This is a genomic window from Pseudomonas sp. S36, assembly GCF_016647875.1.
GTDB lineage: Bacteria > Pseudomonadota > Gammaproteobacteria > Pseudomonadales > Pseudomonadaceae > Aquipseudomonas > Aquipseudomonas parafulva.
The window spans coordinates 53,909-110,974 of sequence record NZ_JACVVG010000005.1 but is presented as its reverse complement, the minus strand read 5'-3'; the positions used below and the strand labels follow the sequence as shown (position 1 = coordinate 110,974).

Genomic DNA, 57,066 nt, shown 5'->3' with positions numbered 1-57,066 from the left:
GCATTGGCGCGGTGCATTCGGTGGTGTTTGGCGGCTTCGCAGCCAACGAGCTGGCGCTGCGTATCGACGACGCGCGCCCAACCCTGCTGCTCACAGCCTCTGGCGGGCTCGAGTTCGACCGGGTGATCGAATACAAGCCTCTGGTCGACCGCGCATTGCAACTGGCCCAGCACCAGCCGCGCCATGTGCTGGTGTTGCAGCGGCCACAGGTGCAGGCACCGCTGCAACCAGGGCGAGACCTGGACTGGGCCGAGGCGCTTGTGGGCGCAGTGCCCGTCGCCCCGGTGGTGCTCGACGCTGGCGATCCGCTGTACATCATGTATACCTCGGGCACCACCGGCAAACCCAAAGGCATCGTGCGGGAAAACGGCGGCAACGCTGTGGCCCTGCGCTATGCCATGCACAACATCTACGGCATGCAGCCCGGTGATGTGTGGTGGGGCATATCGGACGTCGGCTGGGTGGTGGGCCACTCGCTGATTGTCTACGGGCCGTTGATGTGCGGTTGTACCACGGTGTTTTACGAGGGCAAGCCAATCCGCACCCCGGACGCTGCCGCCTACTGGCGCGTCGTGCAGCAGTACAAGGTCAACGGCCTGTTCTGCGCACCCACCGCCATGCGCGCTATCCGCAAGGAAGACCCGGAGGGCGAGCTGCTTGGCCAGTACGACCTGAGCTCGCTGCGCCAGTTATTCCTGGCCGGGGAAAAGCTCGATTCCAGCACCCACCAATGGCTGGAGCGCGTCACCGGCAAACCGGTGCACGACCACTGGTGGCAAACCGAAACCGGCTGGCCCGTCACCGCGCCGTGCGTAGGCCTTGAAGGCAGTGCGGCCAGGCCGGGCTCCAGCAACCGCGCAGTGCCGGGTTACCACGTACGCGTGCTGGATGACGAGGGCCATCTGCTGGGCACCCACCAGCAGGGCGCCATCGTGATCGCACTGCCCTTGCCCCCAGGGTGCAGCCAGACGCTGTGGGGGGACCACGACCGTTACCTGCAGGCCTACCTGCACACTTACCCTGGTTACTATCACACCGGCGACGGTGGGTTCCTGGACGACGACGGCTTTGTCTACATCATGGGGCGCACGGACGACGTCATCAACGTGTCCGGGCACCGGCTCTCCACCGGGGAAATGGAAGACCTGGTGGCACGCCACCCGGCGGTTGCCGAATGCGCGGTGATCGGCGTGCATGACGACATCAAGGGGCAGGTGCCGCTCGCCTTGGTCGTGTTGAAAGATGGTGAGGGCACTACCGAGGCGCAGTTGCTGGCAGACCTCGTTGCCAGGGTGCGCGAAGAAATCGGTGCGCTGGCCTGTTTCAACCGGGTGCGCCTGGTGCGGCGGTTACCCAAGACGCGTTCGGGCAAGATTCTGCGGGCGTTGCTGCGCAAGATCGCCGACGGGCAGGCCTACGTACCACCCTCTACCCTGGATGATCCCGCCGTGCTTCAGGAAATCGAAACGGTGCTGGCCGACCTGCCTAAAGCGGTGTGAAACAGTGCTGGTCAGGTCGGGCCAGGGCCGACCTGATGCAATTGCCCCAACCGGCTTCGGGTACGCATCAGGTCGGCGATGGCGCCCTCCAGGCTATCTACCAGCGGGCGCTTGCCAATGACGGTCACCTGGCGATCGTGGTCGTACAAAACATCCACCAGATTGACAAAGCGCTGCTGCGCCGCCAGCGAACAGTCCGCCAGGTCGTCCAGCCCGTCGATGACCCACTCACTGAACTGGCGGGCCAGGGCCAGGTAGTCGATCACGGCGGTAGGCTGCTCGCACAGGTCGTCGAATGTGAACATCACCCGTGTGCCATCCACGGCCCTGGCCCGTAGTGAACGGTTGTTGATGTGCAGCACCCCGGGTGCAGTCTCGGGCAGTTTCAGGGCCAGGCGCTGCCCGGCATCGCCTGGCCATACATAGTGGCCGCGGGTGAAACACTGGTGTTCGCGGTTGGCCGGCAGGCTGCGAAAGTCGATATCCCCGCCCACCTCCATGACCTGCATGCGGGTGTTGATCAGGCGGATGACAGGCCGGAAGCGCTCATGGTAAAGCGGGTTGGGCAGCAGCCCTTCCGGCGCATAATTGGAGGTGACCAGCAGGTAGATGCCGCGAGCGAACAAGGCATCGAACAGGCGCGTAAGCAGCATGGCATCACCAATGTCATGCACATGGAACTCGTCGAAGCACAGCACCTCGCACTTGCCGATCAATTCGTCGAGGGTAGCGGCCATGGCGTCGTCCAGGGCGCGGTGGCGGTGCATGCCCTGGTGCAGTCGGGCGAAAAAGTCATGAAAGTGCAGGCGTAGCTTTGCCTGCACAGGCACAGCCTGGAAGAAGCCGTCCAGCAGCCAGCTTTTACCGCGCCCGACCGCGCCATGCAGGTAAAGGCTAGGCGGCTGCCCCTGCTCAAACAGGCTCAACTGCTGCGCCATGCACGCAATCACTCGCCGCTGACCGTCGCTCAACGCGTAGCCACGGCTCTGGGCTTTTTCCTCGAACCACGTGAGCAGAGCATGACGGTTAGCGCCGGCAGGGCGCAGGCGTTGGCCAAGCTGGCGTAGGGGGGCAGGGATCCAGGCAGGCACGAACTGAGCTCCTTGGGCAATAAACGGGCGCCCGGAAGCTTGCCCGAGTGCCGCGGATTTGACCAATAGAGAAAGTGACCGTCAACCATCACTTACCGCGATAGGTCACCACCGGCAACACCCCGATCTCAGGCTTTACGTTCCAGCTGGCGCTCGATCATGTACTTCACCGCAAGCCGGCGTTCCTTGAGGTGACGCAGGTCCTCATCGACGAAGTTGCCGGCCGAAATGGACTCGGCTGCAAGCACCTGGTTATCGATGTCGACGTACTCGTCCAGCAAGCGGTCCAGCGTCTGGTCCTGCAGGCGACGCTGCTGGACGATTTCACGGGGGTAGTGCAGGTCCTGATACAGGTCGTGAGAAACAGGCATAGGGTCCTCCTTGGTCACTGCGTTGGGTTATCTGATTTGAAGGAGCGAATGCGATTGTGTTGAGGTGCGGCGGCAGGAAAGCGACGAGTGGTAAATATTTTATGCTGCTGATGACTAAGCCGCTGTTTTTTGGCATTTTTTTTCGGGTAGGGGCTTCACAGACGGCAACATTGTTGTTAAAGTGCCGCGCATTCCAAGACAACAACACGTTGTCACCTTATTGGGATTATCCGGGCAGCGATTGCTGCATCTGATACAGGGGCGTCGCCAAGCGGTAAGGCAGCAGGTTTTGATCCTGCCATGCGTTGGTTCGAATCCAGCCGCCCCTGCCATTTTCTTAGATAAAACATTTTTCCAGTGCTTATCACGTAAGCGCTGGTTTCGTCGTTTTTGTCGTTTGGAATTCGGTGTGTGGGCGAGTCGGGGCTGAGTGGCCCCGACTGCACAGGTTTACCCCGGTACGCCCAGCATCTCGTCCAGCGCCCTGGCCAGGTCGTCCGCCTGAACGGGCTTCTGGATCACAACGCTGCCTGGCAGGTCCAGGCCTTGCAGCTCTGCATAGCCGGTTAGAAATACCACAGGTAGCTGGGGGAAGCGTTCGCGCGCGGCAACGGCAAGCTGCGCACCGTTGAACTCCGGCATGGCGAAGTCGGTGAGCAGCAGGTCGATGTCGTCAGCTAGAAGCGCCAGTGCCTGTTCGCCACTGTGCGCCTGGCGCACCTCATAACCGTACTGGCGCAACACGTCGCCGAGCATGTCGCGTACCAGGTGGTCGTCGTCTACCAACAACACGGTGCGGTTGCTGCCGCTGTCGCTGATGGACTGGCTAACCACCGGGGTGGCAGGCTCGCTGATAATGTGGTCCTTGACTGCCGGCAGATAAACGGCCACCTGAGTGCCGCGCCCCGGGGCGGTTTCGATGCGCACACCGCCGCCAGACTGCTTGGCGAAACCGAACACCTGGGCCAGGCCCAGGCCTGAGCCCTTGCCGATGTCCTTGGTGGTGAAGAATGGCTCGAACACCTTGGCCACCACCTCTTCGCTCATGCCGCAGCCTGTGTCGCGGATGCTCAGCATTACGTACTCACCAGGGTCCGGATCTTCCGGGCGCTGAGGTGGGGTGTCGATGCGCGTGTTGCGGGTCACCAAGGTCAACTGGCCGCCATCGGGCATGGCATCGCGGGCGTTGATGGCCAGGTTGAGGATGATCATCTCGGTCTGGGTGGGGTCGGTCAGGGCCTGCCACAGCGCCCGGTCCAGGTCCAGGCGCACCGAAACGTTGCCCCCCAGCGTGCGACGCAGCAGTTCTTCCAGGCCATCGAGGGTGCGGTTGAGGTTGAGGGGTACTGGCTCCAGGCGCTGACGGCGGGAGAATGCCAGCAACTGCGAAGTCAGTTTGGCCCCGCGCTCACCCGCTTCGCGCACGTGGGTCAGGCGGGAGCGGGCCTTGTCGAGGTCACCTTTGTTCAGGTCCCGCTCCAGGAAGCTCGCGCCAGTGAGGATCACCGTGAGCAAATTGTTGAAGTCGTGGGCAACCCCCGCGGTCAACTGGCCAACGGCTTCAAGGCGCTGCATTTGCTGCAGTGCGGCCTCGATTCGTTCGCGTTCGTTGATCTGTTCGCGCAGGCGGGCGTTGGCATCGGCCAGGCCCACTGCAGCTTCACGCTCGCTGGTGATATCCCGCGCCACCACGTACAGCAGGGTATCTTCCGGCACCACCACCCACGACAGCCAGCGTTGTTGCCCGCCGGCATGCAGAATGCGCCCGACGAAACGGGCACTGGTGCGGCCATGGGCGAGGGCAGCCAGCTCGGTGAGCAGCAGTTCCTGGTCGGGTTCGGGCAGCAGGTGCAGCAGCGATGACTGGCTCAGGCGTTCGCGAGACAGCCCCAGGCTGGCTTCCCAGGCAGGGTTGAGCGCCACTGGTGTGAGGTCTTTGTTGAGTACGGCCAGCAGGTCCTGGGACAGCTCCCACGCCCGGTCGCGCTCGCGGGTGCGGCGTTCAACCCGTTCGCCAAGCATCTCGTTGAGCTGCCGTAGCGCCTGGGTCGCCACGCGTTGTGCATGGATGTCCTGAAGAACACCGGAAAAGCGCACGCATTTGCCGTCAGCGAACTGGCTCTGGCCGCTGCTAAGCAGCCAGCGTGGCTCCTGGCCGTTCGGCTGAACGATCCTGAATTCCATGCGGTAGTGGCCGCCGCTCTCAGGCTGCATGGCTTGGTCTACGGCATCCTTTACCATCGGCACATCTTCGTGATAGATGCCGGCGTAGAAGACTTCAAGGCTCATCTGCGTGTCGGTAGCCAGACCGAACAGCTTCTTGGCGCGCTCATCCCAGACGAGCAGGCCCTCCTGGGGGCGAAGATCCCATGTACCCATGCCGGCAGCGTTGATGGCGATGCGGGCCCGCGCTTCGACCTCGGCCAATGCTTCTTCAGCCCGACGACGGCGCTGGCGTTCCTGCACTTCGGTGAGGGCGCGGCGTACTGCCTTGGGCAGCAACGGCAGGTTCTTTTTCAGTACGTAATCGGTAGCACCCAGGCGGATCATCTCCACCGCATGCTCTTCACCGTAGATACCGGACAGGAAAATGAACGGCACGTCCGGCGCCAGGCGCTGGGCGATGGACAGCACGTCGGTGCCGGACGAGCCGGGCAGTACGCAATCGCACAGGATCAGGTCGTAGCGCCCGTCGCGCAGGGCATTTTCGACACCTGTGTGGTCGAACACCAGATGCGACTGAACGTGCAGCCCGCTGCGCTCCAAGCGCATCAGGGTCAGCTCGGCATCCATCGAGCTGTCTTCGACCATCAGTAGGTTCAGCGGGGTAGACTGCATCGTTGCGTGAGCCTCAGTTGCCGCGGCGGGTCAAGCGCAGGGAGCCAGGTGGCGGCTCGTTCAGCACGGCCCAGAAAACCCCAAGGTCGGAAATGGCGGCGACGAACTCCTTGAATTCGACTGGTTTGACCACGTAGGCGTTCACGCCCAGTTCATAGGCACGCAGCAGGTCAGGCTCTTCACGCGAAGACGTCAGCATCACGGTCGGGATGCTGCGCAGTTCGGGCGTGGCGCGCACTTCCTTGAGCACCTCGAGGCCATCGACTTTCGGCAGTTTCAGGTCCAGCAGCAACACGGCAGGGTTGCCGTCGTCGCGGTCGGCGTAGGCGCCACGGCGCAGCAGGTAATCGAGGGCATCGGCGCCGTCGCGCAACACGATAACTTCGTTGGCCAACTGGCTACGCTCCAGGGCCAGGAGCGTCAGCTCCAGGTCCCGAGGGTTGTCTTCGACCAGCAGGATGGGTTTGAGCATGATGGTAACGGTACCTCAGTGTGTCGCGGGGTGGCGCGGTAGAGTGAAATGGAAGCTGGCGCCTTTGTCGATCTGGCCGTCGGCCCAGACGCGCCCGTCGTGGCGTTCGATGATGCGGCGCACGCTTGCCAGGCCGATCCCTGTGCCTTCGAAGTCTTCCATGCGGTGCAGCCGCTGGAACACCCCGAACAGCTTGTTGGCGTACGCCATGTCGAAGCCTACGCCGTTATCACGGATGCACACCTCGACTTCCTCGGCATGCTGCACGGCGAACACCTCGATGCGAGCCGGCGTGCGCCCACGTGTGTATTTGATGGCATTGGCCAACAGGTTGTTCAACGCCAGGTTGATGAAGGCGGGGTCTCCATGAACCTTGGGCAAGGGCGCAATGGTCCAGATGATTTCACGCCCCGCGTAATCCGGCGCGAGTTCAGCACGGATGGCATCGATCAAGGCATTGAGGTCTACATCTGACATGCGCAGCGCTGAGCGGCCCATTTGTGAAAAATGTAGCAAATTGTCGACAAGGCTGCCGGCAAAATGAGCGGCTTCGCCGATATGCTGCAAGAAGCGCTTGCCGCGCTCGCTGAAACCGGGGCCTTCGATTTCGCTGAGCAGTTCGGTGTAGCCGGCAATGTGCCGAAGCGGCGCACGCAGGTCATGGGACACGCTGTAGGAGAACGCTTCCAGCTCCTTGTTGGAGCGGCGCAGTTCGCCTGCCAGCTGGGCCATTTCTTCCGCTTTGCGCAGCACGATGCCCATCACCGCCGTACGCAGTTCGCTGACCCCCTCCACAATCAGTGGGTCCCACGGGGCACAATAGCCGCTCAGTTGTTCCTGCCAGCGCTCGAAGCTGTGCCGCGGGTCCAGGTTACCTTGCGGCCCCACCCGCTTGGTCGGCTGCCCCGCCCATTCAACAGTGCGTACCTGCTCGGGCCGGAACCACAGCAGGTAATGGGAGTGGATCTGCGAGATGGCCACCGCCAGTATGCCGCCCACATGGTTGCCAAGTTCAGGTAGCTCGTCCACGTCCCGGCGCGCATTGTCGGTATGAAAAACGTGATCGCCGGTAAGTCGGGACAACCAGTGCACCAAGGCAGTGACCTGCGACTCGGGTGGTGTCTGGCCGTACAGGTCGCAACGGTCTGCAGAGATCACGGCAGCGCCCTGGGCATCGGCAAACGCCAACAACACCTCGGGCAGTGCGTGCAGCCCTTCGTTGACACTGTCATGGTCAGCCATGGACGAAATCATCCGTACGATGTGCTGGCGCAACCCCAGCAGGCGCTGCGTGTCGGCGTGCGACTCGCGGGATTCAATCTGCAGCGACAGCACGCTGGCCAGCAGTTCGCAGGCGGTGCGGGTACGCAGGTCGACCGCGCGAGGCTGCGCGTTGTGGCAGGAGATCAGCCCCCACAGCTTGCCATCCACCACGATCGACAGCGACATGGAGGCGAGTGTGCCCATGTTGCGCATGTATTGCAGGTGTACCGGCGACACGCTGCGCAGGCTGGCAAAGCTCATGTCCAGCGGTTTGCCGCTAAGCGGGTTGGTGCCCGGCACCAGCGGTGACGGCTGATAGTTGGCATCTTCGATGACGCGGATGCGGTTGACCCGGTACAACTCACGGGCCTGGGCAGGGATGTCGGATGCCGGGAAGCACAAGCCCATGAAGGTGGGATAATCGGGATCGGCAACCTCCGCAAGCACCTGCCCGTTGCCTTCGGCGTCGAAGCGATAGGCCTTCACCCGGCCGAAGCCGGTGACGCGCTTCAGCTGCAGCACCGTCTGGTGCAGCAGTTCGTCCAGGGTGCCAGCCAGGTGCACGGTGCTAATGAAGTTGCGCACCAAAGGGTAATAGTCGCCCTGCGAGGCCAAGTCTGCCGGCAGCCGCGGGGCCTCAAGCTCGACAATCAGCACCTGATCGTGGCGGTGGGCCAGCAAGTGCAATGCCTGGCGGCAGGGAGCGCCTTCGCGAAGTTGCACGTCGCCGATATGAAACGGGAAAACCTCATCTTGCGGAAGCCTGCCTAAATGCGTGCGCAAATCGAAGTCGCCAGTGACGACGTCGTTGAAGGGCGAACCGACCAGCGATGCAGCGGATATGCCCAGCCACTGCTGGGTGTTCTCGCTCGCCTGCAACACCCTCAGGTCATTTTCATCAAGCACAAGCAGAAAACCATGGGGCTGAATGCTGCCGGGAATCTGAATAGGTTCCTGGGCACAGCGCTCCATCGCCTGGTCCAGCGTCAAGTCTGTCGTCATTGATGAAACGCTCCTGTCGATTAGGTCCATGCATGCCGCATGAGTCTGGGCAGGATGATGGTGATACACCCTATCAGAATATCGCTCGGGTTGCCGTTGTTTGCCAATTTTGAGCGCGTCTTCCGCAAAGCGTTCGGCTCAGTGCGTTGGGGGTGTATCGCGCGCCCTATCGCTTTTTTGCTAATACCAAAAAACGGCATCCTCGGCCGTTTGCCCATGCACCTCACTGCTACGCTCAAGACCAGCATGGATCGACAAGGGCCGAACAGGGAGGTTACGCCATGAGCCGCGCTTCGCTGCTGCTGTTGACTTTAGGGCCGCTGCTGGTCCCGGGTGGTGTAGCGCATGGCAGCAGTAGCGGGTTCATCCAGGCACGGCTGGTGATCAGCGCTGCCTGCATGATCAGCAGCGACATGACCATCCCTGCAGCGGTGGTTACCCCTGATCCAGCAGGTTCAGGCGAGCGCCAGCCAGACTGGGCTTCTGCGCTGCGTGGTCTGTTCGGCGATGTCGGGCCGGGCAGCCTGCAGATCAGCTGTACCCCCGAAGTGCGGGCCTTCAATGTGCATATCAATGGCGGCCTGAACGGTGATGATGGCATCCGCCGCCTTAGCAATGGGCGCGAGTTGCTGCCCTACCAACTGGCCGTCGACCCCAGTGGCTACAGCCGCTACGACGTCGGCCAACCACGAGCCTTCACCATCGGCACTACACGGCAGGTACCCATCCCCATCTACGGTGTGCTGGTAGCGCAACCCCATGCGCTGCCGGCCGGGCTCTACCGCGACACCCTGAGAGTGACATTGGACTGGTAGCAACCCAAGGAGACGTCAATGCGAACCCACCTCTCATGCTGCATCCTGGCCGGCCTGGGCCTAGCACTGGCTTCACCCGCGCAGGCCGCGACCACCGCTGGCACCATCAACTCCACGCTGACGCTGATCGCAGCCTGCCAGGTCAATGGCAGCTCGGGCACGTCGGGGTTGAACTTCGGCAGTTTGAACTTCGGCACGCAGGATGCCCTGTTCGGCACCGCCAATGCCCAGGTGCTGGGCGGGGCCGGTGGCGCCCTGAGCGTGCTGTGTTCGGCAGGAACAGTACCGGCCATCCGGGTGCGGGCCGGGGCTCACGACGGCCAGTCCAGCGGTGGCACACGGGCGCTGGCCGACGGTGCTGGCAACTTCGTGCCCTACGACTTCTACACCGATGCCGGGCGCACGCAACTGCTCGCCATCGATGGCACCATTACCCTGCCGACCAGCACCGGGGTGGCGCAGACCGTCAATTTGTATGGCCAGGCACGTGGCAAGGCCGGGCTGCCTGCCGGTGTCTATACCGACACGGTGGCGGTCGAACTGACGTTCTGAACCATGCGCGCAAGGTTTGCGGGGTACTTCGCCGGGGTAGGCCTGTTGCTGGCAGCGCCGCTGGACGCAGCCACGGTCAGCACCTTTACCGTGTCGGCTCAGGTCGTGCCGGGGTGCCTTGTGGTGGGCGGCGCTACCCAGTACGGCATGCTGGATTACGGCAGCCAGTCAGCGCTGTCCACCGCCACGCTCACTGCGGCAATTGGGGGGGCCACCGTCACCCTTCAGTGCACGCCGGGTGTGGCATTGAGCATGAGCCTGGATGGCGGCCAGAACGGCGCAGGCGGCGCGCGCAATCTCAAGCGGGCAGGTGGCGCGCAGTTGCTGAGCTATCAGCTGTACCGGGATGCGGCGTTGGCCCAGGGCCTGGGTATCGGGCAGAGCGTGGGTGTCGCATACAGCGACCCTGCGGCGGTCAAGCTGGCGTTGTACGGGCGGGTGCAATTGCCCGGCAACCTGCCGCCTGGTACCTACTCCGACGTGGTGCAAGTCACTTTCAGCTGGTAGCCAACCCGGTTGCCGCGCGCAGAGTCCAGGGAGGGCTCCATGAAACCAGGCAGAACAGGCAAGTGCTGGTGGCTGATGCTGATGTACTGGGCCAGCTTTCAGGCGTGGGCTGCAACGTCTGTGCTCATCTGGCCCATCGACCCGGTGCTGGAGGCCGGCCAGAAAGCCGGTGCGCTATGGCTGGAAAACCGTGGCACCGTGGCGGCCAACCTGCAGGTGCGCGTGTTCGCCTGGCGTCAGCTGGAGGCCAAGGAGCAGTTCAAGCCCCAGCGCGAGATCATCGGCAGCCCACCAGTTGCCACACTCGCCCCCGGGCAGAAGCAGTTGATCAGGCTGACCCGCACCGGCGCCGCGCCGGCCGGCCAGGAGCAGGCCTACCGCATCGTGATCGACGAAATCCCGCCCGTGATCCCGCTGGACAAGGCCGACGCGGGGACGATGGCGGCGATACGCCTGCAGATGCGCTACTCGGTCCCGTTGTTCGTGTACGGCGAGGGGTTGCGGGGCAAGCCGGACCCTGCCGACCCGCGCGCAGCGCAGGGCGTGGGCACGCCTCAGCTGACCTGGCGCCCGGTAACGGTAGAGGGCAAACCCTATGTGGAGCTGCGCAATGTCGGCCCGGTGCATGCGCGCCTAACCGATGCCGTGCTGCAGCACGGTGCCCAGAGCAGGCCGCTGGCCGATGGGTTGCTGGGGTATGTGCTGCCTGGCGCCACCATGCAGTGGCCGGCCCCTCAGGCACTAGGCGCCGGCAGTGTGCTGAAAGCCCGGGTGAACGGGCAGGGCGACGCCGTTATCAGTCGGCAGTAAGGATGCCGCATTGGCGTGCGGTGCAGGGGCCAGGGAGGGCCCGGCGATGGTGGGGACCCGTGGGTGAAGCGGTGCGCGACAGCCTGCAGTGGGTGCCTGCTGCTGGTCATGGCTGGGCAGCTAACGCCATGGGTGCTGGCGGACGACCTGCCCCCGCCGCCCACCGAACTGTCGGCGGTGGCCGACGCTACCCTTTATCTGGATCTGTTGGTGAATCAGATGCCCAAGGCTGAGCTGGTGCCGGTGCAACAGCGCGCCGGGCAGTTGTACGTGGACAGCGCCGTGTTGCAGGCAGCGGGGTTGAACCTGCCAGGCAGCCCGGTCGGCGAGGTGTCGCTGGACGCGGTTGCGGGCCTTCACAGTGACTATGATACCCAGAACCAGCGCCTGCTTTTGCAGGTGCCGGCCTCGTGGTTGCCTGATCAGCAGGTAGGGGATCGCACCCTGTACCCGCCCAGTGAGGCACGCAGCAGCTTTGGCGCATTGTTCAATTACGACCTGTACCTGAACGACACCGATGATGCGGGCACCTACCTGGCAGCGTGGAACGAACTGCGCGTGTTCGACCGTTGGGGCACGCTGTCGAGCACCGGCCAGTGGCGAAGCGCATTCAACGACAGGGGCCGGCGCAGTTCACGCGAGGGTTTTCTACGCTACGACACCACCTGGCGTTTCACCGATGAGCACCGCCTGCTGACCTACGAAGCGGGGGACCTGATCACCGCGGCACTGCCTTGGAGCAGCTCGGTACGCCTGGGTGGCCTGCAGGTGGCCCGCGACTTTGCAGCACGGCCAGACCTGGTGACCTACCCGCTGCCGGCCTTCGCCGGGGAGGCGGCTGTGCCCACCTCGCTGGAGCTGTTCATCAATGGTTACCGGTCCAGCACTGCGCAATTGCAGCCGGGGCCGTATACCCTGACCAATGTTCCGTTCATCAATGGGGCGGGTGAGGCTGTGGTGGTGACCACCGACGCCCTGGGCCGGCAAGTGTCCACCACGTTGCCGTTCTACGTGACCAGCAGCCTGCTGCAGAAGGGCATGTCGGACTACGCGCTGGCGGCCGGTAGCCTGCGCCGCGACTACGGTGTGCGCGATTTCGGCTATGGCCCGGGCGTGTCATCGGCCAGCCTGCGCCACGGCCTGAGTGACACCTTTACCCTGGAAACCCACGCCGAAGTTGCGCCTTCGCTGACGTTGGGCGGGCTGGGCGGCAACCTGCGCGCGGGCCAGTTCGGCGTTATCAATGGGGCGCTGACGCAAAGCCGTTTCCAGGGCGGCCAAGGGCATCAACTGGCATTGGGTTACCAATACAACAGCCAGCACCTTGGCTTCAGCTACCAACGGCTGCAGCGTCGCGGCGACTATGCCGACCTCACACGCGTCGACAGGCCCGATATGCAACTGAGCCGCAGCAGCGAGCAGCTAACGGTCAGCCTGAACCTGAACGAATACGGCAACGTAGGCGCAGGCTATTTCGATGTGCGCGCCGGCGACGGCACCCGTACCCGTCTGTTCAACCTTAGCTACAGCAGGCCGTTATGGGGCAACAGCAGCCTGTACCTCTCGGCCAACCGTGAACTGAGCAGCAGCCAATGGGCCTTGCAGGCGCAGTGGGTGATTCCGCTTGGCCTCAGCGGTACGTTGGCCATTGGCGTCGAGCGCAGCAGGGAGGGGCAAAGCTTACAGCGCGTCAATTACAGCCACGCCACGCCGTTGGCCACCGGTGTGGGCTACAACCTGGGTTATGCCACGGGCAGTGACCGCCAGGCTTACCGTCAGGCTGACCTGACCTGGCGCCTGCAGGCGGTGCAGATGCAGGCCGGGGTTTACGGCAGCAGCGGCGCGATGACCCGTTGGGCCGACGTCAGCGGGTCGCTGGTATGGATGGGTGAGGGCCTGTTTGCCGCCAACCGCATCGATGATGCTTTTGTGGTGGTGAGCACTGCGGGCTATGCCGACGTACCGGTGCGCTACGAGAACCAGCAGGTGGGGCGCACCAATGCCAACGGCCAGCTTTTAGTGCCTTACAGCAGCGCCTACTACCGCGGCAAATATGAAATCGACCCTATGGACCTGCCGCCCGACGTGCTCGCCACCCAGGTGGAACAGCGGGTGGCCGTACGCCGTGGCAGTGGTTACTTGCTGGAGTTCGAATTGCGTCGGGTGCTGGCGGCAAGTATCGAGCTGGTGGATGCCGGGCAGCGCCACCTGAGCCTGGGCAGCCGTGTCACACACACGCAGACGGGCGCGCAGGCGGTGGTGGGTTGGGACGGGTTGGTGTATCTGGAAAACCTGGCGACCGCCAACCAGTTGCAGGTCGAGGTCGAAGGGGGTGGGCGTTGTAATGTCGAATTCACATTGCCCGACTCTGCGGGTGCCATAGCGCAAGTCGGCCCACTGGTGTGCCGATGAGTGGCCTGCCAGGCCAGGGCTGGGCACTGGTGGCGCTGCTGTGTGCCGGGCCGGCGTGGGCCAAGTGTGCGGCCGTGCCCACCACGCCAGCGCTGTTCGGCACACTCAACTCCACCCAGGTGCGCAGCGCGGTGCAATCGGCCTCCACGCTCAACGCCGGTTTGCAATGCAATGGGACTGTGCTTGGGGTGCTCAGCGCGTCTGACTCCTTCAAATTGACAGTGCAAGCCGCCACAGGCGGTTTGGTGGGCCCCAATGGCGATGTGATTGCCTACACCCTGTACGCCGATGCCACCAGCCGTTACCCGATCACCCGAGGCGTGGCGTTCGAGTACGGGCGGACCGGTATCCTCGAACTACTGGGGCTGCTGGGTGGCGCGCCGAAGGCAGTACCGCTTTACCTGCGTACTCAGCTTGGCAGCAACGTGGCGGCGGGCGTGTATCAGGAAACCCTGACGTTGGGTTGGGCCTGGAATTACTGCGAAGGCATTGGCCTGGCTGGATTATGTATTGGCCGTGATAACAGTGAGGGCGTGCAGGCCCTTACCGTCAGCCTTACCGTAACCAACGATTGCCAGATCACCACGCCCAACATCACCTTTGCCGCTGCACCCGTGGTAACGGCCTTCGGCACGGTGGCCCAAAGCCTCAACGTCTCCTGCACCAAGGGCAGCAGCTACACGGTTGGGCTGGATGACGGGCAAAACGCCACTGGGGGGCGTCGGCGCATGAAGTCCAGCGCCAACAACTACCTGGCCTACGACATCTTCAAAGGCGCAGGCACGGTGCGCTGGGGAGCGGCGGGCAGCGCCAGGCGTGCCAGCGCCGATGCAGACATCAACCCAGGTGCGGGAACCGGCACCGGCAGCCAGGTGTTCAACTACAACGCCAGGGTGTATACCGACCAGGCCACACCCCCGGCCGCGAGCTATTCCGACAGTGTGGTGCTGGACGTTCAGTTCTGAGGCTCAGCGCAAGCGGTCGACCATGTGCGCCAGCGTGTCCAGTACGGCGCTGGCCAGTGCCTTCGACCGGGCGCCCGACCAGCCGGTGACCGCATTGGGTGCGTCGTCATGGTCCTTGAAAGGCATCTCCAAGGTGAGCGACAGGCAGTCGTAGGCCATGCCGACGGCGTTGCAGGCCAGGGTGGTGTTGGCCTGGCCGGGCGCGTCGCGGGTGTAGCCGTGCTGCGTCTGGAAGTCAGCCGTCAGGCTGCACAGGGTGCTGCAGAAGTGCTCTTCAAGCTGGGCGAGGCGTGCAGAGTACCCCGGGTTGCCCTCGCAGGCGGCGGTGAACACGTGGGGGATTTCTTCGTCCCCGTGCACGTCGATGAATGCGTCCACGCCGTATTGCTTCATCTGCGCCTGGGCAAAGAACACTTCAGGCGTGAACTCGATGCTGGCGTCCTGCCAGGCGCGGTTGAGGTCCTTGCCCGGGTAGTTGGTGCGCAGGTGCCCGAGGAAGGCGCCGTCCGGGTTCATGTTGGGGATCAGGTATAGGTCAGCCTTGCCCAGCAACTGCTGAATGGTTTCGTCGTTGGCTTGAAGGCGGTCGATCACGCCTTCCATGAACCACTCTGCCATGTGCTCGCCGGGGTGCTGCTGTGCAATCAGCCACAGCTTGCGCTTGCCCGGTGCGGCATCACCGGCCCGCAGCAGAGGGATATCGCGGCCCTGCACGCTGCGGCCACTGGCCAGCAACTCGACGCCGGGCACCTGGCGGGCACGTTCGATCAACTGGTTGTGGCGGGCGCGTGAGTAGGGCTCGAAATAGGCGAACCACATCTGTGGCTGCTCGGCTGTCACCTCGAACGACAGCGCCGTGCCGTCGAACTGGCTGGGCACCCGGAACCAGGTTTGCTGATCATGGGAGGCCACGGCGTTGTAACCGTGCCAGGCGTTGCGATAGGAGGAGCCGGAGGCGTTTTCCAGGCTGAAACGGTGGGTTTGCCCAGGGGTGAGGCCGCTTGCCTTGAAGTGGAACCACTGGTAGTGGCCACTGTGGGTGTCCGGGCGTATGGCCAGCCTTACATGGGCGGGGTCATTGGCATCGATCACCTGAATGTTGCCGGAATCGAAGTCGCAGTCGATCTGCAGGGGGGACAGCGTCACGGTCATGTGCCGGGCTCCTGTGCGGGCATTGTTGTGGGCCTACTGTACACAACTTGGCGGCTGAACTGCGTGCAGGCAGGGCACCTTGCGCAGCCAGGTTGAAACAGGTGGCCCGCCGGCGTATTCATGCCCCAGCCGCCAAGGCTGCCCGGCCTGGCTTCAAAGCCCCAGTTCAGAGAGGCCGGGGTGGTCATCGGGGCGGCGCCCCAGCGGCCAGTGAAACTTGCGTTCGGTTTCGGCGATGGGGTGCTCGTTGATGCTGGAGTGGCGGTTGTGCATCAGGCCGTCCTCGGCAAACTCCCAGTTTTCGTTGCCGTAGGCACGGAACCACTGGCCGCTGTCATCGCGGTACTCGTAGGCGTAACGCACGGCAATACGGTTGTCGGCGAAGGCCCACAGCTCTTTGATAAGGCGGTAGTCCAGCTCGCGGTTCCACTTGCGGGTAAGGAAGGCTTGTACCTCGGCGCGGCCACGGGGGAACTCGACGCGGTTGCGCCAGACAGTGTCCGGGGTATAGGCCAGGGCGACCTTGGCGGCATCGCGGCTGTTCCAGCCGTCTTCGGCCAGGCGAACTTTCTCGATGGCGCTGTCACGGGTGAACGGGGGCAGGGGTGGGCGGGACATCAGGTAACTCCTCGGCGGGTGACTGTGCAAGAGGAGCGTAGTACGCGGTTGGCGTGAGGAGAATGCTTACCTGCGGGAGTTGATAATTTCGCGTGGTGCAATAGCCAGTTGCGGGCAAGCCCGCCCCCGCAACTGGCTGCAAAGCGAATGATCAGCGACGACGGAACAAGGGCAGGGGCTCGTCGGTGGCGCTTTGGTACGTCACCGAAAAGTCCTTGAGGCTCTGCAGCGCCTCTTCCGGGTTCTTGTCGGCGCGGATGGCAAAGGCGTCGAAACCGCAACGGGCCATGAAGAAGAGCTGGTCGCGCAGTACGTCGCCGATGGCACGCAGTTCACCCTTGAAGCCAAAGCGGTCACGCAGCAGGCGAGCATTGGAATAACTGCGCCCATCGGTGAATGCCGGGAAGTTCAGCGCGATCACCTGGAAGTGCTGCACGTCTTCGCCGATTTCTTCGGCTTCCTCATCGCTGTCCATCCACACACCCAGGCCACCGTCACGGGCCTTGAGGGCATGGGCGTGGTCGCGCCACATCTGCAGGGGCACGATGTAGTCGTCGCAGTTGGTCAGCTCGTCGAACGACGTTTCCTTGGGCAGCAGGTGCCAGGTTTCGTCGACGATCTGGTTGTTCTTAATGATTCGCTGCATACACGCGTTCCTTGAAGGGGTCGATGCCGATGCGCTGGTACGTGTCGATGAAACGCTCGTCTTCGGTGCGTTGCTCGACATACACGGCAATCAGCTTCTCGATCACGTCGGCCATGTCATCCTGTGCGAACGATGGGCCGAGGATCTTGCCCAGGCTGGCGCCGCGTGCAGCATTGCCGCCCAGCGAAACCTGGTAGAACTCCTCGCCCTTCTTGTCCACGCCAAGGATGCCGATGTGGCCGACGTGGTGGTGGCCGCAGGCGTTCATGCAGCCAGAGATGTTCAGGTCGAGTTCGCCGATGTCGAACAGGTAGTCCAGGTCATCGAAGCGGCGCTGGATGGATTCGGCAATCGGGATCGACTTGGCATTGGCCAGCGAGCAGTAGTCGCCGCCTGGGCAGCAGATGATGTCGGTCAGCAGGCCGATGTTCGGGGTGGCGAAGCCCCCTTCACGCAGCTCCTGCCACAGCGCGTGCAACTGGCGCTGCTCGACGTCGGCGAGGATGATGTTCTGCTCGTGGGACGTGCGCAGGAAGCCAAAGCTGTAGCGCTCGGCCAGATCGGCCACGGCATCGAGCTGCTTGTCGGTGAGGTCGCCTGGCGCCACGCCGGTAGGCTTGAGCGAGAGCGTCACCGCCACATAACCCGGGCGCTTGTGGGCGCGGGTATTGCGCGCACGCCAGCGGGCGAAGCCAGGGAAATCGGCATCCAGCGCGGCGTAGTCGACGTTTTCCAGCGCCAGGTAATCAGGGTCGACGAAGTGGCGCGACACGCGCTGCACTTCCGCTTCGGTCAGGGTGCTGCTGCCGCCGCGCAGGTGGGCCATTTCAGCCTCGACCTTCTGGGCGAACACTTCCGGGGTAAGTGCCTTGACCAGGATCTTGATCCGCGCCTTGTACTTGTTGTCACGGCGGCCGTAACGGTTGTACACGCGCAGGATCGCGTCCAGGTAGCTGATCAGGTCCTGCCAGGGCAGGAACTCGTTGATGAACGAGCCCACCACCGGGGTACGGCCAAGCCCACCGCCCACCAGTACCCGGAAGCCCAGCTCGCCGGCTTCGTTGCGCACCGGCTCAAGGCCAATGTCATGCACTTCGATGGCGGCGCGGTCTTGTTGCGAGCCATTGATGGCAATTTTGAACTTGCGCGGCAGGAAGGCGAATTCGGGGTGGAAGGTGGTCCACTGACGCACGATTTCGCACCATGGGCGCGGGTCGATGACCTCGTCTGCGGCCACGCCGGCAAACTGGTCGGTGGTGGTGTTGCGCAGGCAGTTGCCGCTGGTCTGGATGGCGTGCATCTGCACGGTGGCCAGTTCGGCGAGGATGTCGGGGATGTCTTCCAGCGCCGGCCAGTTGTACTGCACGTTCTGGCGGGTGGAAATGTGCGCATAGCCCTTGTCGTAGTCGCGGGCGATCTTGGCCAGGGTGCGAACCTGCCGGGCGTTCAGCTGGCCGTACGGCACGGCGACACGCAGCATCGGCGCGAATCGTTGGATGTAGAGGCCGTTCTGCAGGCGCAGAGGGCGGAATTCTTCTTCGCTCAGCTCACCGGCCAGGTAGCGGCGGGTCTGATCACGGAACTGCTTGACGCGGTCCTCGATGATCCGCTGATCGTACTCGTCGTATACGTACATAAAAGTCCTGTCTCAGGCATGCAGCTATTCGCGCGCACGGCCGCGCACTCCGGTACGGAGCCGGGGAACGATAGCAGGTTGCGGTTATGCGCTAAAGTGATGTTTTAGCATATGAAAAGAACCAAATGGACTATGTGAGACTGACTGCCATTTGTGCCGTCGATAGCCTGGGGGCGTTATAATCCGCAGTTTGCTTTGCAGAGATGTCAGCCCATGTTCAAGGCCCTGTGCCAAAGCCTGTGCCTCGCCCTGCCGCTGACGGCGGGGGCGCAAGCGGCTTCGGTGGTTTTCCTCAACCCTGGGTTGTCGAACGAAACCTTCTGGACCAGTTATACCCGCTTCATGCAGGCAGCCGCGGACGAGCTGGGCATGGACCTGCGCGTCGAGTACAGCGAGCGCCGCGCCGACGTGGTGATGAAACAGGCTCGCGCGGCCCTGGATGGGCCGCAGCGGCCCGACTACCTGGTGCTGGTCAACGAGCAGTACGTCGCCCCGGAAATCATGCGCCTTTCGCAGGGTACCGGGGTCAAGCTGCTGCTGGTCAACAATGGCCTTACGGCTGGCCAGGCGCGCCGGGTAGCCGCCCAACCCGACAAATACGCCATGCCCCTGGGTACGCTGACCACCAACGATGAGCAGGCGGGTTTCCAGATGCTCCACGAGATGGTGGCGCAGCTGCCCAAGGGTGAAGGCACGGTGGACCTGCTTGCCTTTTCTGGCGTAAAGACCACCCCCGCCTCGCAACGGCGTGAAGACGGCATGCGCCGGGCATTGGCGGATTTTCCGCAGGTGCGCCTGCGCCAGGTGGTGTATGGCGGCTGGAGCCGCGAGCGTGCCTATGAACAGGCGCAGCTGCTGCTGCAGCGTTACCCCGACACCCGCCTGGTGTGGTCGGCAAACGACGAAATGGCTTTTGGGGCCATGCAAGCGTTCGAAGAGGCTGGGCGCAAGCCTGGGCGTGACGTGGTGTTCAGTGCGGTGAACAGTTCGTCCGAGGCCTTGCGTGCGCGCATTGACGGGCGTTTGAGCGTGCTGATGGGTGGGCACTTCACCCTCGGAGGGTGGGCCATGGTGATGCTGCACGATGATGCCAGGGGGCTGGCGTTTGCCCGCGACGGTGGTGGCGATTATAGCCTGCCCGTGCTGCAAAGCATTGACCAGGCGAAGGCCAGGCGTTGGCTCAAGCGCCTGGAGCTTGCCGATTACGGTGTGGATTTCAAGGCCTACAGCGCAGTGGGTCACCCGCCCAGCTATCGCTATCCGTTTCTCACGTCACCGGTCGAGTACTGAAAGCCCCTGCTTGAGGGAAGGGCATTGCTGGTCTTAACTGCTGGTGGTGAAGTGCATTCCCATAACCACTACAAGAGGCGATGCAATGGCCAACTCAACCAAGGCGCGCAAACCCGATAGCAGCGTGGATGCCTGGGCAATCCTCTGCCTGATCCTGCTGGTGGTCGTCACCGCGGTGTACTGGGTCAGCCACCAGTAAGCTAGCGTGCCAGGTGCAGGGCCAACTGCACCAGCCCGATCAAAACCGCCACGAAGGCCAGGGTGAACAGCACACCCAGCACAATGAAGTGGCTGGCCTTGCCGTGGGTGAAATCTCGCGCGCGGTTCTTGCCACTTTGCACGCCGAACGCGGCAGCAAGAATGCTCTGCAACATTTGCCACAGGGTTGGGGGTTTGCCTTGGCGATCATCGTCCATGGTGGCTCCTGGTTGCCTCACCGGGGATACCCGTAGGAGCGGGCATCGCCCGCTGCCACATCAGATATCGTAGCCCAGGTTGGGCGCAAGCCAGCGCTCGCTTACCGCCATGTCCTGGCCTTTGCGGGCGCTGTAGCTTTCTATCTGGTCCTTGTCGACCTTGCCGACCGCGAAGTATTGGGCCTGCGGGTGGGCAAAGTACCAGCCGCTCACGGCGGCGGCCGGGAACATCGCAAAGTGCTCCGTGAGGAACACGCCGCTCGGGCCGGTTTCACCGATGGCGCTGCCATCAAGCAGGTGGAACAGCGTCTGCTTCTCGGTGTGGTCCGGGCAGGCAGGGTAGCCTGGCGCCGGGCGAATACCCCGGTACTGCTCCTTGATCAGCGCCTCGTTGTCCAGTTGCTCGTCGCAGGCATAGCCCCAGTACTCTTTGCGTACCTGTTCATGCAACCACTCGGCACAGGCCTCGGCCAAGCGGTCGGCCAGCGCCTTGACCATGATCGAGCTGTAATCGTCGCCTTTATCCTGGTAGGCCTTGGCCACTTCCTCTGCACCAATGCCCGCCGTGGTGATGAAACCGCCCACATAGTCGGTCACACCGCTTGCCTTGGGCGCCACGAAGTCTGCCAGTGACCAGTTCGGTTTGCCGTCGGGCTTGATGGTTTGCTGGCGCAGGTGGTGCAGGGTGGCCAGAGGCTGGCCATCTTCGCCATACACCTCGATGTCATCGTCGGCCACCTGGTTGGCCGGCCAGAAGCCGAACACGGCCCGGGCGCTGATGAGTTTCTCGTCGATCAGTTTGTCGAGCATCTGCCGGGCATCGTCGTACAGCGCGGTGGCGGCTTCGCCCACCACCTCATCGGTGAGAATGCGCGGGAACTTGCCTGCCAGGTCCCAGGAAATGAAGAACGGCGTCCAGTCGATGTACTCGGCCAGGGTGCGCAGGTCGATGTCCTGCAGCACCTTAACGCCCGTGAACGAAGGCACTGCAGGCTGGTAGCCCGCCCAGTCATACTGAGGCTTGGCGGCAACGGCCCGGGTGTAGCTCAGGCGCTCGGTGCGGGCGCTGCGGTTGGCGGTGCGCTCGCGCACCTCCTGATAGTCCTGGCGGGTGCGTTCCACGAAGCCTGCTTTCAGCTCCTTGGACAACAGTTGGGTCGCCACGCCCACCGCACGCGAGGCATCGGTTACGTAGATGACGGCATCGTTGCTGTATTTGGGCTCGATCTTCACCGCCGTGTGAGCCTTGGAGGTCGTTGCGCCGCCGATCATCAGCGGCAGCTCGAAGCCCTGGCGTTGCATTTCACGGGCCACGTGCACCATCTCGTCCAGCGACGGGGTGATCAGGCCAGACAGGCCGATGATGTCGCACTTCTGCTCCCGCGCGGTCTGCAGAATCTTCTCGGCAGGCACCATCACCCCAAGGTCGACGATGTCATAGCCGTTGCAGCCCAGTACCACGCCGACGATGTTCTTGCCGATATCGTGTACGTCACCCTTTACCGTGGCCATCAGGATCTTGCCCTTGGCTTCAGGCTTGTCGCCCTTTTCCGCTTCGATGAAGGGGATCAGGTGCGCCACGGCCTGCTTCATCACCCGGGCCGATTTCACCACCTGTGGCAGGAACATCTTGCCGGCACCGAACAGGTCGCCGACCACGTTCATGCCGTTCATCAGGGGGCCTTCGATCACTTCGATCGGGCGTGCGCATTGCTGGCGGCAGGCTTCGGTGTCTTCGACGATGAACGCAGTGATGCCCTTGACCAGCGCGTGCTCAAGGCGTTTTTCAACCGGCAGCGAGCGCCACTCTTCGTTCTCCACTTCCTTGGTGGCGCCGCCGCCCTTGTAGTCGTCGGCAATCGCCAGCAACGCATCGGTGCCATGGGGTGTGCGGTTGAGTACCACGTCCTCGACCTTTTCGCGCAACTGCGGCGGGATCTCGTCGTAGATTTCCAGCTGGCCGGCGTTGACGATACCCATGGTCAGGCCGTTCTGGATCGCGTGGAAGAGGAACACCGAATGGATCGCCTCGCGCACCGGGTTGTTGCCACGGAACGAGAACGACACGTTGGACACACCGCCCGAACTGAGGGCATGGGGCAGGTGGTCGCGGATGTAGGCACACGCTTCGATGAAGTCGACCGCGTAGTTGTTGTGCTCCTCGATACCCGTGGCCACCGCGAAGATGTTCGGGTCGAAGATGATGTCTTCAGGCGGGAAGCCCACTTCATTTACCAGGATGTCGTAGCTGCGCTTGCAGATTTCCTGCTTGCGCGCAGCGGTATCGGCCTGGCCCACTTCGTCGAAGGCCATCACCACCACCGCTGCGCCGTAGCGCTTGCACAGGCGGGCGTGATGCTTGAACTGCTCCACGCCTTCCTTCATCGAGATGGAGTTGACGATGCCCTTGCCCTGAATGCACTTGAGGCCCGCTTCGATCACCTCCCACTTGGAGGAGTCGATCATGATCGGCACACGGGAAATGTCCGGCTCACCGGCGATCAGGTTGAGGAAGCGCACCATGGCGGCCTGGGAGTCGAGCATCCCTTCGTCCATGTTGATGTCGATCACCTGGGCGCCGGCTTCCACCTGCTGCAGCGCCACTTCCAGCGCCTCGGTGTAGTTCTCTTCGCGGATCAGCCTGGCGAACTTGGCGGAACCGGTAATGTTGGTGCGTTCACCCACGTTGACGAACAGCGACTGGCGGTCAATGGTGAACGGCTCCAGCCCCGACAGCCTGCAGGCTTTGGGGATGTCCGGGATCGCTCGCGGCGGGTACTTGGCTACCGCTTGCGCAATGGCCTGGATATGGCCTGGCGTGGTGCCGCAGCAGCCGCCGATGATGTTCAGGAAGCCACTGGCGGCAAACTCCTCGACCACGGCAGCCATCTCGGCAGGGGTTTCATCGTACTCACCGAACGCATTGGGCAGGCCGGCGTTGGGGTGCGCCGAGACATGGGTGTCGGCCTTGCTCGACAGCTCTTCCAGGTAGGGGCGAAGGTCCTTGGCGCCGAGCGCGCAATTCAGGCCTACCGAAATCGGCTTGGCGTGGCGTACCGAGTTCCAGAACGCCTCGGTGGTCTGCCCGGACAGGGTACGGCCAGAGGCATCGGTGATGGTGCCCGAGATCATGATGGGCAGTTCGACGCCATCGTCTTCGAACACCTGCTGCACGGCGAAAATCGCCGCCTTGGCGTTCAGCGTGTCGAAAATGGTTTCGATCAGCAGCAGGTCGGCGCCGCCCTCGATCAGGCCGCGGGTCGCTTCGACGTAGTTCTCTACCAGCGCGTCGAAGGTGACGTTCCGGTAGCCCGGGTCATTGACGTCGGGGGAAATGGAGCAGGTGCGGCTGGTGGGGCCCAGCACCCCGGCCACGAAGCGCGGCTTGTGGGGGGTTTCCAGGGTTTTGGCGTCGGCCACCTGGCGCGCGATGCGGGCGCCTTCGACGTTCAGTTCGTAGACCAGCGCTTCCATGCCATAATCGGCCTGGGAAATCTGGGTGGCGTTGAAGGTGTTGGTTTCGAGGATGTCCGCGCCGGCATCCAGGTAGGCTTTTTCGATGGCGGCAATCACGTCCGGCCGGCTGAGCAGCAGCAGGTCGTTGTTGCCTTTGACGTCGCTTGGCCAGTCGGCGAAGCGTGTGCCACGATAGTCGTCTTCCTCCAGGCGGTAGCTTTGAATCATAGTGCCCATGCCGCCGTCGAGAATCAGGATGCGCTCTTTAAGTGCTTGGTGGAGTGCTTGGAGACGAGCGCTGCGGTCGGACATATGAACTACCTGGTCGGGCGAATATCAGAAGGTGGCGAATCATAACAAAGCTGCGCGGATTTTAGGCGTATCGCCCATTTGCATGAAAACTGCTCATGTTGCCGGCCGGCATGCACCACCGCTTTACCAGGCAACACTCGTGATGGCTTTCAAGAACCAGGACTCTGCGCACATGCTGCATCGTATTCTTGCCGGTATCTTCGCCCTGCTGATCAGCAGCGCGGTGTTCGGGCAAGCGCCCCAATCCAGCCCGGCTATTTCCTACACCCGGGACATCCAGCCGATCTTCACCGAGAAGTGCGTGGCCTGCCATGCGTGCAACGACGCGGCCTGCCAGCTCAAGCTGGAAAGTGCCGAGGGCGCTGTGCGCGGCGCTACCAAGGTGCCTGTGTACCAGGGAGAGCGGGCCGAGGCGGTACCGACCACGCGCTTGTTCTACGACGCCCACAGCGAAGCAGAATGGCGCAAGAAAGGTTTCTACTCGGTGCTCGACAACCAGGGCAGCCAGGCCGCGCTGATGGCGCGCATGCTCGAACTCGGCCACAAGACCCCGCTCACCCCCAACGCCAAGGTGCCGGACGAGATCGTGCTGGGGCTGAACCGCAACAACATGTGCCCGCTGCCTCAGGAGTTCGACGCCTATGCCGGCGCCCACCCCAGGGAAGGCATGCCGCTGGCCGTTACCGGGCTGACCGACAAGGAATACGACACCATGCGCCGCTGGCTGGCCGCCGGTGCGCCGGTGGAGTACCAGGCCATCAAGCCCAGTGCTGCCGAAGCCAGCCAGATTACGCAATGGGAAGAGCTGCTCAACCGCCCAGGGTCCACCGAGGCGCTGGTGGGGCGCTGGCTGTACGAGCACCTGTTCCTTGCCCATATCTACTTCGTTGGGGGTGAGCAGGGCCACTTCTTCCAGTGGGTACGCTCGCGCACCCCGAGCGGCCAGCCGGTGGACATCATCGCCACCCGCCGCCCCAATGATCCGCCTGGCACCGACTTCTATTACCGCCTGATCCCGGTGCAGGGCGTGATCGTGCACAAGACCCACATCACCTACCCGATGGGGCCGCAGAAGCTCAAGCGGGTGAAACAGCTCTTCTACGCAGGTGACTGGCACGCCACCGCCTTGCCTGGCTACGGGCCGCGCCACCGCGCCAACCCGTTCGAAACCTTCGAGGCGATCCCGGCGGTGGCGCGCTACCAGTTCATGCTCGATAACGCTGAGTACTTCGTGCGCACGTTCATCCGCGGCCCTGTGTGCCGTGGCCAGATCGCCACCGACGTGATCCGTGACAACTTCTGGGCGCTGTTCCAGGAGCCGGCCTTCGACCGTTACGTTACCGATGCAACCTACCGGGGCGAGGCCACGCCACTGCTGGCCATGCCTGGGCAGAATGACGATGTAGGCAACGTACTGAGCCTGTGGCGCGCCTACCGTGACAAGCGCAACGATTACGAGAAACTGCGCCGGGAAGCCTACGCGCAGATGCCCGCGCCGGGCTGGGCGACCCTGTGGGCGGGCAACGACAACGCCTTGTTGAGCATTTTCCGTCATTTCGACAGTGCCTCGGTGACCAAGGGCCTGGTGGGCGATGTGCCGCTCACCGTGTGGCTGTTCGATTACCCGTTGCTGGAACGCACGTACTACCAGCTGGCGGTGAACTTCGATGTGTTCGGCAACCTGTCGCACCAGCTGCAGACGCGGCTGTACTTCGACCTGATCCGCAATGGCGCCGAGGTCAACTTCCTGCGCCTGATGCCGGCCAGCCAGCGTCAGGACATCCTCAGCGACTGGTACCAGAACAGCGGCAAGGTGAAGATGTGGCTCGACTATGAAGACATCGACACGGATACCCCGAGCGGTATCGTGCTGGATCCGCGCGACCCCAAGCGTGACTTTGGCCTCAAGCTGCTGCAGCGCACTGGCAGCCTCAACGTGGCACCCGACCCGATCAACCGCTGCCAGGGTGCGTACTGCTCACGGCCGCAGATGACCGAAGAGTTCCGTAATGTGGAGCAGTCCCTCAGCCGCCTAGTCTCCCGGCCAGCGGCAGGGCTGAAGGTGATCAAGCAGTTGCCCGAGGCGACCATGCTGCGCATCGAAGGGCAGGGCGGGCAGCGCCAGGTGTACAGCTTGTTGCGCAACCGCGCGCACACCAACGTCGCCTTCCTGCTGGGTGAGGCTTATCGCTACGAGCCAGGCCTCGATACCCTGACCTTGTACCCCGGGGTGCTCAGCAGCTACCCCAACTTCATCTTCAACATTCCCAGCAGTGATGTAGCGGAATTCGTCGAAGACATGGAAGACGCCAGGGATGACCCGGCCAGGTTCGAGCGCATCGTCATGCGCTGGGGCGTGCGCCGTAGCCACCCGCAGTTCTGGTTCTACTTCCATGACCTGAACAGCTTCATCAAGGAAACCGAACCGGTCGAAGCCGGGGTGCTGGACATGAACCGCTACGAGAACCTCTGATCGGGGCCGCTGACCTTTCTGGCCACCCTGCGGTCCCAAACGGTGGGTGGTATCGGCGCCACGCTGCAGCCGATACCTCAATGCACCGGTTATCGCAGGGTACTCCATGCTGTATTCGCTTCAGGCACTTCGGGCATTCGCTGCCTGGGTGGTGGTATGTCACCATTTCATGCAGATCTTCTTCGATTTCAAGGCCAGTGGGCCGGTCGGCCAGTTGCTGGCTGACCGCGGCGCCGTGGGCGTGGACATCTTCTTCGTCATCAGCGGCCTGGTCATCTACCTGTCAACCCGGGATAAAACCGTAGCGCCGCGCGAGTTCCTGCTTAACCGAATACTGCGCATCGTGCCCGCCTACTGGTTCTACACGGCGCTGATGGCCGCACTGCTGCTGGCGTTCAGCCAATGGATGCCGCACCAGGAGTTCAGCTGGCATCACCTGCTGCTGTCGATGCTGTTCATACCGGCAGAGAACCCCGGCGGGTATGGCTTGTACCCGACACTTAACGTGGGGTGGACGCTGAACTTCGAGATGCTGTTCTACCTGTTGTTCGGCCTGGCCTTTTTCGTGCGCCAGCGGCACCACCTGTTGCTGGTCACTGCGGTATTGCTGCTGGTCAGCGAAGTGCTGGGCCGGATGGGCGTGCTGAGCCGCTTCTACAACAATGACATCATCTATGAGTTCCTGCTGGGCATCGGCCTGGGGGTGATGTACCGCCGGGGGCTGATCCGCCAGGGCCGCTGGCTGCCTCTGGTGCTGTTGACGGCTGCAGTACTCGCCATCTACCACCTGGATGCGTCCCAGCGCCTGTTGCATTGGGGCATACCCAGCGCGCTCATCGTGCTCGCCTTCATCGCGCTGGAGCCGCTGTTTGCGGGCAATCGCGTGCTCAAGGCGCTGGGTGACTGCTCGTATTCCGTGTACCTGATCCATGTGCTGGTGCTCTATGCCGGGTGGTTCGCCAGCCAGCGGCTCCAGCTCAACCCTTACCTGGTATTTGCCCTGTGCGTGCCTTCCATCGCGCTGCTGTCGTGGTTCAGTTACCAATGGCTGGAACGCGGTCTGTACCGGCGCATGCGTGCGTGGTTGGCCGCACCGCAGGAGGCGGGCCAGGCCTACGCCCTTTCCCGAGTCAAATACTAGGACTTTGTTAGAGGGCCGGCTTGGCGTACACTTGGCCGCAAGTCTGTGAGGAACCTACATGAGCGCTATAACCATTACCGACGCCGCCCATGACTACCTGGCCGATCTGCTCTCCAAGCAGAATACGCCTGGCATCGGCATCCGCGTTTTCATCACTCAGCCGGGCACCCAGTACGCAGAGACGTGCATTGCCTACTGCAAGCCGGGCGAAGAAAAGCCTGATGACACTGCCGTGGGCCTGAAAAGCTTCACGGCGTACCTGGATGCGGTAAGCGTGCCGTTTCTGGAAGATGCGTTGGTGGACTACGCCACCGACCGCATGGGTGGCCAGCTGACCATCAAGGCGCCTAACGCCAAGGTGCCGATGGTGAACGAAGACAGCCCGATCAACGAGCGCATCAACTACTACCTGCAGACCGAGATCAACCCCGGTCTTGCCAGCCACGGCGGCCAGGTCAGCCTGGTGGATGTGGTTGACGACGGTATCGCTGTACTGCAGTTCGGCGGCGGCTGCCAGGGCTGTGGCCAAGCCGATGTGACCTTGAAGGACGGCATCGAGCGTACGTTGCTGGAGCGCGTACCCGAGCTCAAAGGCGTGCGCGACGTGACCGACCACAGCCAGAAAGAGAACGCCTACTACTGACGTCGTCAGCGTCAAAGGTTGGCCTGACACATGTGCTTAGCAACAAAGTGTTACGGTTTCAACCCCTGCGACAACAGGCCGCAGCCCGTATTCAAAGGGCTGCGCGCCGTTCCTGCCTGGCCTGGGTAGAACACCCCCAGGGGGCATGCCAGAATGCCCCGGTTTTTGGCTGGCCCGTCCCGAGGGCCGGCACCTTCCCTGTAAAGGATGGTTTCATGACTGATCTACTGACCCGGCGCGCGGTTGTCGCCGGCATGGGTGTTCTCGGGCTCGGTTTGCTGGCGGGCTGCAGCCCGGCCCGGGGGCTCGAGTTCAAGTACGGCAAGAACATGAGCAACGAGATCCTGGGGCGCAAGTTCAGCCTCAAGGACCCTCAAGGCAACGTGCGCACCCTGTCGAGCTTCTATGGCAGCATGCCGATGATCTTCTTCGGCTTCACCCAGTGCCCGGCCATTTGCCCCACCACGCTGGCGCGTGCCGCACAAATTCGCAAGTTGCTGCGGGGGCGTGACCGTGACCTGTTCCAGGTGGTGTTCATTACCCTGGACCCTGAGCGCGATACGCCCGAAGTGCTCGATGCCTACGTCAAGGCATTCGACCCCACTTTCACGGCGCTGACCGGTACGCCTGAAGAGATCGACGCCGTGGCTCGGGAGTTCAAGGTGTTCCACGAGAAAGTCCCGGCCGGCGACACCTATACCATTTCCCATTCGTCCACCAGCTACGTCTACGACACGCGTGGCACCCTGCGCCTGAGCCTGGGCCATTCCCTGAACGCCAAGGAATGTGCCGAGGACCTGGTTACCCTGATGGAGATCTGCTGAATGTCGATGCAACCAGTCAAGCATGGCCTGGCGGCCCTTTTTCTCATGAGCCTGGGCCTGCCGGCACTGGCCCAGACCACCGTGAACGATGCGTGGGTGCGCGCCAGCGTGCCGCACCAGCAGTCCACTGGTGCGTTCATGACGCTCACGGCCGATACTGACAGCAAGCTGGTGAGCGTGGCCTCGCCAGTGGCCAAGACCGTGCAGGTTCACGAGATGACCATGAATGGCGACGTCATGGGCATGCGCGAAGTCAAAGCGGTCGAGTTGCCTGCTGGCAAAGCCGTGACCCTGGACCCCAATGGGCTGCATGTGATGCTGATGGGCCTGAATGGTCAGGTGAAGGAAGGTGAGAAAGTGCCGCTGACCCTCACCGTCGAAACTGCCAATGGCGTGAAGGAAACCGTAGAGGTACAGGCAGAGGTGCGCTCGCTCACCGCCGAGGCCGGCAGTGGGCACGACCACATGCACATGAGCCACTGACCGGTTGAGCCGGGGCCGCGCCGCGGCCCTGGCAGCTCAACTGCGGAACCTGGGCAGCGGTCTGTCCAGGGTCAGCGACGTCAGCGTCTTGCGTACCCGCGCCTCGTCAGCCTCCAGCGCCCTGAGGCTTGCACGAATCTTCCCAGCCGCAGGCACATCGCCCTGGCGGTCGATCCAGTCGGCAATTTCCTTGAAAGCACTGCTCAGGCAGGCCTGGCGCTGGTTCATCAGTGACAGAAGGGTGGTGATCTCTTTTTCGGACATGGCCGCATCCTCCATTCAGCCACTTGAGTGTAGCAGCGGGTGGTAGAACCGCCTGGGGCGCCTTGACGCAGTTCAGGCGTAGCGACAGGCGCTGCGATAGGCCCCCGGCGTCACCCCGTAGGCCTGCTTGAACTGCCGGTTCAGGTGGCTCTGGTCGGCAAAGCCCAGGGTGAAGGCCACGTCCGATGCGGCCAGGCCGCGCCTGAGCATTTCCCTGGCCCGCGCCAGGCGTCGCTGCTTCAACCACGCGTGGGGTGGCAGGCCTGTGGCCTGGCGGAACACCCGGGCAAAGTGAAAGGGCGACAAATTGACTGCAGCGGCCAGCGCTTCCAGCGAGGGCGGTTCGGCCAGGTGCGTTTCCAGCATTTCCCGCGCACGGGCTACCGCCAGCGGCTCCTGGCCAGGGGCGGATGGCTCGGCGCCTTGCCCGTGGCGCTGCACCAGTGCCAGCACCGCTTGGCGCCAGGCCGTCTGCTGCTGCAACGCGCTGGCACTGCTTTCGGACAACCGGTGCAGTTGGCTGAAGGCCGCTGCCAGGGCCGGGTCGACAATCACGCTGTCCCTGAAGCGCGGCATGCCTTGCCGGCTCAGTTCCAGTTCTTCGAGCACGCCGGTTACGCGTTGGTGTTCCGGGTAAAAGCCGCGGTATTGCCAGCCAGCCTCATGGGCCTTGGCCCCGGTATGCAGCTCGTCAGGGTTGATCAGCACCATGCTGCCCACAGGCGCCAAGTGCTCGCTGCCACGGTGCCAGAAACGTTGCGCGCCGGACTCTATCACCGTGAACACATACCCTTCATGTACATGCGGGGCAAAGCGCTGCTGAACGTAGCGGGCGTGCAGCATCTCCACGTCGCCCAGCGCTGGCGCCTGCCACAGGTGAGTCTGCTCGCGCAGGGGCGTGCTCATGCCAGCCAACTGCGCAGAAGAAAGAAGATCAACATGCTCACCAGCATGCTCAGCAACACGCGGCGGGTCAACAGCACCAGGGCGATGGCCACCAGTGAGCCGAGCAGGTAAGGGTTCAACAGGCTCAGGTCAAGCTGGTGGTCGGGCATGAAGATGATCGGGCCACAGATGGCCGTCAGCATGCCTGGGACTGCAAAGCCCAGAAACTGTCGGGCGTTGGAGCCCAGGCGCAGGGGCAGGCGCGGTTCCAGAAACGCATAACGGTTCAGGAACACCAGGGTGCCCATCCCGGCGATCAGCAGCCAGATCATGAACGGCCCCCTGCCAGCTTCTGGCACACGAAGCCCGCACCCATGCCCAGCAGGCCAGCGGCAACCAGCGCGGTTTCCCAGTGCCAATGGGTAAACAGCACCGAGGTGAACAACGACACCGCCACACACACCAGCGTGGGCAGGTTGCGCACCAGTGGCGTGATCAGGGCGACGAAGGTGGCGACGATGGAAAAGTCCAGGCCCAACTGGTCGAGGTGTGGAATGTTCTGCCCCACGATGATGCCGACCAGGGTGAACAGGTTCCAGGCAACGTAGAAGGTCAGCCCAACCCCCAGCGCATACCAGCGGTTGAACTGCTGCTGGTCGTAGCGGCTGGTCAGGGCGAAAAACTCGTCGGTCAGCAGAAAGCCCAGGCCCAGGCGCCAGCGCAGTGGCAGTGGCGACAGCACCGGGCGCATCGACAGGCCGTACAGCAGGTGCTGCGAGGTCAGCAGCAAGGTGGTGAGCAGGATAGAGGCCAGGTTGGCGCCGCCTTTCAGCATGCCGATCGCCACTAGTTGCGCGGCGCCGGCGAAGACAATGGCCGACAGCCCTTGGCCTTGCAGCGCGCTGAGGTTGGCTTCGATGGCCATGGAGCCGGCCAGCAGCCCCCAGGGGGCAACCGCCAGGGACAGCGGCACAATGGCGAGGGCGCCGTGCAGGAAGGCGTGGCGGGCGAACTGGGGCATGATGGCTGGCGCACAGGATGTAAGGCAGGCCAGCATGCCAGACGGGGCAGGGCCTGGCTTGAACGTTCTTGCTGTCCGCTTGCCCTAGGGGCGGCTGGTCAAGTGCTGCTGGGCAGTGACACAGCCGTTGGTATCCACCGCCTTTTGCAGCAGCGTCGGGCGGTGCTGTGGGTCAAGGTCGCTGAGCAGCCGGTACACCTCAGCCTGATAGTCGCGCTGGCGGCCCCACAGCATGGACAGCCCCTGGGGCTGGTTGCGGTTACAGGCCAGGCGCGTGGCAGGTTGCGGGTAATAGGCCGCATACAGGGTGGCCATGCTGGGGATGGCTTCCAGTGCCGCGCGGTAATCGGCACTGGCATTGTAGGGGGGGCACCAGGTAGCAATGGCGGGCGCCGGTGCAGCAAAGCCCTGGCTCAGGCTGGCTTCGAGCAACGGGCAGGCAGCATCGGAAATTTGCGCGGATGGCAGGTAGGTCATGTAGTACAGCGCCAGGCGGTACTGCGCCACCGGGTGGCCAAGCTCCACCGACTTTTTCAGCAATGCCACAGCGGTGGGCAGGGTGTGGGCCATGGCCTGGCCCTGGCGGCTGAGCTCCGCGTCGTCACCCAGTGCCGTGCGCAAACTGCCCGGGCTGTCGTCTTGATTGTCCGCCTGTTCAAGCAGCGGCAAGGCCTGGCGATACAGCAGGTCGGCGTGGGGGTCGATGTGCACCTCCAGCGCCTGGGCAAGCACAGGCGCAAGGGCAACCAGCAGCACCGGTAAGCGGTGCAGCGGCCTCATAGGCTTGCCCCGCAGGTTGCCAGGCGGTGATGGACGGCTTCGGTAATCATGGCAGTCAAGCGTGCGCCTCTGGCAAATCGGAACGACTTTGTATTCTAGCCACCGAATGGGGCTTGCCGAAAGGCCAACCGACGATTGTCAGGCAAGCCGTGCCGCCGCTCGTTGCGACCCGGGCGTTATTGCCTAGACCCTTCCGATGCAGGCGGTCAATGAACAGGGGGCTTTGGAGGGTGTCCTGGATGCTCCGGCGCTGCCGTCAGGCAGCCAGTTCCCTGACGTTGTACAGCAGGCCACCGATGGCGATCAGCAGCAGCGCCACACCCGAAGCCAGGCTGATGAAGCGGTTGCTGCGCTCAGAGGCAATCTTCCCGATGGCGAAGATGTACAAGCTGAGCACCGCGAAGTCGATGATGACCCACAGCAACGACAGCACCACCATGCTCTTGCCAAACGACTCGGTGATCTGGATGAACTGCGGGAAGAAGGCGATGAAAAAAATGATGTCCTTGGGGTTGGATATGCCCACCATGAAGCCCTGCCACAGGCCGCCACGGCCAGGTTTCACGGCGTCGTTCGCGGTGTCCGTTGCTGGCGCGTGGAGGGCCTCCTTGAGCGTGCCCACTGCGATGTACCCGATGAACAGGCAGCCCAGCAGGCTCATGGTGCTGAGCCAGGCCTTGTCGATGGCGGCACTGGTGAGGATGATCCAGGCAGCCGCAGCAATCAGCACCAGTGACGCCCAGTTGGTGCCCAAGGCCGTGAAGATGGCCTTGCGCGAGCCGGAGGCGGCGGCAGTGTTGACGATCAATGCCACGACTGGCCCAGGGGTGGCGATCAGCAGCAGCACGGTGAGGGCGTAGGTGGCGGTCAGGGCGGTATTCACGTTCAGTTCTCGGTAAGGATGTCAGGTACTGCCTGGGTGGCGGCGTGGGCATGAAAAGGGCAACGTGGCGGGTTCAGTGAACCCGCCTCCTGCAACTGGTATTGCTTCCATTCGTAGTTGTCGGCATCGCCGAAGAAGCCGAGGGTGTCGGGCATCACGCCGTCGTTGTAGTGGTGCACGCGCTCGCGGATCCGCTCACGGATGCGCTTGCCACTCTCGGTGCCGGCATTGGCGACTTCGTCGAAGTTCTCCCGGGGGTTGATGACCAGGGTGATGTGCGGGCCCAGGTTGCGGCTTTTCATGGCCTGGTGGCCGGGGAAGTTCATGTTGATGAACAGCGGCATGCCGGCGTAGCAGAATGACCAGTTCGTATCATCGGGGTCGGTCGGTACCCCTTGTGGCCAGGGGTGAGGGTCTCGCGCATGCACGCCACGCAGTACCTTCCAGGCCAGCGCCTGCTGCTGGGCCAGGGTGCTGTCGGTGGCCGTTTCGAGAAACACCACCAGTGGGCTGCCGATGCGCTGCTTGGGTTTGATGGGGCCGACATGGCGCACGTAGTCCGCAAGCCCCTGGGCGACGTCATCAGCCAGTTGCTCGGCGCGGGCGAATAGAACATGGCAGGTTTGGCCGTTGACTGCCTTGCGGCCGAACAGGCAGGGGAAGTCGGGGTTGGCGAGGATGTTGCGAAAGTGCTCCAAGGTTGAGTGAGTCCAGTGTTGCTTGTTGCTTCCATGTTCGGCGGTCAGCTCCAGCGCATCCAGGCGATAGCAGTGTCCATATCCCGTAAACATGATTTCCCCAGATGTAAATTAGATGAACGTTCCACACATTTGCAGGCAGGATCTTGGTTATATTTGTAAATTAACTGCATTTTCCGAAACCCGCTTCACGTTGTAAAACGTGTGGAACTATGACCTACTATTAGTCTCGCTCATGCTTGGGATCTACACATGTCGGAACGGATTCAGGCCTTGCACGCCCTGCGTGCCTTCGAGGTGGCCTCTCGGTATGGTTCTTTCACCCGCGCCGCGGAAGAGCTGGCCCTGACCCAGGGCGCCGTCAGCCATCACATCAAGACGCTGGAAGCCATGTTCGGCTGCGACCTGTTCGAGCGACGCGGCCCCAAGCTGAGCCTCACCGAGCACGGTCGTCTGCTGGCCCAGGAGCTCAAAGTCGGGTTCAAGATCATCGAGAACGCCTGTGCATTGCTGCGCCAGGACCGCTACGGGCTGCGCCTGAAGGCCCCCTCCACATTGACCGTGCGCTGGCTGCTGCGGGCGCTCGACGGCTTCAAGAAGCACGAAGACACCTGCAGCGTGCAGTTGTCCAGCGTGTGGATGGACATCGACACCGTGGACTTCTACTCCGAGCCCTACGACTGCGCGATCTTGTTGGCCAGCGGCCGTTTCCCGGCCGATATAGAGAGTTTCCGGCTGTTCGATGAATGGCTGATCCCGGTGTGCCACCCCGACTACATGGCGCAGGCGCAGCCCGCACTGGCGGACCTGAACCACTGTGAGTTCCTGCACCCGTCCCCCGACCGCAGGGACTGGCGGCGCTGGCTGGCGCGCATGGATGCGCTGGACATCAGCATCGACCAGGGGCAGGTGTTCGACACGCTGGACCAAGGTATTTCCGCCGCTCAGCAGGGGTTGGGTATCTCGGTGGTCGACTTGGTACTGGCCAGCGCAGACCTCGCCGCAGGTCGCCTGGTGACGCCTTTCAAGCACGCCGTGGCCACCGGTGACGGTTACTACATGACCTGGCTCAAAGCCAGCCCCAAGGCCCGGCAGATGCACAAGCTGCGTGACTTTCTGCTGGGGCAGGTGCCGCCGTTGGCCCTGAAGGACATCAACTACCTGTACGGCTGAACCCGCTTCGGGGTGTGGGCTGTTGGCCGCACGGGTACAATTGGCCTTCGACAAGTGATGCAGAGGGCAATGGGGTGGAGTTGCAGCAGGGCTTCGTGCTGACCCGGCACTGGTACGACACGCCTGAAGGTACCTGCGTGGAGTTCTGGCTGGCCACCGACCACGGGCCACGATTGCTGCGCCTGGCGCCTCAGGTGTCGGTGGCGTTCATCCCCCAGGCGCAACAGGCCCATGCCCGGGTGCTGCTGGCCGACGAGCCGGGCGTGGAGCTGCGCCCGCTTGGGCTCAAGGCTTTCGACCAGCGCCCGGTGCTGGGGTTGTATTGCCGGCAGTATCGCCAGTTGCTGCAGCTTGAGCAGCGCCTGCGCACGGCGGGTATCGACGTGTTCGAGGCCGACATACGGCCACCGGAACGCTACTTGATGGAGCGCTTCATCACCGCCCCTGTGCAGTTCGCAGGCCAGGTCGATGCCCAGGGCGTGGTGTGCGAAGCCCAGCTCAAGCCGGTCGCCGAGTACCGGCCGCCGCTGCGGCTGGTGTCGCTGGATATCGAAACCACCGAGCGCGGCGAGTTGTACAGCATCGCCCTGGAAGGTTGCGGCCAGCGCCAGGTGTACATGCTCGGGCCGGCCAACGGCGATGCGGCGCAGGTAGATTTCGACCTGCACTACTGCACCGACAGGGCCGCCTTGCTGCATTGCCTGAACCAGTGGGTGGCGCGCCACGACCCGGACGCGATCATCGGCTGGAACGTCGTGCAGTTCGACCTGCGCCTGCTGCACGAGCACGCCGGGCGCCTGCAGGTGCCCCTGGCGCTGGGCCGGGGCGGTGCACCCATGACACTGCGCGCCCACGCCAAGGGCGGGCACGTGTTTGCCGAGGTGCCGGGGCGCCTGCTGATCGACGGGATCGAGGCGCTGCGGTCGGCCACCTGGAGCTTCCCGTCGTTCAGCCTGGAGAACGTTGCCCAGACCCTGCTGGGCGATGGCAAGGCGATCAGCACGCCCTACCAGCGCATGGATGAAATCAACCGTATGTTCGCCGAGGACAAGCCGGCCCTGGCGCGCTACAACCTCAAGGACTGCGAACTGGTCACACGCATCTTTGCCCATACCCGGTTGCTGGAATTTCTACTGGAGCGCGCCTCGGTAACCGGGCTTGCAGCCGATCGCAGCGGGGGATCGGTGGCTGCGTTCTGCCACTTGTACATGCCCCACATGCACCGCCTTGGGTTTGTCGCGCCCAACCTGGGCAGCCGGCCGGAAGAAGCCAGCCCGGGCGGTTTTGTCATGGATTCGCGGCCAGGGTTGTATCATTCGGTGCTGGTGCTGGACTACAAGAGCCTGTACCCCTCGATCATTCGCACGTTCCTGATCGACCCGGTCGGGCTGGTCGAGGGCCTGGGCCAGCCCGATGACCAGCACGCGGTGGAGGGCTTCAGGGGGGCGCGTTTCTCGCGAACCCGGCATTGCCTGCCGGCCATCGTCGAGCGCGTTTGGCAGGGCAGGGAGCAGGCCAAGCAGGTCGGCAATGCGCCGTTGTCACAAGCCCTGAAAATCATCATGAACGCCTTTTACGGCGTGTTGGGCTCCAGTGGCTGCCGCTTCTTCGACGCGCGGTTGGCATCCTCGATTACCCTGCGTGGCCACCAGATCATGCGACAAACCCGCGCGTTGATCGAAGCGCGAGGGTTCGATGTGATCTACGGCGACACCGACTCCACGTTCGTGTGGCTGAAAACGGCCCACGATGAGGCGGCTGCCGCGCAGATCGGCAAGGCACTGGTGGCCGAGGTCAACCAGTGGTGGCAAGGGCACCTGCAGCAGACACTGGGCATCGAGAGCGCCCTGGAACTGCAGTTCGAAACCCATTACCGGCGTTTTCTGATGCCGACCATCCGCGGCACCGATGAAGGCAGCAAAAAACGCTATGCCGGGCTGGTGCAGCGTGCCGATGGTACCGAAGACATGGTCTACAAAGGGCTCGAGTCGGTGCGCACCGACTGGTCGCCGCTGGCCAGGGCGTTCCAGCAGCAGTTGTATGGCCGCATCTTCCGGGGCGAGCCCTACCGTGATTACGTGCGCGGGTATGTGGCGCGCACCCTCGCCGGCGAGCAGGACGAACTGCTGGTCTACCGCAAGCGCTTGCGTCGGCCGCTGGCGGAGTACCAGCGCAACGTGCCGCCCCATGTCCGTGCCGCACGCCTTGCCGATGACTACAATCGCCAGCTTGGCCGTGGCCTGCAGTATCAGCGCGGTGGCTGGATCAGCTATGTGATGACCACGTCCGGGCCCGAGCCGCTGGAAAACCGCAGGGCACCGATCGACTACGAGCATTACCTGACGCGTCAGTTGCAACCGGTCGCTGACGCGATTCTGCCTTTTGTAGGCGACAGCTTCGCGGCGTTGGTTGATCACCAGATGCTGTTGTTCTAGGGCGGCGCGTGACCCGTGTGGGTGGTAGTAGGTCGCCACTTCAATGGGGCGACCTTTGCATACCCTGGCACCCGTATCGACATTGCGGGAGCACCGGATGGACACCACCACTCAACCCAACCTGCTCGAGCAAGCGGGCCAGGACCGGCTTCTCGCCGCGCAACTGCCCACCTGGCTCAAGGCTGTCAGCCATCAGCACATGCCCGTCGTGTGCCAGGCGCTGCGCAGCAGCCTGGCCTGCCGGCAGCGGCTCAGTGTGCGCTGGGCGGCCATCCAAGGCATCGATCACTTCATCACGCCCCTGCTGCAAGCGGCCCTCGCCCAGCGCCATGGGGTGAGTGTGCCAGTGGATCAATTGTGGTTTCGCAATGCCTACCAGGTGCCCTTGCTGACCTACGCCCCGATTCGCGTCCCGCTGACTCAAAGGGTGTATTACCAGATCCCGCTGCTGGAAGCTGTGCTGCGCAATTTCACCGCTGACGAAGCCACGCCAGGCATCCTTGCGCCCGGGGCCGGATTGCACAACGGGGCAGGGCAGCGTTTGCGTGAACCTCACGCTGCCCAGTTCGCCCGCCTGATTCGCGAGCTGGACCTTGGAGCGCGCTATCAGGCGCATCTGCAGGCCCACCTTGCCCCCGCGGCCATGGTTGCGGTGCTGGGGGAACTGACCCGGCACGAGATGCTGATCGACGCATTCAAGGCCCGTGCGCGTGGCGTATTGACCGAGGCGGAACTGGGTTTGCTGATCAACCTTTGGCGTGATGGCCGGTTGGGGCCCCTGCAAGGCGATCGCGTGGTTGCGAAAAACCTCGAAGTGCTGGGCTGCCCGTTGCAGCAGATTGTGGTGTTGGACGTGCGAGACGAGTCCCTGGCACCGTTCTATACGTCCAGCCGGCGTGTACTGGTGTACATCCCTGGCGACCCGCAGGGCGCCTGGAGCGCTGCAGAAAACCTGGCGCGGTTTGCCCGCAAGGTGCTGAACGCCCGTCTGCGTGAAAAGCCCTACCAGCAATTCTTCGCCCGTTTCGTGCGCCGTCGTGACAGCCAGGGGTTCTTCGCCAAGCTGGCCACCCGCTTCTATCACGATATCCCGGCATGGGCCACCGCCGACCTGTACCCCCGCGCCTATCCATTGCCCGGGCCGCTGTTCGAGAGCCTTGCGCTCGCGCGCATCGCGCAGATCCAATCCGATGCAGCCACATTGCTACCGCCCGTCCAGCAACTGGACCGCGAACGCGAGCAGGCTCACGAGCAGCGCCTTGCGGCTGAGGGCTGGACATTGCTGGGGCTTGCCAGCCTGTGGGTGCCGGGCATCGGCGCTGTGCTGTTGGCTGTGACGGTGTGGAGCCTGTTGCAAGAGGCCTTCTATGCCCTGGACGCCTGGCAGGAGGGTGAGGCCGAGCAGGCTTTGGAGCACCTCGACCACGTGGCCACCGACCTGGCACTGGTGGCGGCCGGCGCTGCCGGCGTGCACGTGGTGCGCCAAGCCTGGAAGCGTTCCGCTTGGGTAGACAGCCTGGTCCAGGCCAACGTCCAGGGCGGCGGCGAGCGCTTGTGGGCCGGGGACCTTGCCCCTTTTCATAGCGAACAACCACCTGCGCATGCCGTCACCGATGCCCAAGGCGTCAGCCGCAACGACGCGCATGCCTGGATACGCATGGACGGGCAGACGTACCGCGTGCAGCAACGCCCCACCGATGGGCAGTGGCAACTGCTGCCCCGTGACGGGTATGGCCCTTTGCTGCAACACAATGGGGCCGGTGCCTGGCGGCTGTGGAGCGAGTCGCCCATGGACTGGCAAGGTACACGCTACCTGTTCCGGCGCCTTGGCGGCCCGATGGCCGAACTGGACGACAGCGCTATCGACCACGTGCTGGCTGTTCACGGCCTGGACGATGCACAGCTGCGAGCATTGCACCTGAGCGCGGATGCCTGTGCCCCCGGTCTGATCGATACAGCGCTACGGGCAGGGCTTGAGCAACGTTTGCGCGGGCTGGTTGCGCAGCTGCGTGCTGGTGGGCCTGCCGACGACTTTCAGTGGTTTGACGACGTGATTGCGCCCCCGTTCGAGCAAGGGCGCACGCGGGAACAGTTGGCAAACTGGGTGCACGCGCAACGGCGGCCATTGCTGCAGCGCTTGTACCAGGCGCTGCCGCAACCGGATGACGAGGGCTGCCGGGCGTTATGCCGTGTTTTCCCTCGCTTGTATGGCAGCGCTGCGCAAGCCTTGTTGCGCCGTGCCAGCCAGGCAGACCTGGAGCGGCTGAAGCTGACGGGGCGTGTACCGCTGCAGTTGGCCGAGGCCGCGCGGGTACGCTCGCTGCAGATACGCCTGGACCGGGCACTCGAAGCGCTGTACTTCGATACTCCCCAGAGCACTGATGTGGCACGGCTGGCGTTCGGTATGCTGCGTCACCTGGCAGGTGCCTCGGCAAGGGTCCGCTGGCGGCTGTTCAGCAGCCAGGCGAGGGGTGCCCTGCTGGCTGACACTCAGTCGGGGCAGCGGGTGCTGGACGTGCTGTACGACGATGGCCTGTTCAGCGTGCTCGACGCACAAGGCCGGGTGCTGGCACCTGCGGGTGAGTTGTTCCAGGTCATGGCCAGCGTGTGCGACCAGGCAGACCTCGCTACCCTGCAGCTTGAAGCCCCTTTCGCCGAGCACTTGCAAGCCCGCGTGCTACGGCTCACCGAAGCCAACCGCACGACCTTGCCGGGCTTGCTGGGCAGCAGCGACCCTGGTGCCTGGCGGATGCCGGTTCGCCTGCCGGATGGCCGGGTTGGCTACCCGTTGAGCGGGCGCAGAAGCCGGCGCCCCAACCCCTATCACCGCAGGCTGCGGTTACTCTACCCAACCTATACCGATGGTCAGCTCAATGCCTGGCTGGCCCAGGCGCAAGAGGCGCCAGGGGGCGTGGAGGCACGCCTGCATCAGGTGGAGCAGGAGTTCGAGCAGATCAATGTTCAGCTGCGCCTGTGGACCAGCCGCGGCTCCACACGTGCAGAACGGCAGCGGCGCCGTGAGCTTCGGCAGGCCTTGCAGAACTGCTGGCAGCACGTGCTTGATCAGGGCACCCATGGCAACGACCTGATCCAGGCATACCGTTGGGACATGATTGGCATTCACACCGAAACCTTCCCGGAGCTGCCAGAACAGGCCAACTTCGACCATGTGTATTCGCTGACCCTGCGTGACGCTCACATCACCCAACTGCCCGAAAGCTTTCTGCGGGCGTTTTCCAATGTGCGGTCGCTGGAGATGCCCAACAACCGTCTGCCGCGGGTCCCACACGCATTGCTGCAGATGGAAAACCTCTGGACACTCGACCTTTCCTGCAACCTCATCAGCCTGGACCCGGGCCAGGCGACCATCCTTGCCAGTTGCGCCAACCTGCGCTTTCTCGACCTGTCGCGCAACCCGCTGGGCAGGCCGTTCGCGGTCAATGGCCTGATCCACCTGCACGAGCTGCGGTTGGCCGGTACCCAGCTGCGCAGCCTTCCTTACCTGTTGATGGAAAACACCTCGCTGAGGGTATTGGACCTGCGTGACAACCAGATCACCGAATTGCCCGAAGGGTTCTACGAATCGACGTTGTGGGTGCAGGGCGAGGTGCACCTCAGTGGCAACCCCTTGACCGACGCCGAGCGCGAGCGGCTGCAGGAGGCGCTGCAGTCGGCGGCCTCGCTGGACGATGCCCGCGCCTGGGCGTTGGCCCGCTTGCGCTGGATGGACGCCATCGGCATGGACCAGCGCACGGAACTGGGTGCATGTTGGGAGCCGCTGCAGGCTATGCAAGGCGCTGCGCAGTTTTTCAACTTGTTGCAGCGCTTGACGGAAACCGCCGACTTCCAGAACCGCACCGGCGCGCGCTACCTGGCCTGTCGGGTCATGGGCCTATTGCAGGCCATGCGTGATTCAGCGGAGCTGCGAGACGCGATGTTCAGTGACGCCGAGCAGCTTACCTGCCAGGACAGTGTCGCCCTCCGGTTCAGCGACCTGGAACTGCGCCTGCTGGTGTGGCAGGCCGAAGCCAGCGCGCAGGCGGGCGACCAGCAGCAGATGCTGCTGCACCTGGGCAGGCAGCTGTGGCGCATGGATGAAGTGGACCACATCGCGATGGAGGACATGCAGATGCGCCAGCGCTCCGGTGCCGACCCTGATCTGATCGAAGTGGCGCTGGCCTATCGCCTGGCGTTGCGTGACGACCTGGACCTGCCCGTCAACACCCGTGGCATGACGTTTCGCGAAGTGGCCGGTGTTAACGAGCGGCACATCAGCCAGGCCCGCAGTCGGGTGCTGGCGGCCGAAAGCACGGAGCAACTGGCCGCTTCGCTGCTGGGGCGAGAGTTCTGGTGCCGCCACCTGCGCAGTGCCTACCCTGAGCGGTTCGAGGCGTTGAATGCCCCATTTCATGAGCGCCTGGAGGCCATGCAGGAAGCCCCAGGGCTCAGCGAGATGCAGCGCCTGGAGCAAACCGCCACCATCGCTGACCAGCGCCAGGCAGCGGAGCGCACGCTGATGCTGGAGCTGACCCGGCATGCCCTGGATACCGCCGTCGACTGAGGTTGAAGGCGTGTACTGTACCTGTGCAGGCAGGGCAACGATGTAGGTTTGGGCTATGCTCAAGTGCACGCGTTGGGGGCTTTTCCTGGTCTGCATGTGGTGGCTAGAAACGCCAGGTTACTTTTGCGCAGGCCCATTGCCAGCCCAGTTGGTTTAGGCTCCCGCGTCGGATCTTTCTCCAGGATCTGTAGTCTTTGGTTTATCGAGAGAATAAGGAGATGCGCATGCTCGTCCGGTCACTGACCCTCGCCACCCTGCTCGCCGTTGCTAGCCCATTGTTCGCTGCAGACAGCGATGCACCGCTGGCCAAGGAGCTGGGCAAGGCAAGGCCGTTGGTCATCATCGCCCCCAGCAGTGCCGACCCGACCCTGAGGGCGGTCAACAAGGCATTCGAAGACCCAGCCACCCAGGCGGCCTTCAAGGAACGGGGCCTGGTGTTGTTCAGCGTGGCTCAGATGATGGGCAAGCGTGACGACAAGAACCTCGAGCAGCAGACCACCATGGCCTTGATCCGCGAGTTGAAGCTCGGTGCCAGCAAAGGCACCAAGGTGATTCTGGTTGGCAAGGACGGCGAGCGGCACATGCTCAAGGATGATGACACCGGTGACGCGCTGGACCCGCAGGTAATTCTCAAGGCGGTGGACGATCTGCCCGCCACTGAAAAAGCCGTGAAGGCGCCAGAACCGGTAGCGGCGGCGCCGCAAGAGGGGGCCAAGGAAAGCAAGCCTGGCAAGGCAGCCAAACCTGCAAAACCCGCCGCCCCGCCAAAACCCCTCGACGATTGAACCGCACCCAAGGGCTGGGCGGCAGCCCTTGGTTTCAAGTAAAGCTGGCGAAATGCGCTTGCATGCGTGCGGCGTCAGCTTGCTTTCCGCTGAACAGCTCGAATGCCTTCACCGCTTGGAATACGGCCATGTTGCTGCCATCGAGCGTGCGACAGCCAATGGCCCTCGCGGCGCGCAGCAATTCGGTTTCCAGTGGGAAGTAAATGATTTCTGCTACCCACAGGTCCGGGTGCAACAGCTCTACCGGCAATGGGGTGCCGGGCAGCTTGGCCATGCCCACCGGCGTGGTGTTGACCAAACCGTCTGCGTCTGCCAGGGCAGGGGCCAGGTCAGTCCCCAAGACCGCTCGCTCGGCGCCGAAATGGGCATTGAGGTTGTCGACCAGGGCCTGAGCCCGGGCAGCGTCCACTTCGAACAGCACCAATTGGCCAACCCCTTCGGCCAGCAGGGCGTGCGCCACCGCCGAGCCCGCGCCGCCAGCCCCCAGCTGCACCACCACCCGCCGTGATACATCTGGCAGGCCCCGGCGCAGGCCCTCGGCGAAGCCCAGGCAGTCGGTGTTGTGGCCCACGCGTTTGCCATCCTTGAACACAACGGTGTTGACCGCGCCGATGCCCCTGGCTTCCTCGGACAGCTCATCCAGCAGCGGAAGAATCGACTGTTTGAAGGGGTAGGTGATGTTCAAGCCGGTAAAGCCGGTGCGCTGCGCGCCATCGAGCAAGCTGGGCAGGGCGCTGTCATCCAGCTGCAACTGGTCGGCATCAATCAGGCGATACAGGTAACGCAAGGCTTGGGCATCCCCTTCGTGCTCGTGCAGCGCCGGGGTGCGCGACAGTTGGATGCCACGGCCGATGAGGCCGGCAAGGATTGCCTGCTGGCTCATGCCGCACGCTCCTGCAACAGCGCGCCGAAATGACTGATGGCCATGCGGTAGCCATGGCTGCCCAGGCCGCAGATAACACCGACGGCGATGGATGAAATGAACGACAGGTGCCTGAAAGGCTCACGCTTGTGCACATTGGACAGGTGCACCTCGATCACCGGCACCTCGCTGGCGACCAAGGCATCGCGGATGGCCACAGAGGTATGTGTCCAGGCGCCAGGGTTGATGACGATGCCGGCGCAGCGGCCGCGGGCGGCATGTATCCAGTCGATCAGCTCGCCTTCGTGGTTGGTCTGGCGGAACTCGATGTCCAGGTTCAATGTTTGGGCAGTGTCAGCACAGCCCTGCGCCAGGTCGGCCAGTGTCTCGTAGCCGTACTGGGAGGGTTCGCGGGTACCCAGCATGTTCAGGTTGGGGCCGTTGAGCACAAGAATGAGGGGCTTCATGGGGAGTATCGCTTTGTTGTTGTTGAATGCCTCCAGTTTTGTACCAGCCGGTTAATATAGTCAATTGCACCCAGTGCTGGCCTGGCGAAAGTGTGCGATTAACGAACCGGGGCCGCACTGCGGCCCTCTCGCCTCAAACCGCGGGACGCGCGCCGCTGCTTACCGGGTTTGTCGCCGCCTCGTCATGCAGCGAAATGCGCGAGGTTTCCGGCAGCGCCAGCCCGCCAATCAAGGCCACCAACGCGATCGCCACCAGGTAGAAGGCCGGTGCCAGGCTGCTGCCGGTCTGCCCGATCAGCCACGTCGCCACCAGGGGGGCGGTGCCGCCGAACAGGGTGTAGGCCACATTGTAGGTGATGGCCGACGCGGTATAGCGGGTGCGGGTGGGGAAGCTCTCGGACAGCAGCGCTGCCGTGACCACGCCGCTGCACAGGGCGCCCACCGCCAACAGGATCACCCCCAGCAGTGCCCCGGGCATGGAACCGGAGCTCGCCAGCCAATAGGCCGGGAACACGCAGGCCATCACCCACAGGCAGGTAAAGCCGATGGTCTTGCGCCGCCCCACACGGTCGGAAAATGCCCCTGCCAGCGGGCACCCTACCGCGGCGAAGATCAGCGCCACCGTGGTGACCAGCAGCGACTGGGCGCGGGTCAGGTTGCCCACCAGTTGCAGGTAGGTGGCGAAGTACGTGGTGAACATATAGAACGACAGCGCGGTCAGCGAGATGAACGCACCCAGGTTGCGGATGGTGCGGCCATGGTGGCGCAAGGTGTCCTTGAGCGGTGAATGCTCGTGGACCTTGCCCTGGGCAAGCGCCTCGCGGAACGCCGGGGTTTCTTCCATGCGCCAGCGCAGGTACAGGCCCACCAGGCCCAACGGGGCGGCGATCAGGAAGGGGACACGCCAGCCCCACGCACTCATGGCTTCGGCAGACAAGCTGGCCTCCAGGCCATAGGCGATCACAGCGGCGCAGGCGAAGGCGGAGAAGGTGGACACCGGTACGAAGCTGCCATAGAACGCGCGCTTGTCGTCAGGCGCATGCTCCATCAGGTAGGCGCAGGCACCGGCATACTCGCCACCGGCAGAAAATCCTTGCAGGCAGCGCGCCAGGGTGAGCAGCGCCGGCGCCGCCAGGCCGATGCTGGCGTAGGTGGGCAGCAAGCCGATGAGCGTCGTGGAGCCCGCCATCAGCAGGATGGTCAACGACAGGATGCGCTTGCGCCCAAGGCGGTCGCCCAGCGCGCCGAACACGATACCGCCCAGCGGGCGCAGGGCAAAGGCCACCGCAAACACGGCGAACGTCTTGAGCAAGGCCACGCTGGCATCTTCGCTGGCAAAGAACTGGCTGGCGATCAGGGTGGCGAGAAAGCCATACACCGCAAAGTCGAACCATTCGACAAAGTTGCCGATGGCTGAAGCGGCGATGACGCGACGCAGGGTGGCGGGGGATACCTCATGAGTTGCGGACATGCGGGTGCTCTCCGGTTTCCATTGGCAGTCATGAAGAACGTGGGGCGGTCGGGCCGCCTCATCATTTTTATGTGTCTGCCAGTAGATCGCCGTTGCCCGCAGGCCGCTTTGTCGAGGGCGACGTTCGGATACCTGATACGACCGCAGGGGCCGCGACCCGTCAGGTGGTCAGGCGTGAACCACCCGGTTGCGCCCCTGTTGCTTGGCCTGGTACAGCGCACGGTCAGCCGCACCTAGCGCGTCGGCAGGCTCATTGCCACCCTTGGCATCCCAACGCGCTACACCCAGTGACACCGTCACGGCGCCCACCGGTTCCAGCGGGGTATCCTGCACCGTCAGCCTCAGGCGCTCGGCCACGTTGGCCGCTACCTCCAGGCCTGCGCCTGGCAACAGCATGAGGAATTCCTCGCCGCCGGTACGGCACAGCAGGTCACCCTCGCGGCAACAGCCGCGCATCAGCTCTGCCAGGCGCCGCAGCACCTGGTCACCCACCTCATGGCCATGGTTGTCGTTGACCCGTTTGAAATGGTCGATGTCCAGCACGATGGCCGAGAACGATCGGCCATCGGCCTGCAGCAGTGCCAGGCTGAACTCCAGGCCGCGACGGTTGACAAGGCCTGTGAGCGGGTCGGTCTGGGCGTCGCGGTTGAGCCGGCCAATGCGTTCCTGCAGCAGGTTCAGCCCGAACAGCAGGGCGCGCTTGAGCTCGGCCGCCTCGAAGTACCAGGCAGGCACCCGGCGCAGGCGCTCGGCGGTTTCCGGGCTGTCCATGGTGCGGGCACCGGCAGCCAGTTGCCACAACGGCTGCGCGATGATCAGGGCCAGCCACCACAGCAGCAGGAAGCCCACCAGGGCCAATGGCGCCGATGTACCCACCACGTTGAGGATGAGGTCCCCCAGTGGCGTCAGTGTGCGCGTCAGGGGCTGCTGCGCCACCACGCCCCAGCCGGCACTTGGCACGGTGGCGAAACCTGCCAGCATCTCCACCCCCTGGCTGTTGCTCAGTTGGCGGGTGCCGTTGCGCAAGGTGCCCAGCTGGTTGATCAGCGGGTTGCTCTGCACCACTGTGCCAACCCGCTGCGGGTTGGGGTGGTACAGCAGGCGGCGCTGGCTGTCGACCACGTACAGGTAGGAGCCATCCTTGTAAAAGTGCTCGCCCAGCAGGCTGTTGAGGATGTTGCGCTCGTGCAGGTAAAGGCTTCCCGCCACGTAGCCCAGGTAACGCCCATCGGCGTCGAAGATCGGTTGTGACAATGTCACGACCAGATTGTTGGCTGCCGAGACATAGGGGGTGGAAACCAGCGGGCGGCGTTCGTGCAGGGCTTCTTCTACACCGGGGGACTGCATGCGCCCACCCACCAGGTGGCGCAGGTGTGCAGGCGATACCGACAGCAGTACACCGTTCGCGTCGATCACGAAGGTAGAGTTGAAGGCCATGCTCTGGCCCAGCACCCGGTCGGTTTCGGCCCGTAGCGCAGCGCTGTCGGCCAGTTGCTGGCGCTGCACACCCGCGCTGAATGCCAGTTGCTGCAGGGCGTTGCGGATATAGGTTTCAGTGATGGCAGCCAGCTTTGCCGCATAGACCCGGTTGGCTTCCAAGGCGTGATCGATCAGCAACTGGCGCTGCACCCGGTAGCTGGCGAAATAGCTGGCGCACAGCATCACCAGCGCGGTAAGGGCGCAAAGCACCAGAATAAGTGTGCGCAGATCGAGCCGCATTCCTTGCTTGGCGTTTGGCAATCCTGACCTCTAGGGCGAACAGATGCGACAAAAAGGGCGATAACCCTACAGGTTATCGGTGCTTTGGGGAACTGCTTGACGTCAAGATGGCCACCATCGGATGCGTTGGGGCGCTAAGCGCCCCAATTAGCGCTTCCGGGCCTATCACCCAGCAGGGCTGGCGTTGTCCAGCCTGCGCAATTCGTCTTCCACCTGCTGCATGCGTTGTTTGGCCAAGGCTTGCACATTGGGGTCCCCAGCGGTGTCGCGCATCAGCGACGTGAGTTTTTCGCTCAGGCGCCGGCCGTTCTCCGTGTCCTCCAGAGCCCGTGCCTTGGCCGGGTCCTGCAGCGCCGTGACGATCGTGTCGAACTCTGCATCGCTGAAGTTTTTCTCGCTGTAAAGCCGGAACAGGTCCTGGCGCTGGTCCTCGACCGTGAGGTGTTTGCGCAGCACCTGCTCGATGCTTGCCTGTGTCAACCGGGGGTGGGTGCGCGCGAGCAGGCCAGCCATGCGCTCGATGTTATGGGTATAGGCCTCCTGCAGCGGCAGCCGCGCGAGGATCTGCTCTTCACGGGTGGGTTTCTGATCGCAAGCGGTAACGGCGAGGGCCAGCAGCAGGGGCAACAGCAACTTGTTGAGGCAAGGCATGGCATGGCCTGGTTGGGCTGTGAGGCTGGCGATTATAACGGTGTCTGCGCAACGCCGACGAGCCTTGTCGTTTGCCATGGCCGCGCGGCTGGGGTAGAACCTGGCCTCCATTGCCCGGTGGCTGCCCCATGCCCGACCTGACCCTGCAACCTGTTCCACGCGACGCCATTGATGAGGTGGTGACGTTTGTCGAAGCGGCCCGCCGCGAATTGTTCCCGATGCTCGCCGGCACGTCCTTGCCCCATGATCTGGCGCACTTCGCCAGCACGTACCTGGACGGCGCTGGCTGTTTTCTGGAGGCGCGGGACGGCGGGCGCCTGGTAGCAGTGATTGGCTACCTGCCCTACGATCACCGCTTTGCCCAGCTCTGCTACCGCAGCCTGCAGGTGGTCGAGGTGGTGCGGCTGTTCGTCTTGCCGGCCTACCGCAGGCACGGCCTGGCAGCAGCGCTGTTCGCCAGGTTGCGTCTGCACGCCCAGGCGCAAGGGGTAGACTGCCTGTACCTGCACACCCATCCATTTCTGCCCGGCGCCATCCGCTTCTGGGAGCACCAGGGTTTCAGCGTGGTGGACGTTGAACAAGATCCGGTGTGGCAGACCACCCACATGCAGCTGCCCCTGCGCTGAACCTACGGAATTGCCCTACACACGCCTGGCGGCAGTGATCCACGCGTTCATTTCCTTGCCTGCCAGGCCGTGCTTACCCTCCCAGGACATGGATTTTTCATCGCTGCAGAGGGAGAAGGACGATGCCACACATGGCCCTGTACAAGCTCAAGTTGCTGGACGAATTCGAAGCACGCCTGGAGGGATGGACCTCCGATGATTTTGAAAACAGGCTGATGGACCTGTGGCGCGGTGCCACCCGGCAGGATGCCCGGAGCCTGATCAATGCGGCGCACCGTGAAGGGCGCTGGCCCAACACGGTCAGGCAGTACCTGCAGACCCGCGTGAGGGCTGCTGGCCATGTCGATGCGGAGCTCGAAGCCGCGTTCGCCGACCTGGCGTACAGCCAGCCACCCCTGTCATAACCCCCCGGACAATGGCCATTCCACCGCCAGCCGAAGCTGGTCGACATCCAGCTCGGCTTGCGCCTGGTTACCCCGGTGCACGTTGTGCCGGACCGAGAAGGTGACGCCCTTGGCCCGGCCGCCCTGCACCACATAGCGGGCCTCAAGGTCACGCTCCCAGTGCTTGCCGCCCTTGCCGTAGCCCAGATAGGCATAGCCACCTGCCGGGTCTACCCCGGTGCCGTCGATGCCGAAGCCGCGTACGTACAGCGCCGTCAGCGCCAGGCCCGGGATGCCGTAGGCACCCATGTCCAGGTCGTAGCGCGCCTGCCAGGACTTTTCGTTCGGCCCGTTGAAGTCGGACATCTGCACCGCATTGGCGATGTAGATGGCGCCCCGCGAGACGTAGTCGAACGGTGTGTCTCCATGCACCTGCTGCCAGCCCAGGCTGAAGCCGTGAGGCCCCTGGTTGTAGCGCGAAACCAGGCTCCAAGTGGTGTTGTCGATACGCCCCGACAGTGCCTTGCCGGTGTCGGTGGTGCGGTACAGGTTGAGGTCCAGGCTGACACTGCGCTGCTCGTCCAGGGCATGGCTCAGGGTGCTGCCCAGGTAGTGCTGGTTCCAGGTGTCTTCATACCGCGACGTGTACAGGCTGGCGCTGAAGCCAGGGCTGGCCGTGAAGATGGCGCCGGCCAGGTCGACCTGGTTACCCTGGCGGCCATTGGAGTAATTGACCGCAAAGCCCCGGCCATGGCTGGAGGCATTGCGGTCGGCGTCTTCGGTGAAATGCCCGGCCACCAGCCTGAGCGCCTCCAGTTCATCACTGGCCAGAAAGAACCCGGTGAAGGTTTCCGGGAGCAAACGGCTGTCGGAGGCACTGAACACCGGCGTTTTCACCCGTTGCTCGCCGTAGGTGAGCACGGTGTTGGCAATGCGCAGTTTCACGGCGGCGCCTGCGCGGCTGTAATCAGATTGCGGGTGCCCGTCGTTGTCCACGGCCAGCAGGCGCGCTTTGCCCGCCCGGCCGCCGCCGCTGTCCAGCTTGACGCCCAGGTAAGCGTGGGCATCCACGCCCACCCCCACCAGCCCCTGGGTGAAACCAGACTGGAAGGTACCCATCAGGCCGTAGCCCCATTCTTCCGCCTTGCCGTTACGCTCGTTGCGCGGCTTGTAGGCATTGCGCGCGGCACCGTTGCGCCCGCCATGCTTGAAGTCGCGCTGATCGTACACGCTGCGGTTGAGCACGCTCCAGCTGGCGTCCTGGACAAAACCCTGGCTTTGGGATTGGGCATTTTCAGCCTGTGCCCAGGGGGCTATCGCCACCAGTGGCAGCGCCAGTGACAACCTTCTCACTGGCCGGCCGCCAGCTGTTGCAGTTGCGCGCCGAAGCGCGCCTTGGCCCTCGCCGGCAGGCTTGCCGGCACCGCGGCCTCGGTCACGTCACCGACCTGAATGAGCATGACCATGCCCATCGCCAGGTGCGGAATGCATTGCACGCCGTACAAGCCCGGCACGGTAAAGCGCTGCTCGAAGACCTGGTTGAGCTTGCTCTTGAAAGCCGTAGCGCCCTCTGGCATCAAACCCGGCACGCTCGCAGCGTTGTGCCCGCTCTGGGTGGGTACGAAACGCACCGTGTCGCCCGGTGCGATGCGCAGGTGATCAGGTTCATAGACCATCGCCCCCGCCTCACCGCGGTTGAGCATTTTCACTTCGTGAACCTCGGCCAGGGCTGTGGGGGCGAGCAGGGCGCTGGCGAGCAGCAAGGCAACAGGGCGCAACGACATGGGCAGAACTTCCTGGTTCAAGGGGCGCGAAAGCGCAGGATGCGCGCGCCGTCGTAGGGGTCGGTGAGGTAGTGGGCATGCACACCGAAGGTGTCGAGCAGGCGCTGGGGCGTGAGCACCTCCAGCGGCTTGCCCAAGGCAACCAGGCGGCCTTTGTCGAGCACCGCCACGCGGTGGCAGGTGAGGGCCTGGTTGAGGTCATGCAGGGCTACCACGGTGGTCACTTGCAAGGCTTGCACCTGGTGCAACAGGCTTAGCTGGTGCTGGATATCCAGGTGGTTGGTGGGCTCATCCAGCAGTAGCAGGCGCGGCTGTTGGGCCAGGGCGCGGGCGATATGCACGCGCTGGCGTTCACCACCCGATAACGCGCCCCACAGCCGGCTGCGCAGGTGCAGGGCATCCACGTCGGCCAACGCCTGTTCGACGATGGCACGGTCGTTTGCACAGAACGGTGCAAGCGCCGACAACCATGGCGTGCGGCCCAGGGCAACGGCATCGAACACGCGGATCGCATCGAGCGTATCAGCCTGTTGCTCCACCAATGCCAGGGCCTGGGCGATCTGGCGCCTGGGCAACTGCGCCAACGGTTGGCCCATGAGGTGTACGCTGCCGCGGGTGGGCTTGCGCAGCCCGGCCAGCAATTTGAGCAGCGAGGACTTGCCAGAGCCGTTGGGCCCGACGATAGCCAGGGTCTCGCCGGCGTGCACGGTCAGGTCGAGGGTGTCCAGTACGGTGTTGCCGGCCAGGTCCAGCCCCAGGCCCTGGCAGCTCAGCGGTGCGATGCGCGCGGGGGCCATGGCGGTCACGAGTGCCCCCGTTTTGCGACCAGGATCAACGCGAACACCGGCGCGCCGATCAGCGCAGTCACCACGCCCACGGGGATGACCTGCCCGGCAATCAACGTGCGCGAAAGAATGTCGGCCGCTACCAGGAACAATGCGCCGCCCAGTGCGCTGGCAGGCAACAGGCGCCCGTGACCGGGGCCTAACAGCAAGCGCAGGGCATGGGGGATGACCAGGCCGACGAAACCGATGGCGCCCACGATCGATACCATCACCGCCGTCACCAGTGCCGCGCAGCTGATCAGCAGCAACTGCGTGCGCCGCACCGGGATGCCCAGTGAAGCTGCAGAATCGGCGCCGAAGGTGAATGCATCCAGCGCCCGGCGGTGCCACAGGCATACCAGCAAACCCAGCACTGCGACCGGTACCGCCAGCCACACTGACGGCCATCGCACACCGCTCAGGTTACCCAGCAACCAGAACAGAATGCCCCGCGCCTGCTCGGCGGTGGCCGACTTGGTGATGAGGAACGCGGTGAGGGCGTTGAACAGTTGCGAGCCGGCAATGCCGGCCAGAATGACCTGGGCGTTGTTGCCGGCCGGGCTGGCGGCCCGGGCCAGTACCAGCACCAGGGCGAATGCCGCCAGTGCGCCGATGAATGCCCCTGCCGACATGCTCAACGCCATGCTGCCCAGGCCCAGCAAGCCGACCAGCACCGCGCCGGTCGAGGCACCTGCCGACAGGCCCAGCAGGTAGGGCTCGGCCAGCGGGTTGCGCAGCAGGGCCTGGAGGATCACGCCGCAGGTCGCCAGGCCAGCGCCGCAGGCTGCGGCCACCAGGGTGCGGGTCAGGCGGTAGTTCCAGACAATGCCGGCATCAATCGGGTCCACCGCGTAGCCCGCCTGCCACAGGTGGTTGGCCAGCACCTGGCCAACCAGGCTGGGTGACAGGTTGCTTTCACCAATGGCGGTGCCTGCCAGCAAGGCAGTCAGCAGGGCGGCCACGGCCGCCACGGCGGTGAAGGGCAGGCGGCTGGTCACTGGGCTGCGTGACCGCTGGCGAACGCCGTTGCCAGGGTTTGCAGGCCACGGAACAGGCGGATGCCGGCTTGCATGGCCTCAGCATCCAGCACGATGATGCGCCCGTTTTTCACCGCATCCATGTTGCGGGTGACCGGGTCGTTACGCAGGAATTCGAGTTTTTTCTGGTAATCGTCGGCCGGGAAGCGGCGGCGGTCCATGCGTGCGACGATCAACCAGGTCGGGTTGGCCTTGGCCAGGGTTTCCCAGCCTACGGTCGGCCATTCTTCAGTGGATTCGACCACGTTGCGTACCCCCAGGGTGCGCAGCATGAAGTCGGCCACGCCTTGGCGCCCGGCCACGTAGGGGTCGATGTCCAGGTCGGCGCTTGAGAACCAGAACAGCGCCGAGGTCTGCGACAGGTCCTTGCCCGCCAGCTGCCCCAGGGCGCTGTTCAGCCGGCCTTTCAACTCGGCGTTCAGGGCAGTGCCGCGGTCTTGCACATCGAAGATTTCGGCCAGCTGGCTGACGGTTTTGTAGATGCTGTCTACCTGAAAGGCCTGCAGGCGCGTGCCATCGGCCCCCATCAGGTTGTCCTTGCCTTCGCAGTCCGACGGCATCACATAGGTCGGTATGCGCAATTCGTCGAACTGTTCCCGGGTACCCACCACACCCTGGGCGCCGATCATCCACTCGAACTGGGTAGCCACCAGTTGCGGGCGCTTGCCCACCACGGCTTCGAAGCTGGGATCGTTGTCGGCCAGGCGCGGTACCTTGGCGTTCTGCGCCTGGTACTCAGGCAGCACGTCGTTGAACCACAGCGAGGTGCCCACCAGCTTGTCGCCCAGCCCCAGTGCATAGAGCATCTCGCTGCCGGCCTGGCCGATGGTCACGGCCCGCTGCGGCGCGTGGTCGAAGGTCTGCGGCTTGCCACAGTTGTCGAGGGTCAGCGGGTAGTGGGTAGCAGCAGCCTGGGCCAGGCCGGCAAAGCCCAGGCCGGCGAACAGGGTGGCAATACGGGGCAGCATGCGGGGCGATCTCCTATCGGGCAGTTCACGGAAGGAACGTGCGGGCAGGCATCGCCGAGCCCCTGCCGGTAGCAGAAGGCAAAACGCAAAGCCCATCCCGGACACCCCGCCGGTTGGTTGTATAGGTGCCGGCAGGTCTCCTGACTGGTGCGTCATGGCCTGGCTCCGACCTTCCCGGGTGTGTGACCCAGTGGCATGCAGGGAGCAGGCTCGGCACTTACAGTTGCGGGGGCAGTTCCGTTTGGCCCTGTGGAACGGGGCCTGGGATTCCCTATTGATTCCGTGATGGAAACCGGCGGCACGCATGGTAGACCATCACGCCGCCGGGTGAAACGCTTTTAGAAATACTTCAGCCAGGCAATGTCCCGCCTGCGCGCCTTCAGGCGGGCGAACCCGCGGGTGGGCAGGTACAGCGCCAGGGCCAGCAATGCCGCCCCCACCCATACGGCGCCGATGCTGTCGAAGCCGAAGTACGCGCCCTGGTTCAGGCCAAACACAGCGACCGCTGCCAGGTACAGCACCTTGAGCACGTACAGGTGCAGCAGGTAGAAGAACATCGGCGCCGCCCCCAGCACTGCCAGCGCAGCGACCCAGCGGGCCTGGCCGGCGCGCTCGAAGCCGCGCAGCAGCAACAGGCCGGTGCCCAGCGTCAAGGCCAGGAACAACAGCGACGGGGGGTATTTGGTGATGTTGAACAGGCTCATGAGGGTTTGCACAACATTCGGGTAGGCCGCCCAGGGCGCTTCGCCATAGCCATTGAACAGGCGCAGCAATACAAAGCCCAGCAACGTGCCTGCGCCTGCCAGCAGCAGGCGTTGCTGACGCTGCGCAGGTTGGCTGGCGCGGCCAAACCAGGGCCCAAGGCCATAGCCAAGGGCGATCACACCCACCCACGGCAACACCGGGTAGGAGGTGCGCAGGCGCAGGTGCTCCGACACTTCCAGCCAGCCACGGTCGTGCAGGATCGCCCAAGGCACATGCAGAGCGGAGCCTGCATCGTAATGCACGCCGTCCAGCAGGTTGTGCCCGGCAATGATGAGCGCGCCCAGCGCCAGCAAAGCGGCCCGTGGCAGCCATACCAGCAGCGACAGGGCGAGCATGCTGATGCCTATGGCCCAGATCACCTGCAGGTAGATGACCGTGGGCGGCAGCTGGAATGTCCAGGCGAAGTTGACCAGCGTGAACTCCAGCACCACCAGAAACAGCCCGCGCTTGAACAAAAAGGCCGCGACATCGGCACGGCCTTGGTGCTTCTCGCCGTACAGCCAGGCAGACAGCCCGGTGAGCAGGACGAACACCGGGGCGCACAGGTGGGCGAGGGTGCGGCTGACGAACAGCGCGGGCTCGGTGGTGTCGATGGCCATCGGGTCGCTGACCTGTTTGTGCAGGAAGAACGTTTCGCGCACATGGTCCAGAAGCATGAACAGCATCACCAGCCCGCGCAGGGCATCGATGCTCTGCAGGCGCTGGGTGAGCAGGGTGGGGGTGGCGTTTGCGCTTGTCATGAAATTTCGCTGGCAAGGTGAGTTTCAAATGAAACGTTATCTTATAACTAATATCTGTCGTCACGGTAGGCATTTTTGCCGGCCGTGGTATGGGTGGAGTACGCCGCCGCATGGCGACGGCGGGTTTGTCAGAAGCGGTAGTCCACCGTGGCGAACAACGACCGGGGCGTGCCCATCAGCCACTGCTCGCCACTGAATGCCGACACCACGTACTGGCGGTCGAACAGGTTGTTCAACTGCAGCCCCAGCCGCACATCCGGCTGTACCTGCCAGGCAATGTTGGCATCGACCACGGTGTAGCCCGGGGCGCTCTGGGTGTTGGCGTTGTTGGCATAGCGTTCATCCACAAAGCGCGCCCCGATGCCGGCCTGTACCTGCTGGCCCAGGCCTTTGCTCAGCCACAGGTTGGCGGTGCGCCTGGGCACGTTGACCGGGCGGTTGCCCGAGCGGTCCAGGTTCACCCCACCGACGTTTTCGTCGAACTGGTCATAGCGCGCCCGCAGCAACGCGGCGTTGGCCGACACCTGCCATTGGTGCGCCAGCGCCAGTTCCAGGGTGGCTTCCAACCCGTCGGAGGTCTGCTGGCCTGCCTGCTGTTGTTCGTGGGTGAGCGGGTCGTCCACCAGCAGCTTCTTCTTGACGATGTGGTAGGCCGCCAACGTCCATTCGCCCTGGCCGTTCCAGAACCGTTGCTTCAACCCCACCTCGGCCTGCCGGGCTTCGGTGAGGTCGTAGTGCATCTGCGAAGGGCGCAGGCTGATCAGGTTGTCGACGCCGTCCTGGCTGGTGGAATACTGGCCATACACCGCTACCTCCTCGCTCAGTGCATACACCAGCCCCGCGCGCCAGTTGCCGCCCTGCAGGCTGCGGTCGCTGCGGCTGCCATCCACCAGGTTGTCCCGGTCGATGTGGTTCTGATCCCGCCTCAGGCCGGTCACCAGTGCCAGCTTGTCGGTCAGTTGCAGGCGGTTCTCGGCAAACAGGGCAAAGGTGTGCGTGGTCGAGAGGGTCTGTGGCCGCAACGGCGATGCACTCTGGAACGGCCCTGGGCGGGGCTGCCACGGGTCGATGTAATCACCGCCGATATCGTCATAGGGCGCGTTGCTGTCCACATTGAACCGGACCTTGTTGTACTCGGCGCCGATCACCGTCTTGCTCGGCAGGCCGAACAAGGCGTGGTCGAAATCGAAGGTCTGGCGGTCGCCGAACTGTTCCTGGTTGTGGCGGATCTGCAGGAAGCTGCCGCGCAGCAGTTGGCCCTGCTCGGGGGCCCAGCGGTAGTCCTCGGCGTTGCGCCACTGGCGACGGCTGTTGATGTAGTACAGCTGGTTGCTGGCGCCGACATGATCGTTCAGCGCCCACTCGCTGGTCAGCCGCGTCCATTGGTCCACGTAGTGCTGCTGGTCATTCTGCACGTTGTAGTTCTTGCTGCGCAGGCTGCTGCGGTAGTGGCCGTCGATCAGCGGCGTGCCGTAGTAATTGGCTGGCGTGGCGTCACCGCGGTCGTGGGCGAGGGTGAAGCTGAGGTCCTCGCTGGCGTCGAAGCGCAGCGCCATGCTCAGGGCCTGGCTACGGGAGGGGGTGCGGTCGACCCAAC

General features: G+C 63.8%; 49 protein-coding genes, 1 tRNA gene and 1 riboswitch (2 of these 51 only partly in view). Of the genes, 20 read left to right on the top strand and 30 right to left on the bottom strand.

All coding sequences use genetic code 11. The annotated features are described in order from the left end of the window. Positions 1 to 1,499: the 3' portion of an AMP-binding protein gene (locus IAE36_RS04330; protein ID WP_201210502.1), read on the top strand. It extends 391 nt beyond the left edge of the window; the window shows 1,499 of its 1,890 coding nt (coding positions 392-1,890); its start codon lies off the left edge, out of view; its stop codon occupies positions 1,497 to 1,499. Positions 1,500 to 1,510: 11 nt separating this feature from the next. Here the strand turns inward: IAE36_RS04330 and zapE are convergent, their stop codons facing one another. After that, a complete protein-coding gene (gene zapE, locus IAE36_RS04325; RefSeq protein WP_201210500.1) occupies positions 1,511 to 2,590 on the bottom strand; it encodes a cell division protein ZapE in 1,080 nt (359 codons plus the stop codon). A gap of 128 nt (positions 2,591 to 2,718) precedes the next feature. Further along, positions 2,719 to 2,961, bottom strand: a complete 243-nt coding sequence (locus IAE36_RS04320; RefSeq protein WP_028634496.1) for a hypothetical protein — start codon at positions 2,959 to 2,961, stop codon at positions 2,719 to 2,721. A 257-nt stretch (positions 2,962 to 3,218) separates the two neighbouring features. Between IAE36_RS04320 and IAE36_RS04315 the strand changes: the two genes are divergently transcribed. Then, positions 3,219 to 3,293 (top strand) — tRNA-Gln (locus IAE36_RS04315). A gap of 118 nt (positions 3,294 to 3,411) precedes the next feature. Here IAE36_RS04315 and IAE36_RS04310 read toward each other — a convergent pair. The 3 genes from IAE36_RS04310 to IAE36_RS04300 are packed head-to-tail and all read right to left on the bottom strand — an operon-like array spanning position 3,412 to position 8,536. Continuing rightward, positions 3,412 to 5,799 carry a response regulator gene (locus IAE36_RS04310; protein WP_201210492.1) on the bottom strand — a complete coding sequence of 796 codons (2,388 nt, stop codon included), beginning with the start codon at positions 5,797 to 5,799 and terminating at the stop codon, positions 3,412 to 3,414. A gap of 13 nt (positions 5,800 to 5,812) precedes the next feature. Then, positions 5,813 to 6,271 carry a response regulator gene (locus IAE36_RS04305; protein ID WP_060481189.1) on the bottom strand — a complete coding sequence of 153 codons (459 nt, stop codon included), beginning with the start codon at positions 6,269 to 6,271 and terminating at the stop codon, positions 5,813 to 5,815. A gap of 15 nt (positions 6,272 to 6,286) precedes the next feature. Further along, entirely contained in the window at positions 6,287 to 8,536 is a 2,250-nt protein-coding gene (locus tag IAE36_RS04300; RefSeq protein ID WP_201210490.1) for an ATP-binding protein, read from the bottom strand. A gap of 281 nt (positions 8,537 to 8,817) precedes the next feature. On the opposite strand from IAE36_RS04300, the gene IAE36_RS04295 reads away from it, so the two are divergent. The 6 genes from IAE36_RS04295 to IAE36_RS04270 all read left to right on the top strand — a co-directional run bounded on the left by IAE36_RS04295 (position 8,818) and on the right by IAE36_RS04270 (position 14,597). Beyond that, the gene (locus tag IAE36_RS04295; RefSeq protein WP_201210481.1) at positions 8,818 to 9,351 is read left to right on the top strand and encodes a Csu type fimbrial protein; all 534 of its coding nucleotides are present in this window, start codon (positions 8,818 to 8,820) and stop codon (positions 9,349 to 9,351) included. An 18-nt stretch (positions 9,352 to 9,369) separates the two neighbouring features. Continuing rightward, entirely contained in the window at positions 9,370 to 9,903 is a 534-nt protein-coding gene (locus tag IAE36_RS04290) for a Csu type fimbrial protein (RefSeq protein ID WP_201210479.1), read from the top strand. Positions 9,904 to 9,906: 3 nt separating this feature from the next. Continuing rightward, on the top strand, positions 9,907 to 10,410 hold the full coding sequence (locus IAE36_RS04285) for a Csu type fimbrial protein (RefSeq protein WP_201210477.1): 504 nt from the start codon (positions 9,907 to 9,909) through the stop codon (positions 10,408 to 10,410). 39 nt (positions 10,411 to 10,449) lie between these two features. Further along, entirely contained in the window at positions 10,450 to 11,220 is a 771-nt protein-coding gene (locus IAE36_RS04280) for a fimbrial biogenesis chaperone (RefSeq protein WP_201210476.1), read from the top strand. A 108-nt stretch (positions 11,221 to 11,328) separates the two neighbouring features. After that, positions 11,329 to 13,632, top strand: a complete 2,304-nt coding sequence (locus IAE36_RS04275) for a fimbria/pilus outer membrane usher protein (protein WP_201210474.1) — start codon at positions 11,329 to 11,331, stop codon at positions 13,630 to 13,632. Next, on the top strand, positions 13,629 to 14,597 hold the full coding sequence (locus IAE36_RS04270; protein ID WP_201210472.1) for a Csu type fimbrial protein: 969 nt from the start codon (positions 13,629 to 13,631) through the stop codon (positions 14,595 to 14,597). The genes IAE36_RS04275 and IAE36_RS04270 overlap by 4 nt, the downstream gene beginning before the upstream one ends. A 3-nt stretch (positions 14,598 to 14,600) precedes the next feature. Here IAE36_RS04270 and IAE36_RS04265 read toward each other — a convergent pair whose 3' ends face one another. From IAE36_RS04265 to IAE36_RS04250, 4 genes are all read right to left on the bottom strand, one after another. Next, on the bottom strand, positions 14,601 to 15,749 hold the full coding sequence (locus tag IAE36_RS04265; RefSeq protein WP_201210470.1) for a M14 family metallopeptidase: 1,149 nt from the start codon (positions 15,747 to 15,749) through the stop codon (positions 14,601 to 14,603). Positions 15,750 to 15,902: 153 nt separating this feature from the next. Further along, positions 15,903 to 16,367: a nuclear transport factor 2 family protein gene (locus IAE36_RS04260; RefSeq protein WP_060481192.1), complete on the bottom strand. Its 465-nt coding sequence runs from the start codon at positions 16,365 to 16,367 to the stop codon at positions 15,903 to 15,905. 151 nt (positions 16,368 to 16,518) lie between these two features. After that, on the bottom strand, positions 16,519 to 17,013 hold the full coding sequence (locus IAE36_RS04255) for a DUF934 domain-containing protein (protein WP_201210468.1): 495 nt from the start codon (positions 17,011 to 17,013) through the stop codon (positions 16,519 to 16,521). Beyond that, positions 16,997 to 18,649, bottom strand: coding sequence for a nitrite/sulfite reductase (locus IAE36_RS04250; RefSeq protein ID WP_028634487.1), 1,653 nt, complete (start codon positions 18,647 to 18,649; stop codon positions 16,997 to 16,999). Before IAE36_RS04250 ends, IAE36_RS04255 begins: the two co-directional genes overlap by 17 nt. A gap of 213 nt (positions 18,650 to 18,862) precedes the next feature. Between IAE36_RS04250 and IAE36_RS04245 the strand changes: the two genes are divergently transcribed. Continuing rightward, complete coding sequence (locus tag IAE36_RS04245; RefSeq protein ID WP_201210460.1) at positions 18,863 to 19,939, top strand: ABC transporter substrate-binding protein; 1,077 nt, start codon at positions 18,863 to 18,865, stop codon at positions 19,937 to 19,939. A 200-nt stretch (positions 19,940 to 20,139) separates the two neighbouring features. On the opposite strand, the gene IAE36_RS04240 is transcribed toward IAE36_RS04245, so the two are convergent. Both IAE36_RS04240 and metH read right to left on the bottom strand, forming a co-directional pair. Beyond that, entirely contained in the window at positions 20,140 to 20,355 is a 216-nt protein-coding gene (locus IAE36_RS04240) for a DUF2970 domain-containing protein (RefSeq protein WP_060481194.1), read from the bottom strand. A 60-nt stretch (positions 20,356 to 20,415) separates the two neighbouring features. Further along, positions 20,416 to 24,123, bottom strand: a complete 3,708-nt coding sequence (gene metH, locus IAE36_RS04235; RefSeq protein WP_201210458.1) for a methionine synthase — start codon at positions 24,121 to 24,123, stop codon at positions 20,416 to 20,418. A 172-nt stretch (positions 24,124 to 24,295) separates the two neighbouring features. Between metH and IAE36_RS04230 the strand changes: the two genes are divergently transcribed. From IAE36_RS04230 to IAE36_RS04210, 5 genes are all read left to right on the top strand, one after another. Beyond that, positions 24,296 to 26,596 carry a fatty acid cis/trans isomerase gene (locus IAE36_RS04230; RefSeq protein ID WP_201210451.1) on the top strand — a complete coding sequence of 767 codons (2,301 nt, stop codon included), beginning with the start codon at positions 24,296 to 24,298 and terminating at the stop codon, positions 26,594 to 26,596. Between the two features lie 106 nt (positions 26,597 to 26,702). Then, positions 26,703 to 27,737 carry an acyltransferase family protein gene (locus tag IAE36_RS04225; protein WP_201210449.1) on the top strand — a complete coding sequence of 345 codons (1,035 nt, stop codon included), beginning with the start codon at positions 26,703 to 26,705 and terminating at the stop codon, positions 27,735 to 27,737. 58 nt (positions 27,738 to 27,795) lie between these two features. Further along, positions 27,796 to 28,380, top strand: a complete 585-nt coding sequence (nfuA, locus tag IAE36_RS04220) for a Fe-S biogenesis protein NfuA (protein ID WP_028634481.1) — start codon at positions 27,796 to 27,798, stop codon at positions 28,378 to 28,380. A 215-nt stretch (positions 28,381 to 28,595) separates the two neighbouring features. Then, positions 28,596 to 29,204, top strand: a complete 609-nt coding sequence (locus IAE36_RS04215; protein ID WP_201210447.1) for an SCO family protein — start codon at positions 28,596 to 28,598, stop codon at positions 29,202 to 29,204. After that, on the top strand, positions 29,205 to 29,687 hold the full coding sequence (locus IAE36_RS04210) for a copper chaperone PCu(A)C (RefSeq protein ID WP_201210445.1): 483 nt from the start codon (positions 29,205 to 29,207) through the stop codon (positions 29,685 to 29,687). 36 nt (positions 29,688 to 29,723) lie between these two features. Here IAE36_RS04210 and IAE36_RS04205 read toward each other — a convergent pair whose 3' ends face one another. From IAE36_RS04205 to IAE36_RS04175, 7 genes are all read right to left on the bottom strand, one after another. Beyond that, a complete protein-coding gene (locus tag IAE36_RS04205) occupies positions 29,724 to 29,951 on the bottom strand; it encodes a hypothetical protein (protein WP_028634478.1) in 228 nt (75 codons plus the stop codon). Between the two features lie 72 nt (positions 29,952 to 30,023). Then, positions 30,024 to 30,857 (bottom strand): AraC family transcriptional regulator, encoded by an 834-nt coding sequence (locus tag IAE36_RS04200; protein ID WP_060481198.1) that lies wholly within the window; start codon positions 30,855 to 30,857, stop codon positions 30,024 to 30,026. Continuing rightward, the gene (locus tag IAE36_RS04195; protein WP_028634476.1) at positions 30,854 to 31,168 is read right to left on the bottom strand and encodes an AzlD domain-containing protein; all 315 of its coding nucleotides are present in this window, start codon (positions 31,166 to 31,168) and stop codon (positions 30,854 to 30,856) included. Before IAE36_RS04195 ends, IAE36_RS04200 begins: the two co-directional genes overlap by 4 nt. Further along, positions 31,165 to 31,857, bottom strand: coding sequence for an AzlC family ABC transporter permease (locus tag IAE36_RS04190; protein WP_201210443.1), 693 nt, complete (start codon positions 31,855 to 31,857; stop codon positions 31,165 to 31,167). Before IAE36_RS04190 ends, IAE36_RS04195 begins: the two co-directional genes overlap by 4 nt. Positions 31,858 to 31,941: 84 nt before the next feature. After that, the gene (locus tag IAE36_RS04185) at positions 31,942 to 32,637 is read right to left on the bottom strand and encodes a sel1 repeat family protein (protein WP_201164082.1); all 696 of its coding nucleotides are present in this window, start codon (positions 32,635 to 32,637) and stop codon (positions 31,942 to 31,944) included. Between the two features lie 256 nt (positions 32,638 to 32,893). Continuing rightward, entirely contained in the window at positions 32,894 to 33,520 is a 627-nt protein-coding gene (locus IAE36_RS04180) for a LysE family translocator (protein ID WP_201210441.1), read from the bottom strand. 2 nt (positions 33,521 to 33,522) lie between these two features. Further along, a complete protein-coding gene (locus IAE36_RS04175; RefSeq protein ID WP_060481202.1) occupies positions 33,523 to 34,311 on the bottom strand; it encodes a YqcI/YcgG family protein in 789 nt (262 codons plus the stop codon). A 159-nt stretch (positions 34,312 to 34,470) separates the two neighbouring features. On the opposite strand from IAE36_RS04175, the gene IAE36_RS04170 reads away from it, so the two are divergent. The 4 genes from IAE36_RS04170 (at position 34,471) to IAE36_RS04155 (ending at position 43,172) form a co-directional block, all read left to right on the top strand. Further along, positions 34,471 to 35,391 carry a LysR substrate-binding domain-containing protein gene (locus IAE36_RS04170; protein WP_201164085.1) on the top strand — a complete coding sequence of 307 codons (921 nt, stop codon included), beginning with the start codon at positions 34,471 to 34,473 and terminating at the stop codon, positions 35,389 to 35,391. 74 nt (positions 35,392 to 35,465) lie between these two features. Then, entirely contained in the window at positions 35,466 to 37,826 is a 2,361-nt protein-coding gene (locus IAE36_RS04165; protein ID WP_201210439.1) for a DNA polymerase II, read from the top strand. 97 nt (positions 37,827 to 37,923) lie between these two features. Then, positions 37,924 to 42,387: an NEL-type E3 ubiquitin ligase domain-containing protein gene (locus IAE36_RS04160; protein WP_201210437.1), complete on the top strand. Its 4,464-nt coding sequence runs from the start codon at positions 37,924 to 37,926 to the stop codon at positions 42,385 to 42,387. Between the two features lie 224 nt (positions 42,388 to 42,611). Then, positions 42,612 to 43,172, top strand: a complete 561-nt coding sequence (locus IAE36_RS04155) for a DUF4174 domain-containing protein (protein ID WP_201210435.1) — start codon at positions 42,612 to 42,614, stop codon at positions 43,170 to 43,172. 34 nt (positions 43,173 to 43,206) lie between these two features. Here IAE36_RS04155 and IAE36_RS04150 read toward each other — a convergent pair whose 3' ends face one another. The 5 genes from IAE36_RS04150 to IAE36_RS04130 all read right to left on the bottom strand — a co-directional run bounded on the left by IAE36_RS04150 (position 43,207) and on the right by IAE36_RS04130 (position 48,342). Beyond that, on the bottom strand, positions 43,207 to 44,055 hold the full coding sequence (locus IAE36_RS04150; RefSeq protein ID WP_201210433.1) for a shikimate dehydrogenase: 849 nt from the start codon (positions 44,053 to 44,055) through the stop codon (positions 43,207 to 43,209). Then, entirely contained in the window at positions 44,052 to 44,501 is a 450-nt protein-coding gene (gene aroQ, locus IAE36_RS04145; protein WP_201210431.1) for a type II 3-dehydroquinate dehydratase, read from the bottom strand. The genes IAE36_RS04150 and aroQ overlap by 4 nt, the downstream gene beginning before the upstream one ends. 133 nt (positions 44,502 to 44,634) lie before the next feature. Next, a complete protein-coding gene (locus IAE36_RS04140; RefSeq protein WP_201210421.1) occupies positions 44,635 to 45,972 on the bottom strand; it encodes an MFS transporter in 1,338 nt (445 codons plus the stop codon). Positions 45,973 to 46,140: 168 nt separating this feature from the next. Further along, complete coding sequence (locus tag IAE36_RS04135; protein ID WP_442967440.1) at positions 46,141 to 47,691, bottom strand: sensor domain-containing diguanylate cyclase; 1,551 nt, start codon at positions 47,689 to 47,691, stop codon at positions 46,141 to 46,143. 165 nt (positions 47,692 to 47,856) lie between these two features. Continuing rightward, positions 47,857 to 48,342 (bottom strand): hypothetical protein, encoded by a 486-nt coding sequence (locus IAE36_RS04130; RefSeq protein ID WP_201210417.1) that lies wholly within the window; start codon positions 48,340 to 48,342, stop codon positions 47,857 to 47,859. 128 nt (positions 48,343 to 48,470) lie between these two features. Between IAE36_RS04130 and IAE36_RS04125 the strand changes: the two genes are divergently transcribed. Together IAE36_RS04125 and IAE36_RS04120 are read left to right on the top strand one after the other, a co-directional pair. Then, complete coding sequence (locus tag IAE36_RS04125; protein WP_201210415.1) at positions 48,471 to 48,968, top strand: GNAT family N-acetyltransferase; 498 nt, start codon at positions 48,471 to 48,473, stop codon at positions 48,966 to 48,968. Positions 48,969 to 49,099: 131 nt separating this feature from the next. Beyond that, positions 49,100 to 49,372, top strand: a complete 273-nt coding sequence (locus tag IAE36_RS04120) for a hypothetical protein (RefSeq protein ID WP_060481210.1) — start codon at positions 49,100 to 49,102, stop codon at positions 49,370 to 49,372. On the opposite strand, the gene IAE36_RS04115 is transcribed toward IAE36_RS04120, so the two are convergent. The 7 genes from IAE36_RS04115 to IAE36_RS04085 form a co-directional block, all read right to left on the bottom strand. After that, positions 49,367 to 50,704, bottom strand: a complete 1,338-nt coding sequence (locus tag IAE36_RS04115) for an OprD family porin (RefSeq protein WP_201210413.1) — start codon at positions 50,702 to 50,704, stop codon at positions 49,367 to 49,369. The two genes, IAE36_RS04120 and IAE36_RS04115, sit on opposite strands and share 6 nt — an antisense overlap. Further along, the gene (locus IAE36_RS04110; protein ID WP_201210412.1) at positions 50,701 to 51,135 is read right to left on the bottom strand and encodes a pseudoazurin; all 435 of its coding nucleotides are present in this window, start codon (positions 51,133 to 51,135) and stop codon (positions 50,701 to 50,703) included. Before IAE36_RS04110 ends, IAE36_RS04115 begins: the two co-directional genes overlap by 4 nt. A 17-nt stretch (positions 51,136 to 51,152) precedes the next feature. Beyond that, positions 51,153 to 51,932, bottom strand: coding sequence for an ABC transporter ATP-binding protein (locus tag IAE36_RS04105; RefSeq protein WP_201210596.1), 780 nt, complete (start codon positions 51,930 to 51,932; stop codon positions 51,153 to 51,155). A 5-nt stretch (positions 51,933 to 51,937) separates the two neighbouring features. Next, positions 51,938 to 52,957 carry a FecCD family ABC transporter permease gene (locus tag IAE36_RS04100; RefSeq protein WP_201210410.1) on the bottom strand — a complete coding sequence of 340 codons (1,020 nt, stop codon included), beginning with the start codon at positions 52,955 to 52,957 and terminating at the stop codon, positions 51,938 to 51,940. Further along, a complete protein-coding gene (locus IAE36_RS04095) occupies positions 52,954 to 53,964 on the bottom strand; it encodes an ABC transporter substrate-binding protein (RefSeq protein WP_201210408.1) in 1,011 nt (336 codons plus the stop codon). The genes IAE36_RS04100 and IAE36_RS04095 overlap by 4 nt, the downstream gene beginning before the upstream one ends. A gap of 113 nt (positions 53,965 to 54,077) precedes the next feature. Further along, positions 54,078 to 54,276, bottom strand: a riboswitch (cobalamin riboswitch). Positions 54,277 to 54,302: 26 nt separating this feature from the next. Next, positions 54,303 to 55,469 carry a DUF1624 domain-containing protein gene (locus IAE36_RS04090; protein WP_201210406.1) on the bottom strand — a complete coding sequence of 389 codons (1,167 nt, stop codon included), beginning with the start codon at positions 55,467 to 55,469 and terminating at the stop codon, positions 54,303 to 54,305. Between the two features lie 128 nt (positions 55,470 to 55,597). Further along, positions 55,598 to 57,066, bottom strand: the 3' portion of a protein-coding gene (locus IAE36_RS04085; protein WP_201210404.1) for a TonB-dependent receptor. It continues 658 nt past the right edge of the window; only the last 1,469 of its 2,127 coding nucleotides appear in the window; its start codon lies beyond the right edge, outside the window — the gene reads right to left on this strand; the stop codon is at positions 55,598 to 55,600.

Coding starts and splice junctions, on each gene's coding strand:
- IAE36_RS04155 (WP_201210435.1), top strand. CDS start 42,612: ATGCTCGTCCGGTCACTGACCCTCGCCACCCTGCTCGCCGTTGCTAGC.
- IAE36_RS04230 (WP_201210451.1), top strand. CDS start 24,296: ATGCTGCATCGTATTCTTGCCGGTATCTTCGCCCTGCTGATCAGCAGC.
- IAE36_RS04210 (WP_201210445.1), top strand. CDS start 29,205: ATGTCGATGCAACCAGTCAAGCATGGCCTGGCGGCCCTTTTTCTCATG.
- IAE36_RS04255 (WP_201210468.1), bottom strand. CDS start 17,013: ATGCAGCGAATCATTAAGAACAACCAGATCGTCGACGAAACCTGGCAC.
- IAE36_RS04265 (WP_201210470.1), bottom strand. CDS start 15,749: ATGACCGTGACGCTGTCCCCCCTGCAGATCGACTGCGACTTCGATTCC.
- IAE36_RS04185 (WP_201164082.1), bottom strand. CDS start 32,637: ATGAGGCCGCTGCACCGCTTACCGGTGCTGCTGGTTGCCCTTGCGCCT.
- IAE36_RS04320 (WP_028634496.1), bottom strand. CDS start 2,961: ATGCCTGTTTCTCACGACCTGTATCAGGACCTGCACTACCCCCGTGAA.
- IAE36_RS04190 (WP_201210443.1), bottom strand. CDS start 31,857: ATGCCCCAGTTCGCCCGCCACGCCTTCCTGCACGGCGCCCTCGCCATT.
- IAE36_RS04175 (WP_060481202.1), bottom strand. CDS start 34,311: ATGTTTACGGGATATGGACACTGCTATCGCCTGGATGCGCTGGAGCTG.
- IAE36_RS04170 (WP_201164085.1), top strand. CDS start 34,471: ATGTCGGAACGGATTCAGGCCTTGCACGCCCTGCGTGCCTTCGAGGTG.
- IAE36_RS04245 (WP_201210460.1), top strand. CDS start 18,863: ATGTTCAAGGCCCTGTGCCAAAGCCTGTGCCTCGCCCTGCCGCTGACG.
- IAE36_RS04195 (WP_028634476.1), bottom strand. CDS start 31,168: ATGATCTGGCTGCTGATCGCCGGGATGGGCACCCTGGTGTTCCTGAAC.
- IAE36_RS04105 (WP_201210596.1), bottom strand. CDS start 51,932: ATGGCCCCCGCGCGCATCGCACCGCTGAGCTGCCAGGGCCTGGGGCTG.
- metH (WP_201210458.1), bottom strand. CDS start 24,123: ATGTCCGACCGCAGCGCTCGTCTCCAAGCACTCCACCAAGCACTTAAA.
- IAE36_RS04110 (WP_201210412.1), bottom strand. CDS start 51,135: ATGTCGTTGCGCCCTGTTGCCTTGCTGCTCGCCAGCGCCCTGCTCGCC.
- nfuA (WP_028634481.1), top strand. CDS start 27,796: ATGAGCGCTATAACCATTACCGACGCCGCCCATGACTACCTGGCCGAT.
- aroQ (WP_201210431.1), bottom strand. CDS start 44,501: ATGAAGCCCCTCATTCTTGTGCTCAACGGCCCCAACCTGAACATGCTG.
- IAE36_RS04295 (WP_201210481.1), top strand. CDS start 8,818: ATGAGCCGCGCTTCGCTGCTGCTGTTGACTTTAGGGCCGCTGCTGGTC.
- IAE36_RS04240 (WP_060481194.1), bottom strand. CDS start 20,355: ATGGACGATGATCGCCAAGGCAAACCCCCAACCCTGTGGCAAATGTTG.
- IAE36_RS04135 (WP_442967440.1), bottom strand. CDS start 47,691: ATGCGGCTCGATCTGCGCACACTTATTCTGGTGCTTTGCGCCCTTACC.
- IAE36_RS04095 (WP_201210408.1), bottom strand. CDS start 53,964: ATGCTGCCCCGTATTGCCACCCTGTTCGCCGGCCTGGGCTTTGCCGGC.
- IAE36_RS04090 (WP_201210406.1), bottom strand. CDS start 55,469: ATGACAAGCGCAAACGCCACCCCCACCCTGCTCACCCAGCGCCTGCAG.
- IAE36_RS04280 (WP_201210476.1), top strand. CDS start 10,450: ATGAAACCAGGCAGAACAGGCAAGTGCTGGTGGCTGATGCTGATGTAC.
- IAE36_RS04160 (WP_201210437.1), top strand. CDS start 37,924: ATGGACACCACCACTCAACCCAACCTGCTCGAGCAAGCGGGCCAGGAC.
- IAE36_RS04205 (WP_028634478.1), bottom strand. CDS start 29,951: ATGTCCGAAAAAGAGATCACCACCCTTCTGTCACTGATGAACCAGCGC.
- IAE36_RS04285 (WP_201210477.1), top strand. CDS start 9,907: ATGCGCGCAAGGTTTGCGGGGTACTTCGCCGGGGTAGGCCTGTTGCTG.
- IAE36_RS04305 (WP_060481189.1), bottom strand. CDS start 6,271: ATGCTCAAACCCATCCTGCTGGTCGAAGACAACCCTCGGGACCTGGAG.
- IAE36_RS04215 (WP_201210447.1), top strand. CDS start 28,596: ATGACTGATCTACTGACCCGGCGCGCGGTTGTCGCCGGCATGGGTGTT.
- IAE36_RS04125 (WP_201210415.1), top strand. CDS start 48,471: ATGCCCGACCTGACCCTGCAACCTGTTCCACGCGACGCCATTGATGAG.
- IAE36_RS04120 (WP_060481210.1), top strand. CDS start 49,100: ATGGCCCTGTACAAGCTCAAGTTGCTGGACGAATTCGAAGCACGCCTG.
- IAE36_RS04300 (WP_201210490.1), bottom strand. CDS start 8,536: ATGACGACAGACTTGACGCTGGACCAGGCGATGGAGCGCTGTGCCCAG.
- IAE36_RS04130 (WP_201210417.1), bottom strand. CDS start 48,342: ATGCCTTGCCTCAACAAGTTGCTGTTGCCCCTGCTGCTGGCCCTCGCC.
- IAE36_RS04260 (WP_060481192.1), bottom strand. CDS start 16,367: ATGTCCCGCCCACCCCTGCCCCCGTTCACCCGTGACAGCGCCATCGAG.
- IAE36_RS04200 (WP_060481198.1), bottom strand. CDS start 30,857: ATGAGCACGCCCCTGCGCGAGCAGACTCACCTGTGGCAGGCGCCAGCG.
- IAE36_RS04310 (WP_201210492.1), bottom strand. CDS start 5,799: ATGCAGTCTACCCCGCTGAACCTACTGATGGTCGAAGACAGCTCGATG.
- IAE36_RS04250 (WP_028634487.1), bottom strand. CDS start 18,649: ATGTACGTATACGACGAGTACGATCAGCGGATCATCGAGGACCGCGTC.
- IAE36_RS04275 (WP_201210474.1), top strand. CDS start 11,329: ATGGCTGGGCAGCTAACGCCATGGGTGCTGGCGGACGACCTGCCCCCG.
- IAE36_RS04290 (WP_201210479.1), top strand. CDS start 9,370: ATGCGAACCCACCTCTCATGCTGCATCCTGGCCGGCCTGGGCCTAGCA.
- IAE36_RS04225 (WP_201210449.1), top strand. CDS start 26,703: ATGCTGTATTCGCTTCAGGCACTTCGGGCATTCGCTGCCTGGGTGGTG.
- IAE36_RS04150 (WP_201210433.1), bottom strand. CDS start 44,055: ATGAGCCAGCAGGCAATCCTTGCCGGCCTCATCGGCCGTGGCATCCAA.
- IAE36_RS04270 (WP_201210472.1), top strand. CDS start 13,629: ATGAGTGGCCTGCCAGGCCAGGGCTGGGCACTGGTGGCGCTGCTGTGT.
- IAE36_RS04140 (WP_201210421.1), bottom strand. CDS start 45,972: ATGTCCGCAACTCATGAGGTATCCCCCGCCACCCTGCGTCGCGTCATC.